This window comes from Pseudomonas sp. 22082, assembly GCF_052046055.1.
Taxonomy (GTDB): domain Bacteria; phylum Pseudomonadota; class Gammaproteobacteria; order Pseudomonadales; family Pseudomonadaceae; genus Aquipseudomonas; species Aquipseudomonas pharyngis.
In genome coordinates this window covers 115,078-164,972 of sequence record NZ_JBQEQB010000014.1, presented here as the reverse complement: position 1 = coordinate 164,972, position 49,895 = coordinate 115,078, and the positions used below count along the sequence as shown (strand labels likewise).

Sequence of the window (49,895 nt, the reverse complement as noted above, 5' to 3'; positions counted from 1 at the left end):
GATTAAATTCCGAAACCCCAATTGCGAAAGCAGTTGGGGTTTTGTTTTGCCCGCAGGAAAGTTCGTACGGCATTCTCGGACGCCTTGCGGCTGTCCTCGCCGGCCGACAATGCTAAGGTTCAGCCCTAGCTTTTGTACTTTTCCAAGGAAGCCTTCATGCCGGACACCCAGTCCCTCAACGCTGCATTCATGGTCGTTCAGAGCAATAGCCTGGATGAACTGCGCAGCCTTGTGATCAGCATCATGCGGCGTTATCCACTGGCTCCCTTGGAGAACGAAATTGCACTCGTACAGAGCAACGGCATCGCTCAATGGCTCAAGCTGGCACTGGCTGAGGACCCTGAAGCAGGCGACTTAGGCGGCTGTGGTATCGCCGCCGCAATTGATGTGCAACTGCCGGGCAGTTTCATGTGGCAGCTTTACCGGATGGTGCTGGGTCGAGAGGAAATTCCGGCAAAGTCGCTGCTCGACAAGGCACCGTTGACATGGCGTCTGATGCGCCTGTTGCCACAGGTTATCAACCGTCCGCATTTCGAACCGCTGCAACGCTTCCTCACCCATGACACCGACCTGCGCAAGCGTTACCAGTTGTCCGAACGATTGGCTGACCTCTTTGACCAATATCAGGTTTACCGCGCTGATTGGCTTGAGGATTGGGCAGAGGGGCATCATCAGCTACGCAATGTGAGGGGTGAAGCGAAGCCGCTTCCTCCGACCAGTTGCTGGCAGGCAGAGTTGTGGCGCGCCCTGCTGGACGATGTGGGCGAGCAAGGCATGGCCCAAAGTCGGGCAGGCGTGCACCAGCGATTCATGGAGCGCATCAACAGTCTTGAAAGCGCACCGTCCGGACTTCCCCAGCGAGTGATCGTTTTTGGAATTTCCTCGTTGCCCGCACAAGTACTGGAAGCGTTGGCCGGGCTTTCCCGTTTCAGCCAGGTTTTGTTGTGCGTCCATAACCCCTGTCGTTATCACTGGGCCGATATCGTTGCCGACAAGGATCTACTACGTCATCAGTACAAGCGACAAGCCCGCAAAAACGGCATGCCTGTGGTGCTGGACTCGGAATCACTCCACCAACATGCTCACCCGCTCCTCGCTGCATGGGGTAAGCAAGGTCGTGATTACATCAACCTTCTCGACAGCTACGACGAGCCTGACAGCTATCGCGCAGCATTTCGTAACGGGCGTATCGATCTGTTCAGCGAAACCCAGCCGGAGAACATGCTCAATCAGTTACAGGACGATATTCTGGAACTGCGGCCACTCAGCGAGACTCGAGCGCGCTGGCCGGCAGTCGATCTGACTCAAGACGATTCGATCCGCTTTCATATTGCCCATAGCGCCCAGCGCGAAGTGGAGATTCTTCACGACCAGCTCTTGGCCCGTTTCAGCGCGAACCCGCAATTACGCCCTCGCGATGTGATCGTGATGGTGCCTGACATCGATAGTTATGCGCCGCATATCCGCGCCGTCTTTGGTCAGCTGGATCGTCATGACCCACGCTTCATTCCCTTCACCATGGCCGATCAGGGGCAACGCGGACGAGATCCATTGCTGATCGCTGTCGAGCATCTGCTCAAGCTGCCGGATAGCCGTTTTCCCGTCAGTGAGATCCTCGACTTGCTCGACGTTCCTGCGTTACGCGCCAGGTTTGGTGTGCAGGAGCGAGACTTGCCGACCCTGCATCGCTGGATCGAGGGGGCCGGGGTGCGTTGGGGCATCGATGCCGGGCAACGTGCCGAGCTGGGATTGCCCGACGAGCTGGAGCAAAACAGTTGGCGCTTTGGCTTGCGCCGGATGCTGCTCGGTTATGCCGTCGGCAGTTCCGGCGCCTGCGGGGATATCGAGCCGTACGACGAAATCGGTGGTCTCGATGCCGCGCTGATCGGCCCGTTGGTAGCATTGCTGGATGCACTGGAACTCTCGCATCAGCAACTGATGAGGCCTGCGCAGCCACAGGAGTGGGGGTATCGGCTTCAGGCGTTGATGCAGCTTTTTTTCAAACCCGAAGACGAGCATGACGACTACCTGCTGGCTCAACTCGAGGAGTTGCGCGAAACCTGGCTGGAAACCTGCGAAGCCGTCGGTCTGCTGGACGAGCTGCCACTGACCGTCGTCCGTGAGGCCTGGCTGGCAGGGCTGGATCAGGGGCGTCTGTCGCAGCGCTTTCTGGCCGGAGCCGTTAACTTTTGCACGCTGATGCCGATGCGCGCGATTCCGTTCAGACTGGTTTGTCTGTTGGGCATGAACGATGGCGATTATCCACGCGCTCAACCACCGTTGGACTTCGATCTCATGGGCAGCGACTACCGGCCGGGAGATCGTTCCCGTCGTGAGGATGATCGTTATCTTCTGCTAGAGGCACTCTTGTCCGCTCGTCATCAGCTCTATATCAGTTGGGTCGGTCGCAGCATTCGCGACAACAGTGAGCGGCCAGCCTCTGTGTTGATCGGCCAGTTGCGCGATCATCTCGCCAATGGATGGCGATCGGCTGACGACAACGAGGATCTCCTGATTGCCATGACCCAGGAGCATCCGTTGCAGCCATTCAGTTCGCGCTATTTCCATGAGGAACAAAAGCTTTTCAGCTACGCCAGCGAATGGCAGGTGCTGCATCAACCTCACAAACAGAACGACGTCGCCACAATGCTTGCCCCCCATGCCCAGGAAGAACCGTTGAGTCTGGAACTGCTGCAGGACTTCCTGCGCAATCCGGTCCGACACTTTTTCACTCAGCGACTCAAGGTTTACTTCGAAGCGGCGCAGGTACCTCAGGCTGATGAGGAACCTTTTGTGCTGGATGCATTGCAGCGATACATGCTCAGCGACAGCTTGCTCGGGGCAGCCTTGAGACACCCGGACAATGTTGATCAGGCGCTCGAGTCTCAAGCCCGACGCCTGCAGAACAGCGGACTGCTGCCCATGGCCGGGTTCGGTGAATGCCTTCAACGAGAGCTGATCGAGCCTTTGCCAGACTTGTTGCAACGCTATCAACAGCTGTTGGCGTTATGGCCAACACCGCTAACCAACGCGCTACCGATCAATTTTGAATGGCAGGAACTGCGCCTTGAAGGATGGCTAGGCGGTTTGCACCGGCGCGCCGATGGCGGCGTACTGTCGGTCACGACGATTCCCAACAGCATAGGCTCGATCAAGAGCCGCAAATGGCATCGCATGACCACGCCCTGGGTCAGCCATCTCGTCGCGTGCGCCAGTGGGCTCTCCCTGACGACCGCACTGGTGGCCAGTGATGACACGCTCCTTCTTGAACCTCTGGAACAAACTCGAGCGGGGCGAGTTCTCGAGGATTTGCTGCTCGCCTGGCAGACGGGCATGCGCCAGCCACTTCCGGTCGCGGTAAAAACGGCTTTTGCATGGCTGGCCCAGACCGATCCGGTCAAGGCTGAGGCGGCTGCCCGTAAAGCCTATGAAGGGGATGGTCAGACCAGCGAAGGTGAACGTCGCGAAAGCCCGGCTCTGGCCCGACAATTCGCCGACTATGATGCACTGCAGGCGGATGAAACCTTCTCAGGTTGGTGTGATGCACTGTATCGCCCCTTGCTTGAGGCGGGGTGGCGCACATGGACCCATGAGGAGGCAGGCGCATGAGCAATCAACAGCCGCTCGCGCTGGCATTCCCTTTAAGGGGCAGCCAACTGATCGAAGCCAGCGCGGGCACTGGCAAGACGTTTACCATTTCGGCGTTGTATCTGCGGTTGATCCTCGGCCACGGAGGCGAGGCGAGTGGTTTCGGTCGTGAGCTGTTGCCCCCGCAGATTCTCGTGGTGACCTTCACCGATGCGGCGACCAAGGAGTTGCGCGAGCGTATACGCACACGCCTGGCTGAGGCGGCCCGCTTCTTCCGTGACGAGACACCGCCCCCCGATGCGTTGATCGATGAACTGCGTGCACAGTTCGATCCGCAACAATGGCCCGGCTGCGCCAATCGCCTGGACATCGCTGCGCAATGGATGGACGAGGCCGCGGTCTCGACGATCCACAGTTGGTGTCAGCGAATGCTGCGCGAGCATGCGTTCGACAGCGGCAGTCTGTTTACCCAGACCCTGGAAACCGATCACAGCGACCTGCTCGGCGAAGTGTTGCGCGATTATTGGCGGCTGTTCTGCTACCCGATGCAGGGCGACGCCTTGAGCTGGGTCCGCAGTCACTGGGGAGGGCCGGCGGCCCTGTTGCCGCGTGTACGGGGGCTGTTTGGCACCGAGCGCGAAGGGAACTCAGACCAGACGCCATCCGAACTGATCGAAGAATGCCTGCAGGAACGCCGTGCGGCATTGGTGGAGTTGAAGGGACCATGGCGGCAGTGGTCCGATGAGTTGCTCGCTATCTGCCATCAGGGTGTCGCCAACAAAACGGTGGATGGGCGCAAGATGCAGGCCCGCTATTTCGAACCCTGGTTTGAAAAGCTCAAGGCCTGGGCTGAGGACGAGACGCTCGAACAATTGGATATCGGCACCGGGTTCGCCCGGCTCACACCGGAGGGCATGGCTGAAGCCTGGAAAGGCGAGCCGCCGAGTCACCCGGGCCTGGATGCCATGCCTGTGCTCAAGTCGAGTCTCGACAATTTGCCGACGCCCGATGCGGCCGTACTGCAGCATGCTGCCAAATGGGTCGGTGCTCGCTTTGAAGACGAGAAGCGCCGTCGAGCGGAAATGGGTTTCGACGACATGCTGTTGCGTCTGGATGCGGCTTTGCAGTCCGACGGTGGGGAGCGTCTCGCCACGCTCATTCGCGAGCAGTTCCCGGTCGCCCTGATCGATGAGTTTCAGGACACGGATCCGGTGCAGTACCGGATTTTCGAAAGCATCTATCGCATTGAAGAGGATAACCCCGAGACCGGGTTGTTTCTGATCGGGGATCCGAAGCAGGCGATCTATGCCTTCCGGGGCGCGGACATCTACACCTATCTGCGAGCCCGGCAGGCCACGTTCGGGCGTCTGCATACCCTGGGCACCAACTTCCGTTCCAGTCACGGGATGGTCCGTGCGGTCAACCATGTGTTCGAGCGTGCCGAGGCCCGTGAGCAAGGGCGCGGGGCGTTTCTGTTCCGAGAGAAAAACGGCGATAACCCGGTGCCGTTCCAGCCTGTGGAGGCGCAGGGACGCAAAGAACATTTGCAGGTAGCCGGGCTGGACGTGCCGGCGCTGAACATCTGGCATCTATCTACCGACAAGCCACTGTCCGGGGCAGTTTACCGCCAGCAGTTTGCGGCAGCCTGCGCCAGTGAGGTCACGACCCTGCTCAATGGCGGGCAGACCGGTCGCGCCGGGTTTGCGCAGGAGGGCAAGGATTGGCGTGGGCTGCGGCCAGCGGACATTGCGATCCTGGTGCGCGATGGTAAAGAGGCGCAGGCGGTACGCGGTGAGCTCGCAGCGCGCGGAGTCCGCAGCGTTTATCTGTCGGACAAGGACTCGGTCTTTGCCGCACAGGAAGCCCATGACCTGTTGTCGTGGCTCAAGGCGTGCGCCGAGCCGGATGTCGAGCGTTCCCTGAAAGCGGCGTTGGCGTGCATTACGCTGAATCTGCCACTGGCTGAGCTGGAGCGTCTGAATCAGGACGAACTGGTCTGGGAAACCCGGGTCATGCAGTTCCGCGGTTATCGTGAACTGTGGCGCAAGCAAGGGGTGCTGCCGATGCTGCGGCGCCTGCTGCACGACTTTCAACTGCCGCAGATGCTCATTGCCCGCAGTGATGGTGAGCGGGTGCTGACCAACCTTTTGCACCTGTCGGAGTTGTTGCAACAGGCCGCGTCGGAACTCGATGGCGAGCAGGCACTGATCCGCCATCTGGCCGAGCATCTGTCGCTGTCTGGGCAGGCAGGTGAAGAGCAGATCCTGCGTCTTGAAAGCGACGAACAACTGGTCAAGGTCGTGACCATTCACAAATCCAAGGGGCTCGAGTACCCGTTGGTGTTCCTGCCTTTCATCTGTTCGGCTAAGCCGGTGGATGGCAGTCGATTGCCGCTGCACTACCACGATGAATCCGGCAAGGCTCGCATCAGCCTGAAGCCCGACGCGGAACTGATCGCTGTGGCGGACACCGAACGCCTGGCAGAGGATCTGCGTTTGCTCTACGTCGCTCTGACCCGCGCACAACATGCATGCTGGCTCGGGGTGACGGATCTCAAGCGCGGCAACCACAGCAGCTCGGTGCTGCATCTTTCTGCGCTGGGCTATCTGTTGGGCGGCGGCGTAACGTTGAACGAATCCAGCGGATTGGCCCGCTGGCTGGACGATCTGCAACAGGATTGTTCGGCGCTGAGCGTTGTTGAAATGCCACAAGCCACCAGCGAGGTGTACCAGCCTCCGCGTAACGAAGCCACGCTGCGTGCCACCCTTTTACCGAGCCGCAGGGCCAGCGAGAACTGGTGGATCGCTTCGTACAGTGCCTTGCGCATCAGTGACGTGCTGAGCGCTGGCAACGACGAAGCCCCCGACAGTCCGCAAGCGCAAAAGCTGTTCGACGACGAACGCCTCGATCCTGAAGCACCGCGCGAGATCATCGCCGGCGGAGCTGATATTCACCGTTTCCCTCGTGGACCGAATCCGGGAACGTTTCTTCACGGTTTGCTCGAGTGGGCGGGTGAGGAGGGCTTCGCGGTCACCCGCGAGTCGCTCGATGATGCGATCGCCCGGCGTTGCAATCGACGGGGCTGGGAGGGCTGGATCACCACCCTCGGCGACTGGTTGCAACACTTGCTCAAACTGCCACTGCCTGCGGGCTTCGACCAACCGCCAGTGGTGCTTGAGCAATTGAAGCAATATCGGGTCGAGATGGAGTTCTGGTTCGCCAGCCACAAAGTCGACGTGCTCAAGCTCGACGAACAGGTGCGTCAATTCACTCACAACGGTGTGGCCCGGGTCGGCGCCGAAGCGGTGCAGCTCAATGGAATGTTCAAAGGCTTTATCGACCTGACGTTCGAGCACGAGGGCCGGTACTACGTGGCCGATTACAAATCCAACTGGCTGGGCGTCGATGACGCCGCGTACACCGAACGGGCCATGGAGCAGTCGATCCTCGACAACCGTTACGACCTGCAATACGTGCTGTACCTGTTGGCACTGCATCGTCAGCTCAAGGCGCGGCTCGCCGATTACGACTACGACCGGCATATCGGCGGCGCGTTGTATCTGTTCCTGCGTGGAACGCGGGCGCCTGGTGGAGGCGTTTACTTCGCACGCCCACCACGGGAGCTGATCGAGCGTCTGGACTTCATGTTCCAGGGTAAACCGCAACCCAAGGCCGAGCCCGCGTGGGTGCAGGGAGAATTGCTATGAATCGGACGTTCGCCGACCTGCTGCCCACGCCGCTGACCGCCGACAGCCTCGCGCAGCTGACACCTCTCACCTGTGCCGATGATTTGCTGCTATTGCTCACCCGCTGGGTCGAGCGCGGATGGCTGCGGGCACTGGACAAGGCATTCGTGGGTTTTCTTCATGAATTGGCACCCGGCGTCGATCCGCTGGTGTTGCTCGCCGCCGCATTGACCAGTCACCAGCTCGGCCATGGGCATGTGTGTCTGGATCTGTTTGAAACCCTCAAGGCGCCGGATTTCGCCCTGTCTTTGCCTCCGGAAGGGGACATGCAACCCGGTGCATTGCTGCTGCCATCGCAGCTGCTTGAAACACTCGACGGGGCGCACTGGTGCAAGGTACTGGCCGGCAGTTCGCTGGTGGCACTGGCCGCCGACGAAGGTGCGTCGGCTCAGGAGCGCCCGCTGGTGTTGTCCGGCAAACGCTTGTACTTGCGGCGCTATTGGGCCTACGAGCGGCGTATCGACAGCGCACTGCGTCAGCGACTCGCGGAGCAGGAAGCGACACCACCCGATCTTGCTCGGCGGTTGGACGCACTGTTCGATCCGGCCCAGCGTGCGGATGTCATCGACTGGCAGAAACTCGCCTGCGCCCTGGCCACCCGGAGTGCCTTCAGCATCATCACGGGCGGCCCGGGCACCGGCAAGACGACGACGGTGGTCCGTTTGCTGGCGTTGCTCCAGGCACCTGCGGTCGAGGCGCATCAACCATTGCGCATTCGGCTCGCGGCGCCTACCGGTAAAGCGGCGGCGCGGCTGACCGAGTCCATCAGTCAGCAGGTGCAGTCGCTGAAGGTCGCTGACAGTGTCCGGGAAAAGATCCCGACCGAGGTGACCACGGTACACCGCCTGCTTGGCAGCCGTCCCGGCACGCGGCACTTTCGCCACCATGCCGGTAACCGCCTGCCACTGGATGTACTGGTGGTCGATGAAGCATCCATGATCGACCTGGAAATGATGGCCAATCTGCTTGATGCCTTGCCGCCTCATGCTCGACTGGTGTTGCTGGGCGACAAGGATCAACTGGCCTCGGTGGAGGCTGGCGCGGTGCTGGGCGATTTGTGCCGTGATGCCGAAGCGGGTTGGTACAGTCCGCAGACTCGCCAGTGGCTGGAAGCGGTGAGCGGCGAATCCCTGCAAGACAGCGGTTTGCAAGAAGGCAGTGACAGCTCGCACCCGCTGGCCCAGCAAGTGGTGATGTTGCGTCACTCACGGCGTTTCGGCGAGGGCAGCGGCATCGGTCAACTGGCGCGACGGGTGAATAAGCAACTCTCGGACGAGGCTCGCCAGTTGCTGGATGCCAAAACCCATGGCGACGTGTTTTCGTTGCCACTTCAGAACGAGCACGACCGGAAACTTGAGCACCTGGTGCTCGACGGACATGGCGAAGGCCCCCACGGTTATCGACACTATCTGAGCATTTTGCGAGATCGACGTCCGGTGAGCGGAACGCCGCTCGAGAACCCGGGTTGGGTCGATTGGGCGCGTGACGTCCTGCGGGCCTTCGATACCTTCCAGTTGTTGTGCGCAGTGCGCAAAGGGCCGTGGGGCGTAGAGGGCTTGAATCAGCGCATCACCGATGCATTGCTCAAGGCGCGGCTGATCGAGAGCGACCAGCAGTGGTACGAAGGTCGGCCGGTGCTGATGACCCGAAACGACTATGGCCTCGGGCTGATGAACGGTGACATCGGTATCGCCCTGAAATTGCCCGAGCGCGATGGCCCGGATGCCGGTAAGTCGGTGTTGCGCGTGGCGTTCCCGCGTAACGACGGGCGCGGTGGGGTGCGTTTCGTGTTGCCGAGCCGGCTCAATGATGTCGAGACCGTGTACGCCATGACCGTGCACAAGTCACAGGGTTCGGAGTTTGCCCATACCGCGCTGATCCTGCCGGATGCCCTGAACCCCGTGTTGACCAAGGAACTGATATACACCGGAATTACCCGGGCCAAGGACTGGTTCACCTTGATCGAACCCCGCAATGGCGTATTTGAAGAGGCAGTACAACGCAAGGTGAAGCGCTTGAGCGGACTGATGCTGGAACTGGAAGAAGGAAGGGCGCCTCGAGGATGAAGGTGCCTGAATGACCGGCGATTATTGACCGACCGGTCAGGGGTGCTGTATCGCTGGTGTTCCAGCGCTGTGCTATCGTTGCGGCATCATTTCGTAACGATCCAAGAGAATCCCTGCATGAAGGTGGCTGTCTGGGCGACAGAGCGCGTAGTTGTCTGCAAGCAGGCATTGCTTGCCGTTGCACTCTGTTTGCTCACGGGTGTGGCCGCTGCCCAGACTCCAGCCCCTGCGGGTATGGCCGAACAGCGGGCCAAATCCGTCACTCAGGTTGTCCTCGGTATCCTCAGTTATGCGCGCTGGCCGGTAGAGCCAGCGCAGTTGCGCCTGTGCATCGTCGGCCCGACCGAATACACCGATGACCTGGTCAAGGGCACGACCCAGGCCACGGGCCGTCCGGTCATCGTGCGCCGGCTGTTAGCCGACAATCCGGCCATCGTCAGCGAGTGCGACGCGGTCTATATCGGCAAACTCACCACAGACGAACGCAGCCGGCTGTTCGCGTCCCTGATCGGCCATCCGGTGCTGAGCATCAGCGAAGGCGGCGATCAATGCACGGTCGGCAGTCTGTTCTGCCTGCGGGTCGGTGATGAACAAGTGTCGTTCGAGGTCAATCTCGACTCCGTCGCCCGCAGCGGTGTGCGCATTCACCCCAGCGTGCTGCAGTTGTCGCGCCGCAAACCGGCGGTGCCATGAGACGCGACAAATCCACAGGGCGCCCGACCCTCGGCTCGGTCATCGGCCGTGGCAACCTGATTGTGGCGCTGGTCGCCGTGGCAATGGCCAGTGTGTCGCTGACGCTGCTCGGGGTGCTGGCGCTGCGGGTCTATGCCGATCACAACCTGCACTTGATCGCCCGCTCGATCAGTTACACCGTGGAAGCCGCCGTGGTGTTCAACGACAAGGCCGCCGCGACCGAAGCGCTGGCGTTGATCGCCTCGACCGAAGAAGTGGCCGATGCCCAGGTGCTGGACGCTCAGGGCCAATTGCTCGCGCGCTGGCAGCGTCCTGAGAACGGCCTGATTTCCGAGTTGGAGATGCAGGTCGCGCGAGTCATTCTGGAAAAACCCATCAACCTGCCGATCCAGCATCAGGATCGCGAGATCGGGCGGATCTTGCTGATCGGCCACGGTGGCAGCCTGATGCGTTTTCTGTTGAGCGGTCTGGCGGGGATCATTCTCTGCACGGCGATCAGCGCCTGGGTCGCGCTGTACCTGGCGCAGCGTCAGTTGCGCAGGATCATCGGCCCGTTGCACAGCCTGGCGGCGGTGGCGCATGCGGCCCGCAGCGAGCGGGCACTGGATCGACGGGTGCCACGGGCAAAAATTGCCGAACTGGACAACCTCGGCACCGACTTCAATGCCCTGCTCGATGAACTCGAATCCTGGCAAACCCACTTGCAGAGCGAGAACGAAACCCTCGCCCATCAGGCCAGCCATGACAGCCTCACCGGGTTGCCGAACCGGGCCTTTTTCGAAGGCCGCCTGATCCGTGCTCTGCGCAATGCCCACAAGTTGAATGAGCAAGTGGCGGTGCTGTTTCTCGACAGCGACCGTTTCAAGGACATCAACGACAACTTCGGTCATGCCGCTGGCGACGCCGTGCTGGTGGCGGTGGCGAATCGGGTGCGGGCGCAGTTGCGTGAAGAGGATCTGGTGGCGCGTCTGGGCGGTGACGAGTTCGCCGTTCTGCTCACGCCCTTGCACAAGACCGAAGACGCTGAACGCATTGCCGACAAGATCCTCGCCAGCATGGACACCCCGATTGCGCTGCCGGGCGACAGCAGTGTCGTGACGTCGCTCAGTATCGGCATCGCGGTTTACCCCGATCATGGCGTCACGCCTGGCACCTTGCTTGATGCGGCCGATGCCGCGATGTATCAAGCCAAGCGTTTGTCGCGCGGCGCCCAATTCACGGCCGGGACGGAGTACCCGGTCGATTCCGTTCAAACCAGGAGCTGATGCCCGTGTCCTCACTTTCCTTTCGCCTGTTTTCCACTCTGTTGCTGACGGCCATGCTGGCCCTGACCGGTTGCCAGACCGCCCCGCAAAAAGGCCTGACGCCGGCCCAGGTCGCGGTTCTCAAGCAGCAAGGCTTCGAGCTGACCGATGACGGCTGGGAGTTTGGCCTGTCGGGCAAAGTATTGTTTGGCAGCGATGTCGAAAGCCTGAATCAGCAAAGTACCGAAATCGTCGAGCGTATCGGTAAAGCCTTGCTGGGTGTCGGCATCGAACGGGTACGAGTGGATGGCCACACCGACGCTTCGGGCAAGGAAACCTATAACCAGCAGCTGTCACTGCGTCGCGCGAAAAGCGTCGGCAAAGTGCTGACCTCGGTCGGCATGAAAGAAGAGAACATCCAGTTGCAAGGCCTCGGCAGTCGCGAACCGGTCGCCTCCAACGATACCGCCGCTGGCCGCACCGAAAACCGCCGGGTGTCGATCGTGGTCAGCGCCGATTAGTCGGCGAACTGCATCTCTCGAGTTTCACCCATCAACAGCGCCTGATTGCGCTCGGTCACCTCGCGGATGTAATCCCACAACAGGGTGATCCGCTTCAACTTGCGCAGATCCTCCCGGCAGTACATCCAGAACTGCCGGGTGATATCGATTTCCTCCGGCAGCACCGGCAACAGGCGCGGATCCTGAGCCGCGAGAAAGCACGGCAGAATCGCCAATGAGCGCCCCTGCTGCGCCGCCACGAACTGCGCAATCACGCTGGTGCTGCGCAAATTGGCGCTGGCACCGGGCAACACGTTCGCCAGATACAGCAGCTCCGAGCTGAACGCCAGGTCATCCACGTAACTGATGAATTGATGCTTGCCCAGGTCGGCGGGGCGGCGGATCGGCGGATGTTTGTCCAGGTATTCCTGGGTCGCGTAGAGCTGCAAGCGGTAGTCGCAGAGTTTGCAGCACACGTACGGCCCGTGTTCCGGGCGCTCGAGGGCGATGACGATGTCGGCCTCGCGTTTGGACAGGCTGATGAAGTGTGGCAGCGGCAGGATGTCCACCGAGATCGCCGGGTAGGCGTCGACGAAGTGGCTCAGTTGCGGGGTGATGAAGAAGCTGCCGAAACCTTCGGTGCAGCCCATCCGCACATGCCCGGACAGTGCGACGCCGGAGCCCGACACTTGCTCGCAGGCCATGTGCAGCGTGCTTTCGATCGACTCGGCATAACTCAGCAGGCGCTGGCCTTCGGCAGTCAGCACGAAACCGCTGGTGCGGGACTTTTCGAACAGCAAAGTGCCGAGCGCCGCTTCCAGCGAACTGATTCGCCGCGACACGGTGGTGTAGTCCACCGCCAGGCGTTTGGCCGCCGTGCTGGCCTTGCGGGTACGGGCGACTTCAAGGAAAAACTTGAGGTCATCCCAATTCAGCGAGCCTAGAGAGGTGATGTTTTTTTGCATGATGGACGGGCTTATATGTGCGTTCTTATTAGAAGTTTGCACATCTATACTCCAAAAACAGTCCGACAACCAATTCGTGACACACGCCTCATCTCAAGGCGAACCTTTCGCCTTGGCTCCTAAGATAAAAACAAGTTCTGGAGACCAGCATGAACGCATCGCTTACGCCCAACGAAACCACGATCCAGAAGGTCAAGCTGCTGATCGACGGCGAGTGGGTCGAGTCGCAGACCACCGAATGGCACGACATCGTCAACCCGGCGACCCAGCAAGTGCTGGCCAAAGTCCCGTTCGCCACCGCTGCTGAAGTCGACGCTGCCGTCAGCGCCGCCCAGCGCGCCTTCCAGACCTGGAAGCTGACCCCGATCGGCGCGCGCATGCGCATCATGCTCAAGCTGCAAGCGTTGATCCGTGAGCATTCCAAACGCATCGCCGTGGTGCTGAGCGCCGAGCAGGGCAAGACCATTGCCGATGCCGAAGGCGACATTTTCCGTGGCCTGGAGGTGGTCGAGCACGCCTGCTCCATCGGCAGCCTGCAAATGGGCGAGTTCGCCGAGAACGTCGCCGGCGGCGTCGACACCTACACCCTGCGCCAACCGATCGGCGTTTGCGCCGGCATTACCCCGTTCAACTTCCCGGCAATGATTCCGCTGTGGATGTTCCCGATGGCCATCGCCTGCGGCAACACCTTCGTCCTCAAGCCATCGGAGCAGGATCCGCTGTCGACCATGTTGCTGGTGGAGCTGGCGATTGAAGCCGGCATTCCGGCCGGTGTGCTTAACGTCGTTCATGGTGGCAAGGACGTGGTTGACGGCTTGTGCACCCACAAGGACATCAAGGCGGTTTCGTTCGTCGGTTCGACCGCCGTCGGCACTCACGTTTACGACCTGGCCGGTAAGCACGGCAAACGCGTGCAATCGATGATGGGCGCGAAGAACCACGCGGTGGTGCTGCCGGATGCCAATCGCGAGCAAGCGCTCAATGCCTTGGTCGGTGCCGGTTTCGGTGCGGCGGGTCAACGTTGCATGGCCACTTCGGTGGTGGTGCTGGTGGGCGCGGCCAAACAGTGGCTGCCGGATCTGAAAGCGCTGGCGCAGAAACTCAAAGTCAACGCCGGCAACGAGCCGGGCACCGATGTCGGCCCGGTCATTTCGAAAAAGGCCAAGGCGCGGATTCTCGATCTGATCGAAAGTGGCATCAAGGAAGGCGCCAAACTTGAGCTGGACGGTCGCGACATCAGCGTGCCGGGCTACGAGCACGGCAACTTCGTCGGTCCGACCCTGTTCTCCGGGGTCACCACCGACATGCAGATCTACACCCAGGAAATCTTCGGCCCGGTGTTGGTGGTGCTGGAAGTCGACACCCTCGATCAGGCCATCGCGCTGGTCAACGCCAACCCGTTCGGCAACGGCACGGGCCTGTTCACCCAGAGCGGTGCGGCGGCGCGTAAGTTCCAGACTGAAATCGACGTCGGCCAGGTCGGCATCAACATTCCGATTCCGGTACCGGTTCCGTTCTTCAGCTTCACCGGTTCGCGCGGTTCGAAACTCGGCGACCTCGGCCCGTACGGCAAGCAAGTGGTGCAGTTCTACACCCAGACCAAAACGGTCACAGCGCGCTGGTTCGACGACGACAGCGTCAACGACGGCGTGAACACCACCATCAACCTGCGCTGAGGAATGGCCATGAAAATCGCATTTATCGGGCTGGGCAACATGGGCGCGCCGATGGCGCGCAACCTGATCAAGGCCGGGCATTCGCTGAACCTGGTGGACCTGAACAAAACCGTGCTGGCGGAACTCGAGCAACTGGGCGGCACCCTCCGCGCTTCGGCTCGCGAAGCTGCTGAAGATGCTGAACTGGTGATCACCATGTTGCCGGCGGCGGTGCATGTGCGCAGCGTCTGGCTCGGTGAAGACGGCGTGCTCGCCGGGATCGGCAAAGGCGTGCCGGCGGTGGATTGCAGCACTATCGATCCGCAGACGGCGCGCGATGTGGCGGCGGCGGCTGCCAAACAAGGCGTGCCGATGGGCGATGCCCCGGTGTCCGGCGGTACCGGCGGCGCCACAGCCGGGACGCTGACCTTCATGGTCGGCGCCACCCCGGAACTGTTCGCCACCCTGCAACCGGTGCTGGCGCAGATGGGCCGCAACATCGTGCATTGCGGTGAGGTCGGCACCGGCCAGATCGCCAAGATCTGCAACAACCTGTTGCTCGCCATTTCGATGGTCGGCGTCAGCGAGGCGATGGCGCTGGGTGATGCACTGGGGATCGACACCACGGTGCTCGCCGGGATCATCAACAGCTCGACCGGCCGTTGCTGGAGTTCGGAAATGTACAACCCGTGGCCGGGCATCGTCGAAACGGCACCGGCCTCGCGCGGCTACACCGGTGGCTTCGGCGCCGAGCTGATGCTCAAGGATCTGGGGCTGGCCACCGAAGCGGCGCGTCAGGCCCATCAGCCAGTGGTGCTGGGCGCGGTGGCGCAGCAGTTGTATCAGGCGATGAGTCAGCGTGGGGAAGGTGGCAAGGACTTCTCGGCGATCATCAACAGCTATCGCAAGCCGCAGTAATCGTCGTCAGGCCTGTGCTCGGCACAGGTCTGCACATCCAATGCAGTAGGTGTTGCCGGGAAATCACGTCGGGTGGTTTCCCGGCTTTTTTGTATCAGGCGAACACGAAATATTTGCGCACGGTCTCGACCACTTCCCAGGTGCCCTTCATGCCGGGCTCGACCACGAAGATGTCGCCGGCGCGCAGGTGGATCGGTTCCATGCCGTCCGGGGTAATCACGCAGTAGCCTTCCTGGAAATGGCAGTACTCCCACTTCACGTAGTCCACCCGCCACTTGCCCGGCGTGCAGATCCAGGTACCCATGATCTTGCTGCCGTCTTCGCTGGTGTAGGCGTTGAGGTTGACGGTGTGCGGGTCGCCCTCGAGCTTTTCCCATTTGCAGGCGTCGAGTACGGGCAGGGGATGGGTGTCGCGCAGAACGGTGATAGGTGCGGGCATGACGGCTCCAGGCCAAAGGGAGTTAGAGCCGTCACCGTAGCTTTCGCGGGTACTGTCGGAATGTCTGGGGTCGACCTCCAGATGCCTGTAAGCGCTGGGGCAAGTCTGCGTGACTCGCGAATGCGCACCATCGCTGTGCATATCAGAAGGTTTTAGTACAAGCGTGCACCATAAAAGTTCAATCAATTTTTAGACTAAAACGAGATAACCATTCTGACACCTATTGCAAAACAAAATCGTCTGTACTATAACATTCGTACTAAAGAACTATTCCTCAAAACGGAGCTTCATCTGAGTCACGGACAGACTTGAATCGGCTTTTTCTCATCTCGACAACTGACTTGGCCTTTGGCTCAAGTGTGAACTTCTATCTGTTGTTAATGAATAATGACAGTTGAATGAACCGGACAGTTAATAAGCGGCGCGGACGCAATGTCTCGCGTGCTTTGAGTTGAAGCCTTAAATGAACAGTTAATTAATTATTTGTGCACTGGCGGATTTATATCTGCGGGATACACACGTCTATCGGAATGTTATGTGCCCGGCATCAATGGAATGAGGCTTTATTGTGGACGACATAAACGTAATTGAAGTTTCGACGACTGTTGATAGTTCAAGTGAGCTTGGCCGGCACGTCTGGGTGCGTGCCGGCAGCCGCCTGACACATGTGCAGATCGGCGATGACTGCTTCATCGGTTTCAGATGCGATTTGCAGCACGCGTTGGTCGGCAAGTCCAGCATGTTCGCCACCGGTGCGCAGTGCCTGGGGACGGCGCAGTCGCCGGTTCGGATTGCCGAAAACGTCTGGGTGGGCGCCAAGGCCACCGTGACTGCGGGTGTTTCCATCGGTGCCGGGGCCGTGGTGGCGGCTGGCGCGTTGGTGACCGCGGATGTGCCGCCGGACGCAATCGTCGTCGGTCGCCCGGCGCGGGTCATTGCCCAGCGCACTGTGGTCGAGGACGGCCGGCCGAGCCCGGAATCGGTGCTGGCCAAAGTCCGGGAGCGGGCGCGCCAGGGCTTGCCGTCGATGCTCGATCGGTCCACGCAGTCGGTCGCGCGGCTCAAGTCGCTGAACCCCGACACCCAGACCTGGGACATCAGCGACGACGCCTTGATCGATGCCGAATTGCGCGGCGGAGCGTCGGTGGAAATCGCCCGGGACTGCATCCTGATCGGGCGCAGCAACCGTCAGGGCGGCATGTCGCAACTGGGCGGTATCGAATTGGGCACCGGCGTGCGACTGGCGACCGGTGTGGTTATCGAAGCAGCCGGCGGCGTATCCGTCGGTGCCTTCAGCGAGTTGTCCGACGGGGTCACGATCGTGGCTTCCACCCATGATCATTCTTTCCGCTCACTGCCTTGGGAGGAGGCACCGGTGCGCATTGGAAGTCGTTGCGTTATTGGCGAGGGCGCCATCTTGGTAGGTCCACTGAATATTGGTGACGGTGCAGTTATCAAACCGTATTCGGTGGTGATAAGGGATGTATTGGAAAACACTGTGGTTCATGGCGTTGTTCAACTAATGGAGATTCAAGAATGATTTTATTTGCCCCCAATCCAACCGGTTCCGGTCACAACATGCGCGCGCTGTCCATCGCTCAGGCGATTAAAAAGCAGCGCCCGGACATGCCATTGACCGTGGCACTGGCTTCCCTGCAGCCGACCTTTACGCCGATGTTTGAAAAGTCCGGCGTTGAAGTTGTGGATATTGCCGGCCGTTTGGTCGATTACTCGAAAAAAAGCAACTTGTCGAAAGAACTCGACTGGAATAATTACATTGGCGGTTATATCGCCAATACCTTCTTGTCCGGCGAGCGGATTCTGTCTTACCTGGCCTTGATCGCCGAATACAAGCCGACCGCCCTGGTGTCGGACTACAACATGGCCGCCTGCCTGGCGGCGATTTTCAGCGGTACGCCGCTGGTGTTCGTCACCGAGCGCTACGACTTCACCCTGTGCCAGCTCGAAGACCATGATCTGGCCGACGGCGGTTTCGAAGTCAACGCGCTGGAAATGGCCCGGGCCCGCACCGCGCTGCACAGCCAGTTCAACTGGATGATCAATCAGAGCCAACTGGTGCTGACCGACAAACCGTATGTGGCCTCTCTCGATCAGGGCACGCCGGTGGCCGAAGCGCTGGTCAGCGGCAAGGCGCATTTTGTTGGGCCGATGATCCGCGACATCAATGTGCAGACCGGTTTGAACGTGCGCGAGCAACTGAACCTCGGCGACTCGCCGTTCATTGTGGCTTCGATCAGCGGCACCACGATGTTTGCGCAGAACAAGGACGCGCTGCTCGCCGCCTACCTCGACAGCTTCAAGATCCTGCGCGAGCGCAATCCGGAACTGAAACTGGTGCTGCTGGGCCGTCAGGATATCCAGGCTCAGGACGGCGTCGTCTGCGTGCCGTACTACCCGGACTGGATGGGCCTGCTGCGCGAAGCCAGCCTGCTGATTTCGGCACCGGGCTGGATCACCGTGACTGAGATCGCGGCGATGAATATTCCGACCCTGTTCCTGTTGTCGTCCAAGTCCGAATACCACGAACTGGAAGCTCTGCGTCGTCTGGAGTTGCTGGGCTTCCCGACGCATATCGGATACGACCGTGATCGTATCGTCGATCTGATCCAGGGCGAACTGGAAAAAGACACCAATGCTTCGACCTACTACGCGCCGCATCAGCAAGTGGCCGCGCCGGATGGCGAAGGTGCCGCCCGCGCCGCGACGCGCATCATCGAGTTGTGCCAGGGCAGCGTTGTGTCGCTGGCCGAAAGCAAAGCCGCTTAACCTCAAGGAAGAGGGATTTACCATGTCACTGCATCCGCAGTTTCTATTTGATCAAGGCCTCAAGGACATCGACCACGGCGGCTTTTTCGCCGTGACCGATGCCAGTGGCGAGGTGGCGATTTCCAGCGACAAGCAGTTGCAGGATCAGGTCGCCGCGACGCTTTATCAGGCCGAGCACGGCGACGATGTCGAACTGCGTTTTGCCCATGACGGGCTGATGCGTTTGCATGATGCGTCGAATGGCGGTTTTCACGAACTGGCCGACCGTTACTGGACGCCGCACGGCTCCGGGCGCTGCCGCACGCTGGCATTGCAACTGGACGCACTGGCGGCATTGATTGCCTATCAGCGCCGGGTGCCGCAGGACGCGGCGAACAATGCCGCGATCCACGGCCTGCTGCAAAAGGTCGAAGCGCTCTACGCCCGCTCCACCATCGCCGGTCTGTACAGCAGCGACTGGTCGACGCCGCTGGAGCTGGCGACCTCGATCGATCTCGACATCAGCGCCACGGCCTTGCTGGCGCGTATCGACAATCAGCCGTTGGGCCTCGGCTTGGTCGGGCACTTGCAGATTCATGCAGAAAACCTGATCGGCCGGGTGGCCGGCAGCGACAGCCAATCCTGTGTCGATCTGGCGCTGACCCGTTGCGGCGTGCGTGCTCAGGTCAGCCTGGTGCTGGCGCGACTGGCCGATGCGCACGACGACAATGCGTTGTCGAATCTGGCTCGTTCGTTCCTGCTGCAAACCCTGGCGCTGTTTCGCGATCCGGCGTACGGCGGTTACTGGGATCGGGTCGGGATCAACGGCAAAGTGCGTTGCGACTGGCACACCTCGTACAAAAATCACGAGTCGCCATTCCCGATCAAGACCGCCTACGACGTGGCGTTGCTGTTGCAGGCGATTCAGGCCTTGCCGTCCGGCGCGAGCGAAGCGGATCGGGCTTCGGTGACGGCAGCGTTGCTGGAATTCCATGACACCCGTAATGGTGGGCTGTTCATGGGCAAGGGTTACTTCTGGTCGACCCCGGATGACCCGACCGTGCCGTTCATTCGGCAGTTCTGGGCGCCGCCGCGTCAGCCGGGCATCTTCAGCATCGGCAACCTGACGTACCTGCCGTTGCACTTGAAAAGCCTGAGAACCCAGCTCGCCGCCGCCCACGCTTTGCAATCCATCGAACCGGCCGCTGCCGTCACTCATCATGACGATGCGGCGCTGGTAAACCGTGAGCTGCAAGTGATCGATGGCGGTGGTGATGTGCAGCGCATTCACCCGAATGGCGTGCCGACCATCAAGGTCGATCTGCAGCGTTATCTGGCGTGGCTGGCCAAGGCCCGGGCGTCGAATGAAACGCCCTACGGGCTGACCGCCGAAACCGCGCCGCTGGGTTTCCGTGCCGACAAGACCTGGCAGGTTTTCTCCGGGCTGCATGTGATTTCGGACTTGCACGCCCTGGGCCTGCAAATCGAAAACAAGGCCAGCCTGATCGATTGCATCCGGGCTTCACAAAACACCGACGGCGGATTCGCCGAGCAACCGGGGCATCTGAGCGATGTGTTCGCCACTTACTGCGCTGTGCTGTCGCTGCGAGTGCTCGGCGCGTTGCCGAACGATATCGGTGGTTGCGTGCGTTACCTGCAAGCGTGCCAGAACCCCGATGGCGGGTTCGGCGATGTACCGGGTTTCGGCTCGGACATCTGGCACACCAACCTGGCGGTGCTGTCGCTGCACGCCCTTGAAGCCAAGGCGCCGGACGAGCAGGGCGTGATGGCGTTCGCCTTGCGCTGCCGCTCGGCCGACGGCGGTTTCGCCAACAAGCCCGGGTATCCGCCGGACGCGTTTTCGGTGTACCGAGTGGTGTCGACGCTGTTCATTCTCAACCGACGCATCGTTGATGCCGAACAGACCGTCGCCTGGCTTCAGAGCCTGCAACTGTCCAACGGCTCGTTCCATTACCGGCCGGGCAAAGCGGTCAGCCTGGTGGGTACTTACATGGCCATCGCAGCAATGTATTTGCTCGATGCGCAGCCGACGTATCTGCAGGAATCGAAAGACTGGATCGCTGCCCATCAGAAGCAGGACGGTGGATTCGGCCCGCTCAACGCGACCTCGGCGACCACCGACGAAAGCTTCGTCTGCATCCAGACGCTGCTGATTCTCGAGCAAGGGCTGTCGCAATACTGGGTCGCGTTGTTGAACTGATCCGCACACAGCATCGAAGGACGTTCAATCATCATTTTGCCAGGGGAGGCGCTGATGAAAATTTTAGTGACAGGGGGCGCGGGCTTCATTGGCTCGGCCGTGGTGCGGTTTCTGATCGAAGAGACCGAATGTGAAGTGATCAACGTCGACAAGCTGACCTACGCCGGCAACCTGGAATCGCTGGCCGATGTGTCCGATTCGCCGCGTTACCGGTTCTGTCAGGTCGACATCTGCGACAAGCCGGCGCTGGACGAACTGTTCGCACGGCTGCAACCGGATGCGGTGATGCATCTGGCCGCCGAGTCCCACGTGGACCGCTCGATCGATGGCCCGCAAGCCTTCATCGAAACCAATATTGTCGGCACCTACACGATGCTCGAAGCGGCGCGTGGTTACTGGAACCGACTGGATGCGGCGCGTCAGGCGGCGTTCCGTTTCCATCATATTTCTACCGACGAAGTTTACGGCGACCTGGAACCCGAAGATCCGGCATTCACCGAGCGCACGCCGTATGCGCCGAGTTCGCCGTACTCGGCAACCAAGGCCGGTTCCGATCATCTGGTCCGCGCCTGGCATCGCACTTTCGGCCTGCCGGTGGTGATGAGCAATTGCTCGAACAATTACGGGCCTTATCACTTCCCGGAAAAACTGATTCCCCACGTCATTCTCAATGCGCTGCAAGGCAAGCCGTTGCCGGTGTACGGCGATGGCGCGCAGATTCGCGACTGGCTGTTCGTCGAGGATCACGCCCGCGCCCTGTATGCGGTGGTCACTCGCGGTGAGGTCGGGCAGAGCTACAACATCGGCGGCCACAACGAGAAGACCAACCTGCAAGTGGTGCACACCCTGTGCGATTTGCTGGAAGCACGCGGTGCGGAGAAGCCGGCAGGCGTTGCGCACTTCCGCGACCTGATCACCTTCGTCAAGGATCGTCCGGGCCACGACAAACGCTATGCCGTCGATGCCGGAAAAATCCACGCGACGCTGGGCTGGACGCCACAGGAAACCTTCGAAAGCGGCATGCAGAAAACCGTCGACTGGTATCTGGATAACCGCGCCTGGTGGGTGCGGGTGATGTCCGGTGCCTACGCGCTGGAGCGCCTCGGCGAACAACGCGACAAAGCCAAAGCCCTCGTGGCCTGAACACTCAGTCATTCAAATCTCACTGCTTGAAAGGAAAAAAGCATGGCCAAGTACAAAGGAATTCTGCTGGCGGGCGGCGCCGGTTCGCGTCTGCACCCGATCACCCTGGGCGTCTCGAAACAGTCGCTGCCGGTGTATGACAAACCGATGATCTATTACCCGCTGTCGGTGCTGATGCTGGCGGAAATCCGCGAGATCCTGATCATCTCCACCCCGGAAGATCTGCCGGGCTTTCAGCGCATGCTGGGCGACGGCAGCCAGTTGGGCCTGAGCCTGAGTTACGCGGTGCAACCGAGCCCGGACGGCCTCGCTCAAGCGTTCATCATCGGTCGTGAATTCGTCGGTGAAGACAACGTCTGCCTGGTGCTCGGTGACAACATTTTCTACGGCGCCGGCTTCGGTGAAACTCTGCTGCAAGCGGCGGCGCGTGATGAAGGCGCGACGGTGTTCGGTTACTACGTGGCCGATCCCGAGCGCTTTGGCGTGGTGGAATTCGATGCTGCCGGCAAGGCCCTGAGCATCTGCGAAAAACCGAGTGATCCGAAGTCGAACTACGCCGTTACTGGCCTGTATTTCTACGACAACGAAGTGCTGCAGATTGCCGCCGACATCAAGCCGTCGCCGCGCGGCGAGCTGGAGATCACCGACGTCAACAACGTCTACCTGCAACGCGGCAAATTGAACGTGTCGGTGATGGGGCGTGGCATGGCGTGGCTGGATACCGGCACCCACGATGCGTTGATGGAGGCCGGCAATTTCGTCCAGGCCATCGAGAAACGCCAGGGCCTGAAAATCGCCTGCCTCGAAGAAATCGCCTACCACAAGGGCTGGATCGACGACGCGCAGTTGCTGGTGCATGCGGGCAGCATGAGCAAGACCGGTTACGGTCAGTATCTGGCCCGTTTGATCAACGATGATGTGGTGGTGGCGATGGATGCGCAGCGCCCGTTGAAAGGCGCTGCTTGACCAAATGTGGGAGCGGGCTTCCAGTCAACGATATTGTTGAATGTGCCGTCCCCTTCGCGGGCAAGCCCGCTCCCACAGGGTCAGTGGCCGGTCACGCTGTCGAGTTGGGCAGCTTTGACCGTGGCGCGTGGATCGGCCGACGGGGTTTGCAAACGGGCCAGGCGATTGGCGTGAGTCGGCGCTTCGGCCGCCAGCGGCGAACGGCGTTTGCGGGTTTCTTCACGCAGCACCGGCAAGACTTCCTTGCCGAACATGTCGAGTTGTTCCAGCACGGTTTTCAGCGGAATGCCGCCATGGTCGAACAGGAACAGCTGGCGCTGGTAGTCGCCGAAGTACTCGCGGAAGGTCAGGGTCTTGTCGATGATTTCCTGAGGGCTGCCGACGGCCAGCGGAGTCATTTCCATGAACTCTTCGAGGGACGGGCCGTGGCCGTACACCGGGGCGTTGTCGAAGTAGGGACGGAATTCACGGCGCGCATCCTGCGAGTTGCGGCGCATGAAAATATGCCCGCCGAGACCGACGATCGCCTGCTCCGGCGTGCCGTGACCGTAATGGGCAAACCGCGCGCGGTAGAACTCGACCAGCGCCATGAAATGCTCACGGGGCCAGAGGATGTGGCTGGCGAAAAAACCGTCGCCGTAATAGGCGGCCTGTTCGGCGATTTCCGGGGTGCGGATCGAGCCGTGCCAGACGAAGGGCGGCAGGTCATCGAGGGGCCTGGGGATCGAGGTGAAGTTTTTCAGCGGGGTGCGAAAGCGTCCGCTCCAGTTGAGGTCTTCTTCGCGCCAGAGACGGTGCAGCAGGCGATAGTTCTCCATCGCCAGTGGCAGGCCGTCGGCGATGCTTTTGCCGAACCAGGGATAGACCGGTGCGGTGTTGCCCCGGCCGAGCATCAGGTCCATGCGGCCGCCGCAGAGGTTTTGCAGCAGCGAATATTCTTCGGCAAGGCGCACCGGATCGTTGGTGCTGATCAGGGTGGTGGACGTCGAGAGAATGATGCGTTGGGTCTTGGCGGCGATGTAGGCCAGCAGCGTGGTGGGAGAGGAGGTGATGAACGGAGGATTGTGGTGCTCGCCGGTGGCGAACACGTCCAGTCCGATGTCTTCGGCCTTCTGCGCAATTTGCAGGGTGGCCTGGATGCGCTCGGATTCGCTGGGGGTACGGGCGTTGGTAGGGTCTTGTGTGACGTCGCCAACGGTGTAGATCCCGAATTGCATAAAGCCTCCTTGCCTTGGGTAAAGGTGTGTTTGAAACCCTCGCCGCGAAGAATGAATCGTCGCGGCACTTGAAATGTACGCCTGTACACGTACAATCGCAATTCTGCATCATCGTCTGAACGGCTTTGAACACCTCATCGAGAGAGGAACGCGACATGGAACTGGGATTTATCGGTCTGGGCACGATGGGCGCACCGATGGTGCTGAACCTGCTGAAAGCCGGGCATCGGGTCCGCGTGTGGAATCGTTCGACGGCACCGCTGGAGGCACTGGCCGCGGCCGGCGCCGAAGCTGTCGAGACACCGGCGCTGGCGGCCCAGGCCGAGGTGCTGATTTCCATGCTCGGCGATGACACGGCAATCCGCTCGGTGTTCTTCGACGCCAAGGCGCTGGACGGTCTGCAGGCCGGCAGCGTTCACGTCAACATGTCCACGGTGTCCGTGGCGCTGGCCAGGGAACTGGCGGCCGTGCATGAAGCACGCGGCGTCGGTTACGTGTCGGCACCGGTACTGGGGCGTGTCGATGTGGCGGCTGCCGGCAATCTGAACATTCTCGCCTCCGGGCCCGCCGAAACGCTGGCTCGGGTACAGCCGTTGTTCGATGTGCTGGGGCGCAAGACCTGGACGCTGGGCGACACGGCCGAGGTGGCCTGCGCCGCCAAACTGTCGGCCAACCTGATGATCGCGTCGGCGATCGAGTCCCTGGCCGAAGCTTCGACCCTGGCCGGCGGCTACGGTATCAGTCGCGAGGCGTTCATCGAGATGATCACCTCGACCCTGTTTGCCGTGCCGGTCTATCAGGGCTACGGCAAGCTGATGGTCGATGAAACATTCGAGCCGGCCGGTTTCAAATTGTCGTTGGGCCTCAAGGATGTCCGCCTGGCGCTGGAAGCCGGTGAAGCGGCGCAGGTGCCGCTGCCGTTTGCCAGCGTGTTGAAGGACAACCTGCTGGACGGCATGGCCCATGGTCAGGCCGATCAGGACTGGGCCTCACTGTCGAAAGTCAGTGACCGGCGCGCCGGCGTGAAGTAATCCAAAAGTTTCAAGCAACGTAACTTGTACGCAAGTTACGTTGGCCTCTTGCGCCTTGCGTAATTGTCGGACAGTGATTGCTCTTTTATTGGGAAATGAAAGAAGTCTGATAATAGTGCTTGTCAAATGTACGACTGTAGACGTACATTTTTATCGGGGTTTAACAACAATAAAAGTTCTGTCTGTTTTTTCGTCTGCTGATCGTAAATAAATAATAGCTAGGAGCCGTTATGAAAAATCTAATGCAATGGAACAGCCTTCCCTCCGAATCCAATGAATGGCTCGAGAAGGTGCGTGCACTGAATCCGCTGATTATTCAGCACCGCGATTACAGCGAGCAGACCAATGCGACGCACAAGGATGTGATGTCCCGATTCTTCAAGGAAGGTTTTGGCCGGACCTCGGTGTCCAAGGCGTTCGGCGGGTCCCAGGTCGATATCCAGACCACCTCGGCCCTGCTGCTGGAGTTCGCCCGGTTTGACGCCTCGCTGTCCTGGCAGCTGGCGGTGCAGGTTGCGATGGGACGCCTGTCGGATTACCTGCCGGAAGCTACCTCCGAAGCGATCTACAACCACTGCGACGGTTTCGTGATCGGCGCCATCCACTCCGGTGGCGAAGCGCTGCCGATGGGCGACGAGTACCTGCTGAGCGGCAAATGGGCGTTCGCCAGCGGCTCGGCCCACGCCGACTGGCTGGTCTGCACCGCCACCGTCAAAGGCACCGAAAACAACATTACTCCGGAAGTGCGGATGTTCTTCGTCCCCGCCAGCCAGTGCACCATCCTGCCGACCTGGGACACCCTGGGCATGCGCGGCACCGGCAGCCATCACTTCCAGTGCTCCAACGTGATCGTCCACAAGTCTTTCTCGCTGGATGTCGAAACCCTCAAGCAATCCCCCGAAGCGCGCAGCTCCCGGGCCTACGCCACCGGTTACTACGAGTTCGGCACCCTGGCGGCGATGTCCACCGTGCTCGGCGTGGCCCGGGCTGCGGTCGATCATTTCCGCAATGACCGCGCCGTGAACACCGACCCGGGCCTGGAAGGGGTGATCTTCGAGAAGACCGGTCGCGCCATCTCCTCGGTGCATACCGCACAACTGCTGCTGGAGGATGCGATCCATCAGGTGATCAACCGTGGTGAAACCGTCGGCGAACCGGTCAGCGCCCGCGTCGGCCTGGCCGCCTCGGTGCTGACCGAAAACTCGGTCAATGCGGTCAACCAGATCTACTCGATGGCCGGTTCCAAAGCCGTCTACAAGTCGCACTTCCTGGAGCGTTGCTTCCGCGATATTCACACCGGTTCGAAGCACTTCACGTTGTCGCCTTTGAACTTGCACGGTATCGGCAAGTACTACCTGGATAAAACCAACGTACTGGCCGCGGCGTAACAGCGGATAAATAAAGCGGGCGCGTTTACAAGTGAAAGTTCACAGGGATCGATAACGCGCCCGTCTTTAGTTGCACCTTTATTTTCTTAAAACTCAAACTTTTGTGCTCGCAGCAAAGAGTCAAGGGAGTGCCACATGCTTGCTCGAAACATTATCAAGTCGCTGATCTTTATTGTTCTTGTGGTGGTGTTGTCCGCTGCACTGGGCTGGCGTTTCTGGTCGCCGCCACCGGCGGCGGCCGAGCAACGGATCCCCAGCACCCGGGTCGGTCTGGCCGTGGTCAAAAAACAGCCTTACACCTACTACCTCGAGGCCATCGGCAAACTCGAAGCCCAGCGTCAGGTGCTGGTGTCGGCTGAAGTCAGCGGCAAAGTGGTGGATATCGATTTCGAGTCCGGCGATGAAGTGAAGGCGGGGCAAGTGCTGCTCAAGCTCAACGACGCGCCGGAGCAAGGCGAACTGGTGCGCCTGAAAGGCGAGTACGAATCGGCCAAGGCCCAGTTCGCCCGGGTCCAGGAACTGGCCAAGACCGGCGCCGAAAGTCGTCGCGCCTTCGACAGTGCCCGCGCTCAATACGACGCGGCCAAAGGCGACATGGAGCGCATGCAGGCGCAGATCGCTCAACGCCATATCCGCGCGCCGTTCGCCGGCACCCTCGGCATTCGCCAGGCGCACCTGGGCCAATACCTGCAGGCCGGCAGCGCGGTGGCAACCCTGACCGATCCGGGCGTGCTGCGCGTCAACTTCACCCTCGCCGAGCGCGATGGCTCGCAAGTGCAACTGGGCCAGACCGTGCAGGCCAAGGTCGATGCCTGGGGTGATGTGACCTTCGCCGGCAAGATCGTCGCGGTCGATCCGCAGATCAACCAGTCCCACACCATTAACGTGCAAGCGGTCATTACCGACACGCAAAAACGCCTGCGTCCCGGCATGTACGCACGGGTCTCGGTGACCCTGCCGCAGACCGCCGAGCTGCTGATTCCGGAAACCGCGATCACCTACAACGCCTACGGCGAAAGCGTGTTCTCGGTCTACACCGACGAGGCCGGCGTGCAGAAGGTCAAGCGTGAAAGCATCAAGGTCGGCGAGCGCCGCGATGGCTGGGCGGTGGTCGACAAGGGCCTAACCGAAGGCGTGCAAGTGGTGACGTCCGGTCAGCTCAAGCTCCACGACGGCGTGGCGGTGGAAGGTGTCCCGGACACGATTGCTCTTAAACTCAGTGGGCTGGAAAAATGAATTTCACCGACCTCTTTCTTCGCCGCCCGGTGCTGGCCGTGGTGGTCAGCACGCTGATCCTGCTGTTCGGGGTGCGCGCGCTGATGAATCTGCCGATCCGCCAGTACCCGATGCTGGAAACGTCGACCATCACGGTCACGACCCAGTATCCCGGCGCCTCTTCGGAACTGATGCAAGGCTTCGTCACGCAGCCGATCAGCCAGGCCGTGGCCTCGGTCGAGGGCATCGACTATCTGTCGTCGGCCTCGACCCAGGGCCGCAGCCAGGTGACGATCCGCATGGCACTCAACAGTGACTCCATCGCGGCGCTGACCGAGGTCATGGCCAAGGTCAACCAGATCAAATACCGCTTGCCGAAGGACGCGTACGACCCGGTGGTGGAGCGCACGTCCGGCGGCTTCACCAGCGTGGCCTACGTCGCGTTCGCCAGTTCCAACCTGACCATCCCGGAGATGTCGGATTACATCTCCCGCGTCGTCGAGCCGATGTTCGCCGGCATCGAAGGCGTGGCCAAGATCAACATCATGGGCGAGCAGAAACTGTCCATGCGCCTGTGGCTCGATCCGCAGCGTCTGGCCGGTTACGGCATGACCGGGCAGGACGTTTCGGCGGCCATTGAAGGCAACAACTTCCAGGCGGCTCCGGGTCAGGTCAAAGGCCTGTACGTGGTCAGCAACCTGCGGGTCAACACCGACCTGAACAGCGTCGAAGATTTCCGCGACATGGTGCTGCGCAACGACAACGGCCACATCATCCGTGTGCGTGACGTCGGCACCGTGGAGCTGAACGCCGCCTCCACCGACACCAGCGGCGCGATGAGCGACGTACCGGCGCTGTTCCTTGGCCTGGACGCCGCACCGACCGGCAACCCGCTGGTGATCGTCAAACGCGTGCGCGAATTGCTGCCGCAGATCCAGGAAACCCTGCCACCGGGCGTGACCGTGCAGATCCCGTTCGAAGTGGCGCACTTCATTCAGTCGTCGATCGACGAGGTGAGCTACACCCTGCTCGAAGCGCTGGTGATCGTGGTGCTGGTGATTTACCTGTGCCTGGGCACGTTCCGCACTGTGCTGATTCCGCTGGTGACGATTCCGCTGTCGATGCTCGGCGCGGCGATGCTGATGCAGATGTTTGGCTTCAGCCTCAATCTGCTGACCTTGCTGGCGATGGTTTTGGCCATCGGGTTGGTGGTGGACGACGCCATCGTCGTGGTGGAAAACGTCCACCGTCACATTGAAGAGGGCAAGAGCCCGTTCGAGGCGGCGCTGATCGGCGCCCGTGAAGTGGCGGGGCCGGTGGTGGCGATGACCTTCACCCTGGCGGCGGTGTACGCGCCAATTGGCTTGATGGGCGGCCTCACCGGCACGCTGTTCAAGGAGTTCGCGCTGACCCTGGCCGGCGCCGTGGTGATTTCCGGCATCGTCGCGCTGACCCTGTCGCCGATCATGAGTACCCGTCTGCTGGACGCGAAAACCAGCGAAGGTTTCATGGCGGTCAAGGCAGATCGATTCTTCCAGTACCTGTCCCGTCGTTATGGCGCGCTGCTCGGCGGTTCGCTGGCGCGGCGCTGGATCAGCCTGAGCGTGGCGCTGGTGATCTTCTTCAGCCTGCCGTTCCTCTATCGCTCGGCGCAGACCGAACTGGCGCCGCTGGAAGACCAGAACATCCTGCTGACCGCGATCAAGGCACCGCAGCACGCCAACCTGAATTACCTCGAAGCCTACGCCCACGAGCTGTACAAGACCTTCAACGAAATCCCCGAGGGTTACAGCAACTGGGTGGCGAACGGTTCCGACGGTCTGTCCAACAGCGTCGGCGGGATCAACCTGGTGGACTGGGAAAAGCGCGGCCGCGATGCCAACACCATCCAGCCTGACTTGCAGGCGCGGGTGAACCAGATCGAAGGCACGAGCATTTTCGTGTTCCAGATGCCGCCGCTGCCGGGCTCCACCGGTGGCCTGCCGGTGCAGATGGTGATCCGCAGCGATCAGGAATACCTGGCGCTGTACAACGTGATGGATCAGCTCAAGCAAGCCGCGCAGGCCAGCGGTCTGTTCGCGGTGGTCGACAGTGATCTGGACTTCAACAACCCGGTGGTGGAAATCCAGGTCGACCGGGCCAAGGCCAACGCGCTGGGCATCCGCATGCAGGACATCGGCGAAACGCTGAACAGCCTGATCGGTGAGAAGTACGTCAACCGGTTCTCGTTCCATGGTCGCTCCTACGACGTGATCCCGCAGTCGGTGTCGGCGGATCGCCTGACTCCGGAAACCCTGAAGCTGTATTACGTGAAGGACCAGAAGGGCAATCCGGTGCCGCTGTCGACGCTGGCCACCCTCAGCGTCAAGGTCGAGCCGAATCGCCTGACCCAGTTCAACCAGCAGAACTCCGCCACGTTCCAGGCCATCCCGGCGCCGGGCGTGACGTTGGGTGATGCAGTGGGCTTCCTGCAAAAACAATCGGAAGGTTTCCCCGCCGGCTTCAGTTTCGACTGGCAGTCCGACGCCCGCCAATACGTGCAGGAAGGCAACAGCCTGGCGTTCACCTTCGGCCTGGCCCTGGTGATCATCTATCTGGTGCTGAGCGTGCAATACGAGAGCTTCCGCGATCCGTTCATCATCCTGATCAGCGTGCCGTTGTCGATCTGCGGGGCCCTGGTGCCGCTGGCGCTGGGCATGACGTCGATGAACATCTACACCCAGATCGGCCTGATCACGCTGATCGGTCTGATCAGTAAGCACGGGATCCTGATGGTCGCGTTCGCCAACGAGTTGCAGCGCCAGCAAGGCATGGACCGCGTGCAAGCCATTCAGCATGCCGCGCAGGTGCGGCTGCGGCCGATCCTGATGACCACTGCGGCAATGGTGGTCGGCCTCGCGCCGCTGTTGTTCGCCAGCGGTGCCGGCGCCAACAGCCGCTTCGGCCTGGGCCTGGTGATTGTTGTGGGGATGCTGATCGGCACCTTGTTCACCCTGTTCATTCTGCCGTCGGTGTACACGCTGCTCAGTTCGATCAAGCAACCGAGCCACGCACCCGAAGCCGAGCCGGCCGGCGTGCCGCAACCCATCCTGTGAGGACGTGACATGCATTCGATTACACGTTTGATGCTGGCGCCGCTGGCGGCGTCCATCCTGTTGGCGGCCGGTTGTGTGAACTACGCCGGGATCGATCATCAGGGCAAATTGCTGGCGGTCGGCGATGCGCCGTCCGACAGCCTGAAAGACAAACTGCCGCCGGCCCAATGGCCGCGTGCGGACTGGTGGACATCGCTGGGCGACCCACGTCTGGGTGCTCTGATCGAAGAGGCGTATGCCAGCAACCCGGACTTGCAGGAAGTCGCTGCCCGGGTCGCGAAGGCCAACGCATTTCTCGACCTGCGCGACGCCGAGCGTTATCCGGAAATGGACGCATCGGCGGGTGTCACTCGCGGTCGGCTGTCGCGCTTCGAGGACTACAGCGGCGAGGGCCACAAGTACTTCACCGCACGCAATCTGGCGGTCAATTTCAGCTACACCTTCGACCTCTGGGGCGGCCAGCGTGCCGCGTGGGAATCGGCGCTCAACAGCGCACGAGCGGCGGAAGTCGATCTGCAATCGTCGCGGCTGATTCTCGCGGTCAACGTGGTCAAGGCCTACAACCAGTTGGCGTATGCGTGGCAGGTCTCGGAGCTCAATCAACGGGATCTCGAACGCCTGAGCAAACTGGTGGACCTGACGGATTCACGTTACGGCTCGGGCCTCGACAACCTGTCGCAACTCAAGCAGGTGCAGAGCCTCAAGGCGCGTTCGGAATCGACGCTGATCGGCGCCAACGAAGACATCGAAATCGCCCGCCTGCAGTTGTCGGCGCTGATCGGCAAGGGCGTCGATCGTGCGCACACGCTCGAGCGTCCGTCGAATCTGCAAGCCAGTGTGGTGGCCTTGCCAGCGCAGTTGCCGGCTCAACTATTGGGTCGTCGTCCGGACATCGTCGCCGCACGTTGGCGCGTGGAGGCCGAGACTAAAAACGTCGAGGCGGTGAAGACCACGTTCTACCCGAACATCAATCTGGTGGCAGCGGCGGGTTCCCATGCATTGACCGGTGATGCGCTGTTAGCCGGGGTCAGCAAGTTCTGGAACGTGGCGCCGACGGTGTCACTGCCGATCTTCGATGCCGGGCGTCTGCGCTCGGATCTCAAGGCCGGCAATGCCGAACTCGACAGCTCCATCGCACAGTACAACCGGGTGCTGAATTCGGCCCTGCACGAGGTGGCGATTTCGGTGACGCAGTTGCGTTCGTTCGAGCAGCAGATCGTCGTGCAGCGCGATGCCTGTGCAATTGCCCAGTCGTCCTACGATCTGTCGCAGTCGCGCTACAAGGCCGGGGAGGACACGTTCCTCGATGCGCTTAACATCGAGCAACAATTGATTCAGGACGAAATGCGCCTGGTCTTCCTCAACAGCAAGCACATCGACAGCTCGGTTTCGTTGATGGCAGCGCTGGGCGGCGGGTTCCAGGCGCCTGCGCTGGAGACCGCGCAGAGCAGCGATTTGTAGTTGTTTTGCGGGACGCCGCCTCCGGGACGGCTGTCGCGGGGAAAAAACATCTTGTGTATAGTCTTACTGTTCTCGTATAGACGAATACAAGACGGATTTTTCCCGCCTATATCATCAAGGGTACCTACCTATGAACGTCCCGAATCATCCCAATCAGGATCAGATCCTTCTGGAAAATGTGCTGTCCGCATTGGGAAGCCCGCTGCGCCTGACCGTGTTGAAAGTATTGGCCGATGGCCAGGAACATCCGTGCGGCCGGATCCTCAAGGGTGCATCGAAGTCGACCATGACCCACCACTGGCGGGTTCTGCGTGACAGCGGTCTGATTTGGCAGCGCCCTTACGGTCGGGAAAACCTGCTGTCCCTGCGTCGTGAAGACATGGACGTGCGTTTTCCGGGCCTGCTCGACTCGCTGCTGTCGGCGGTCAAGACCGATGAACAGACCATCAGCGTCATCAGCAAACACGAAGTGACCGAAGAAGTCGGAGCCGAGTGACAGACACCGCCGGTGAAGGGTTGGCCTTCCACGGCAACCAACAATTCACCATCACCAGGAAGGTGTGAGCGGGTATGGATACAAGTCATTACTGGTCATCGCGACCGCTGTCGGAATTGACCGGCTCCGAGCATCACTGGCTGTTTTTGCCCGGGGCACTGACCCCACGTCTGAAAGCCATGGGCGATTATTCAATCGAAGTCGTCGAGCAGTCCCATGGCCCGCTCGACCCTGAAGAAGCGCAAGCGCTGAACGTGCCGTCAAACACCATTGGCTGGGTGCGCGAAGTGGTGATGAAGCTCGATGGCGAGGCATGTGTCGCGGCGCGCAGCCTGACCAGCGTGCCGGCGCTGAATGGCGACTGGGCGGAGCTGAACGGCTACGGCCGTCGACCGCTGGCCGAGATTCTCTACACCTCGGAGCAGACCCTGCGCGAACCCTTCCAATGTGCCTTGCTGCCGCCCGTTGCGCCGTTGGCCGCGCTGTCCTATCGCTACGCGCCGCAAGCCGAACGTCTGTTGGCGCGGCGTTCGCGTTTCACCCGCAATGGTTCGGCGCTGCTGGTCAGCGAGTGCTTTCTGCCAGCGTTCTGGGCTCGGGTCGAGTACGCTCAGGCGCTCAAGTCGGCCTGATGAAATGAAACCTGCGGAAGCGAACCCCCGCAGGTTTTTTTTCGCCGGTTTTTCAGAGCCGGATCACCGCTTCGATCTGCTTGATGGCCGGCGTCAGCGCTAGCGCCAGTTGCTCGGCTTTCGAGGTCGGACGCATGGTTCTCGACGAGCGCAGAAACAACGGATCATCGAAGCGCTTGCGCAGCCGTGCCAGCGATCCGCTGATGGCGGGTTGTTTGACGTGCAGACGTTCGGCCGTGCGCGACACGCTGCGTTCGCGGAACAGCACCAGGAAAATGATGATCAGGTTCAGGTCGATATCCGCGAAGTTGTCTTCATTGAATAGCATGGTTACATCCCTGTCATGACCCGCCGGCCGGCTTCAGCCGAAGCCGGCGGGTGTCTGAATCACTGCTCGGGTGCCAGGCGCAGTTCGTCGTTCAGACGGTAGTAACTGCGGTTGAAATAGACCAGGCCTTCCGTGGCCTCGCTGTGTTGCTGCAGTTCGAGGATTTCACAGTAGAAGATGCTGTGGGTGCCGACCTCGTCGACCTTGCTGACCCGGCAATCGAGGCTGACCAGCGCCTCCTCGATCACCGGCGAACCGGTCTTGAGGGTCTGGCAGTTCACGCTGGAAAAACGCTCCTGCATGCTCAACTGCCGATTGGCGAATGCGCCGGAGGTCGACTGGTGGTCGCCAGTCAGCACGTTCACGCACAGCACGCCATTGGTCTTGAAATGCTCGTGATTGGACGACGAGCGATTGACGCACACCAGCAGCGTCGGCGGTGAATCCGTCACGCTGCACACCGCCGACGCGGTAAAGCCGAAACGCCCCGCAGGGCCATCGGTCGTGACGATGGTGACGGCACTCCCCAGCATCGCCATTGCATTACGAAACTCCGTTGAATCAACCATCGCGTCACCTCATTCCATGTAGGTTTAATGGAGCCGATCCGTTCTCCCTTGTCCGTTGTCGTTGTGCGAAAACGGGTATCGGGCAACACGTTCGCTCTGGCGATATAGTACGTATGTATACGTACCTTGCAAGCTATTCCTTGTGCTTATTTTGCCGAAGAAAAAAACATGTTTACGGGAGTGCCAAGGCTTGCAACAAGGCTGTGGCATAGGGCGGCAACGCGGCGAAGTCGCGGGCGCACAGCAACAGTTTGCGCCTGGCCCAGCCTTCATTCATCGGCAGGGTCTTGAAGGCTTGCGGCGCAGCGCGCTGAACCGCCGCCAGCGGCACGATGCCCAGGCCGGCACCTCGGGCCACCATGCGCATCACGCCGTTGAAGCCATCGGCACGGATGCGGATCTGCATCCGCGAGCCGCTGTGCAGCGCCTGCTCTTCCAGGTAAATCGCCAAAGCGCTGTCGGCCTGCAGCCCGACAAAGTCATGGCGCAGAGCGTCGCTGAAACTGACTTCAGTCGCCTCGGACAGTGGATGATCCAAAGGCAGAATCAGCACCAGCGGGTCGTCGCGAAAGGCGCGGGTCTGCAAGTCGGTGGTGTCGATCGCGTCGGACACAATGCCCAGATCTGCCGCGCCCTGACGCAAGGCATGGGTGATGCGGGCGCTGGGCAGTTCCTGCAGATCGATGTCGAGGTTGGGATGCTCCCGCAGAAAATCCGCCAGCACCTCCGGCAGGTATTCACTGAGCGCCGTGGTGTTACACAGCAGGCGCACCTGGCCTCTGACGCCGCGGGCATATTCGGCCAGATCCTGTTGCAGACGTTCAGCCTGTTGCAGCATCACCCGCGCATGTTGCGCCAGGGCTTTGCCGGCCGGCGTCGGCGTGACACCACGGCGCCCGCGCTCAAGAAACTCGGTGCCCAGCGAAGCTTCCATCGCCCGGATCCGCGCACTGGCCGCCGCCAGCGACAGATGACTGCGCGCGGCGCCGGCGGTGATGTTGCCGCTGTCGAGGATGTGCAAATAGAGGCGCAGGTCGGTGAGGTCGAAGTGCATGGGGCAGCCTCAATATCAGTGGTGTCGGTCCCGACGAAGAGGCCAGTGGCCGCGAAAAATCAACAAGCCTCTTGTATAGATAGAGGCTGCCTCAGTGTATGACAGATTTTCAGTTCATCCGCGCAGGCGCATAGTATGGCCATGAACGCACTCGCCGATTTCTATCAAAACCTCGGTCTGACCCTGTCATTGCTGGTGATCACGACCTTCGTCGTCGCCGGCATGATCAAGGGCGTGATCGGCCTCGGCCTGCCCACCGTCGCCATGGGGCTGCTCGGTCTGGCTATGGCACCGTCGCAGGCTGCGGCGTTGCTGATCATTCCGGCAACCCTCACCAACGTCTGGCAACTGGCGTTCGGCGGACATTTGCAGGGGCTGGTGAAACGGCTGTGGCCGATGCTGCTGGCGATCTTCCTCGGCACGGCCATCGGCACCTTGTGGATCGGCATGGCAGGCGGGCATTGGGTGGTGCGCGGACTTGGCGCGGCGCTATTGCTCTATGCGTTGAGCGGATTGTTCCTGCCGACGCTGAGTGTCAGTCGCCGCCATGAACCATGGCTGGGGCCGCTGTGTGGCGTGATCACCGGCGTCATCACTTCGGCGACGGGGGTGTTCGTGATTCCCGTCGTCCCGTACATGCAGGCCCTGGGCTTGAGCCGTGATGAACTGGTGCAGGCGCTGGGGCTGTCCTTCACCGTATCGACCCTGGCGCTGGCCGGCGGATTGCTCTGGCGCGGGTCGCTCGGCGGCACGGAACTGAGTGCTTCGCTGCTGGCGCTGATCCCCGCTGTCCTCGGCATGTGGCTCGGCCAATGGCTGCGCCAGCGCATCAGCGCCGCGCTGTTCAAGCGAGTGTTTTTCATCGGTCTGGGCGCGCTCGGCGCCCATCTGCTGATCAGCGGTTAGCGGACGACGGGCTGAGCATTTCAATCGGGCGGATATCAAAATCCCGCTCCAGGTATTCCATGCGCTGGGCCAGGAACTGCTGCATGTGCGGCAGGTTCGAGTGCACGTCCAGATGCGCCTGGCTTTCCCAGATCTCGTAGAAGATGAACAGGGTCGGGTCTTCCTTGTCGCGCAGCATGTGGTACTCGATGCAGCCGGGTTCGGCGCGGCTCGGCTCGACGTAGGCGCGGAAAAACGCTTCGAAAGCCTCGGCTTTTTCCGGGCGGGTCTTGGCGTGCAGGATGAAACCCTGGCGTTCGCTCATCGCAAAAAACTCCTCAGATTCAGATGGCGGCCAATCCTACGGCAACAATCGGCAATCGATTCGTGCGTTTTACTCAAATGATTTTTGCGCCGTCGGTGCTTATTCCGCGCGAGGCGGATCGCTAATCTGCCGCCATTGCATTTTTCCCCTTCTCCATCCAGCGCTCTGCGCTGCGCATCGGAATCCGATCGAGGCTCTCCCATGAAAAAAGTGCTGTTGCTCAATGGCGGTAAAAAATTCGCCCACTCCGACGGTCGCTACAACACCACCCTGCACGAAGCGGCGTTGAGCGTGCTGGATCGTGGCGGTCTCGACGTCAAGACCACCTTCATCGACGAGGGTTACGACGTCGCCGAAGAAGTGGCCAAATTCCTCTGGGCCGACGTGATCATTTATCAGATGCCGGGCTGGTGGATGGGCGCACCGTGGACCGTGAAAAAGTACATCGACGAAGTCTTCACCGAAGGCCACGGCAGCCTCTACGCCAGCGATGGCCGCACCCGTTCCGACGCGTCGCAGAAGTACGGCAGCGGCGGTCTGATCCACGGCAAGCAGTACATGCTGTCGCTGACCTGGAACGCACCGCAGCAGGCGTTCGATGACCCGACCGATTTCTTCGAAGCCAAAGGCGTGGACGCCGTGTACTTCCCGTTCCACAAGGCCAACGAGTTTCTCGGCATGACCGGCCTGCCGACGTTCCTCTGTGTGGACGTGATGAAGCGCCCTAACATCGAGGCCGACGTGGCGCGTTACGAGCAGCATCTGACCGAGGTGTTTGGCCTCAAGGCCTGACGCTCGGCTACTATCGAAGGCCTGAGCTTGCGCAGCAGGCCTTTCGATTCGAGGACACCCGTGAAAGCCAGATCCGATGAGTTGCAGATTTTCGTCTGCGTGATCGAATGCGGTTCGATTTCCGCCGCCGCCGAGCAGGTCGGACAGACGCCGTCGGCGGTCAGCCGCACGCTGTCGCGACTGGAAGCCAAGCTCGACACCACGCTGATCAACCGCACCACTCGGCGCATGGACCTGACCGAGGAGGGCAAGTACTTCTTCGAACAGGCCAAGCTGATCCTCGACCAGATGGACCAGCTCGAAGAGCGCCTGTCTTCGCGCCAGCAGACGCCATCAGGACGGCTGCGGATCAACGCCGCGTCGCCGTTCATGCTCCACGCCGTCGTGCCGTACATCGACGAATTCCGCCGGCTGTACCCGGACATCCAGCTCGAACTCAACAGCAATGACCTGATCATTGACCTGCTGGAACAAAGCACCGACGTTGCTATCCGCATCGGCACCCTCGCCGATTCGACGTTGCATGCCCGCTCGCTGGGTTGCAGTCCGCTGCTGATCGTCGCCAGTCCAGCGTATGTGGAAAAACACGGTGCGCCGCGCGAAGTGGCCGATCTGAGCGAGCACACCTTGCTTGGCTTCACCCAGAACGAAGGCCTCAACCAGTGGCCGCTGCGTTACGTTCACGGTGACCGTTGGCCGATCACCCCGGCAATCAGCGCCTCCAGCGGCGAGACGGTTCGTCATCTCGCACTGGAAGGCCAGGGCATCGCCTGCCTCTCGCACTTCATGACCATCGACGACATTCGCGCCGGGCGCCTCAAGGTGTTGCTGGCGGAATTCAACAGCGGTTATCGCCAGCCGATCAACGCGGTGTACTACCGCAACTCGCAGCTGGCGCTGCGCATCCAGTGCTTCCTGGACTTCATCCAGAGCAAACTGGCGGCTTACGCCAGCGCTGATTTCAAGGGCTGATTCGTGATCCCTGCGCAACAGTGATTTGGTTTTGGGCGGGTTTTTCCACAGGACTCGCCGGTCGATACTCGCTCCATCACTTACTCACGCAGGGAGTTTCTCCATGAACGTATTCGTCACCGGCGCTGCCGGTTTTATCGGCGGCTCCATCGCCACCGCTCTGGTCCAGGCCGGCCACACCGTCACCGGTCTGGTGCGCAGCGCCGAACAGGCCAATGAGCTGAAAGCGCTGGGCATCACCCCGGTATTCGGCACCCTCGACGACAAGACACTGCTGGCCGAACAGGCCCGCGCCGCCGACGCCGTGATCAACGCCGCCAGCAGCGACCATCGCGGTGCGGTCGAAGCCCTGCTCGATGCCCTGCGCGGCTCGAACAAAGTGTTCCTGCACACCAGCGGTTCGAGCATCGTCGGCGATGCGTCCGGCGGCAAATCCAGCGACGTCATCTACTTCGAAGACAACCTGCCGGAGCCGACCGTCGACAAGGCCGCACGGGTGGCCATCGACAACCTGATCCTCGCCGCCGCGCAGGACGGCGTGAACTCGGCCGTCATCTGCAACACCCTGATTTACGGCCACAGCCTGGGCGTCAATCGCGACAGCGTGCAGCTGCCGCGTCTGCTGAAGCAGGCACGTAAAAGCGGCGTGGTTCGTCACGTCGGCACCGGTCAGAACATCTGGTCCAACGTGCACATCGAAGATGTCGTGGCGCTGTACCTGCTGGCCCTGACCAAAAACGTACCGGGCACCTTCTACTTCGTCGAAAGCGGCGAAGCGTCGTTCATCGACATGACCACCGCCATGGCCGAAGCCCTGAATCTGGGCCAGCCACAAGACTGGCCACTGAAAGATGCCGAAGCCGAGTGGGGCTACGAAATGGCCAACTACGGCCTCGGCTCCAACAGCCGCGTACGCGGCAAACACGCCCGCGAACTGCTCGGCTGGGCGCCGAAGCGCACGTCGGTGGTTGAATGGATTCGTAACGAAATGGTGTGAGGGTTGATTAAACCCGAGAGGGCTTTGCGACTAACCTGTGAACGGCTGCCTTTGGGCAGCCGTTTGTGTTTTTGGATTTGTCTTGGCGCTGAGATTGAGTGAATTCGCCACTTTTTCAGAAACTGAATGACGACTCTATTCGGCCAGAGAAAGATGCAGAAACTTGCTGTCCTTGAGCTTCAGCTTGCGTTCAATCGATTCAACGCTCTGACCCGTTTCGATGGCTGTCGAACTGGCAATCGCGCGTATCAACGCTTCGGCAGTGAGCTTTTTGGGGCGGCGGCGCGGAGCAGTCATGGCAGGAACTCGATAGAAAGCGTCTGCCGAGTATAGCGTTTGGACTGATGTTGAAAACCTTGTGGTCTGGGCGAAACCTTCAGCCGGGTCATGAAAATCCCACCCCGCGATTTTCATTATTCGCGACAAGGCATATCCAAAAACGACAACCCTTATCCCTCCACGAAAATTACTTTCACTTGGTTTGAAAACTCGATCTCGAAATGATTTATGAGTTTCACAACCCATTCGAACGTGACCCTTTCGAGGAGTACCGCATGACACCGTCCTTCGGCTATTGGCTGCTGGTGTACGCCGCCGTTGCCATCATCGCCCTGATCGTTCTGATCGCCCGTTACCGGCTCAATCCGTTCATTGTAATCACCCTGATTTCCATCGGCCTGGCGCTGGTGGCGGGGATGCCGCCGTCCGGGGTGGTGGGGGCGTACGAGGCCGGGGTGGGCAAGACGCTGGGGCACATTGCGCTGGTGGTGGCGCTGGGGACGATGCTCGGCAAGATGATGGCCGAGTCCGGCGGGGCCGAGCAGATGGCGCGGACGCTGATCGAGCGCTTCGGCGAGAAGAACGCGCACTGGGCGATGGTGTGCATTGCGTTTCTGGTGGGGCTGCCGCTGTTTTTCGAAGTCGGTTTCGTGTTGCTGGTGCCGATTGCCTTTACCGTGGCGCGGCGGGTCGGCGTGTCGATTCTGATGGTCGGTCTGCCGATGGTCGCCGGGCTGTCGGTGGTGCATGCGCTGGTGCCGCCGCACCCGGCGGCGATGCTGGCGGTGCAGGCCTATCAGGCGTCGGTCGGGCAGACCTTGCTGTACGCAATTGCCATCGGCATTCCGACGGCGATCATTGCCGGCCCCCTGTACGCCAAGTTCATTGTGCCGCGCATTCAGTTGCCGGCGGATAACCCGCTGGAAAAACAATTTCTCGAACGCGAACCCCGCGACAGCCTGCCGGGTTTCGGCATCACCATGGCGACCATTCTGTTGCCGGTGGTGCTGATGCTGATCGGCGGCTGGGCCAACCTGATTGCCACGCCGGGCAGCGCTTTCAATCAATTCCTGTTGTTCATCGGCAACTCGGTGATCGCGCTGTTGCTGGCGACGCTGTTGAGCTTCTGGACGCTCGGCATTGCCCAGGGTTTCAACCGCGAATCGATCCTCAAATTCACCAACGAATGCCTGGCACCGACCGCCAGCATCACCTTGCTGGTGGGCGCCGGTGGCGGGCTGAACCGGATTCTGGTGGAGGCCGGCGTCACCGATCAGATCGTCGGCCTGGCCCACGAATTTCACCTGTCGCCGCTGATCATGGGCTGGCTATTCGCCGCGTTGATGCGCATCGCCACCGGTTCGGCCACGGTCGCGATGACCACGGCTTCTGGCGTGGTCGCGCCCGTGGCCATCGGTCTGGGTTATCCCCACCCGGAACTGCTGGTGCTGGCGACCGGCGCGGGCTCGGTTATCTTTTCCCACGTCAACGACGGCGGCTTCTGGTTGATCAAGGAATACTTCAACATGACCGTGGCCCAGACGTTCAAGACCTGGACGGTGCTGGAAACCCTGATCTCGATTGTCGCTTTCGCCCTGACCGTCGGTCTTTCTTACCTGCTGTAGTCGGAGTTATCCGCCATGGACATCCTTTATCAGATCCGCGCCCGTCAGGATTCCTTCAGCGCCGGTGAAGGACGCATCGCCCGTCTGATGCTCGACGACGTAGGATTTGCCGCCTCCGCCAGCCTCGAAGACCTGGCGCAGCGGGCCGAAGTCAGCACCGCCACGCTGTCGCGCTTCGCCCGCACCGTCGGCTGTCGCGACCTGCGCGACCTGCGTCTGCAACTGGCCCAGGCCAGCGGCGTCGGCAGCCGTTTCCTCGACCCGGCGGGCACGCCCGAGCAGTCGGCGTTTTACGGGCAGATCGTCGGCGATATCGAAACCACCCTGCGTCAGCATCTGGCGGCGTTCGATGAATCGCGCTTCGCCGATGCGGTGAAACTGCTGGGCCAGGCGCGGATGATCCACGCCTTCGGCATCGGCGGTTGCTCGACCCTGTGCAGCGATGAGTTGCAGGTGCGACTGGTGCGTCTCGGCTACCCGATTGCGGTGTGCCACGACGCGGTGATGATGCGTGTCACCGCCGCCAGCCTCAGCGCCGAGCAGGTGGTGATCGTCTGTTCGCTGACCGGCATCACCCCGGAGTTGCTGGAGACCGTAGCGCTGGCGCGCAACTACGGCGCACGGATTCTCGCCATCACCCGCGCCGACTCGCCGCTGGCGGAACTGGCCGACATCGTCCTGCCGCTGCAAGGCGCCGAGACCTCGTTCATCTACAAACCGACGGCGGCGCGCTACGGCATGCTGCTCGCCATCGACGTGCTGGCCACTGAGCTTGCGCTGGCCAATCCTGAAGACAATCAAGAACGTCTGCGGCGGATCAAACTCGCCCTCGACGAATACCGTGGCGGCGACGATCACCTGCCGCTGGGAGACTGACATGCTGTACGACACCCTGATTCGCAACGCCCTGGTCATCGACGGCAGCAACAACCCCGGTTACGCCGCCGACGTGGCGATCCTCGACGGCCGCATCGCGCGCATCGGCGACTTGGGCGATGCCCGCGCCACCGATGAAATCGACGCCGCCGGCCGCGTGCTGGCGCCGGGCTTCATCGACGTGCACACCCACGACGACACCGTGGTGATCCGCCAGCCGCAGATGCTGCCCAAGCTCAGCCAGGGCGTGACCACGGTGATTGTCGGCAACTGCGGGATCAGCGCGGCGCCGGTCAGTTTGCGCGGCGATCCGCCGGATCCGATGAACCTGCTCGGCTCGGCGGCGGCGTTCGTTTATCCACGCTTCAGCGATTATCGGGCGGCGGTCGAGGCGGCCAATCCCACGCTGAACGTAGCGGCACTGGTCGGCCACACGGCGCTGCGCAGCAATCATCTTGATGATCTGTTTCGCACCGCGACTGACGCTGAAATCACCGCCATGCGCGAGCAGTTGCGTGAAAGCCTGGAGGCGGGCGCCCTTGGGTTATCCACAGGTCTGGCCTATGCGAGTGCGTTCTCGGCATCCACCGACGAAGTCATGCAACTGACCGAAGAATTGAATTCGTTCGGCGCGGTGTACACGACCCACCTGCGCAGTGAATTCGAACCGGTGCTGGAAGCAATGGACGAGGCCTTCCGCATCGGCCGCCACGCCCAGTCACCGGTGATCATTTCCCACCTCAAATGTGCCGGCGCCGGTAACTGGGGGCGCAGTCCGCAGTTGCTCGCTTCGCTGGAAGAGGCGGCGAAAAATCACCCGGTCGGCTGCGATTGCTATCCGTATGCGGCGAGTTCTTCGACGCTGGATCTGAAGCAGGTCACCGACGCCCACCGCATCACCATCACCTGGTCGACGCCGCATCCGGATATGGGCGGTCGTGACCTGATAGACATCGCCGCCGAATGGAACCTGTCATTGTTCGACGCCGCCAAACGCCTGCAACCGGCGGGCGCGGTGTATTACGGGATGGACGAGAACGACGTGCGCCGGATCCTCGCTCATCCGCTGTCGATGGTCGGCTCCGACGGCCTGCCGGAAGACCCGTTCCCCCATCCGCGCCTGTGGGGAGCTTTCCCACGGGTGCTCGGACATTTCAGTCGTGATGTCGGGCTGTTTCCGCTGCACACCGCGGTGCACAAGATGACCGGTCTGTCGGCGGCGCGTTTCGGCCTGAAAGACAGGGGAGAGATTCGTGAAGGGCACTGGGCGGATCTGGTGTTGTTCGATCCGGCGACGGTGCGTGACGTGGCGGATTTCAACGACCCGCAGCGTGCCGCGCAAGGCATCGACGGGGTGTGGATCAATGGTGTGTTGAGTTATCGCGACGGCCAGGCCAACGGGCAAACAGCAGGGCGGTTCCTGGCGCGCCAGGGCGATCTGCGCGACGGCTTTCGTTGAATTTTGCTGACTGCGTCACGGTGATGGCACATTGCAATTAAAGAAAGCCATCACCAAGCCGAATTGCTGACATCCACCCCGGCTACACTCTGGGGCCAATCAGTCAGGGAGCAACCCATGAGCTTCGGCAAAACCACCCCGATCCTGCGGATTTTCGATGAAGCCAAAGCCGTGGAGTTCTACGTCGACTTCCTCGGCTTCAAGATCGACTGGCAGCATCGTTTCGAACCCGGTTTCCCGTTGTACCTGCAGGTTTCGCGCGGCGAGTGTGTGCTGCATCTGTCCGAACACCACGGCGATGCGACACCGGGTTCGGCCCTGCGGATCGAGACCGATGAGCTGGAGGCGTTTCAGCAGCAGTTGCTGGCCAAGGAATACAAGTTTTCGCATCCACAGATTCAGGCCATGCCGTGGGGCAGCCAGGACATGACCATCGCCGATCCGTTCGGCAATCGTCTGGTGTTCACCAACGCGATCAGCCTCTAGCCGTCGTTCGAGACCCGGTGAGCCTGCCGAAACTCACCGGGCGGCATGCCGCGTCGGCTCTTGAAGGCGCGGTGAAAGGAGCGTGATTCGCTGAAGCCCAGATACTGGGCGATGTCCTGAATCGGCAGGGTGCTGTTGAGCAGGTAATGCTCGGCCAGTTCCTGGCGCAGTTCATCGAGAATCTGCTGATACGACGTGCCGGCCTGATGCAACTGGCGTTGCAGCGTGCGTACCGACACGGCGAGATGTTCGGCCACCTGTTCCTTGCGCGGCAGGCCTTCCTTGAGCAACTGGCGCAGGATGCTTTTGACCCGCTGCTCCAGCGACGCATCCTCCAGCGTCGCCATCAAACTCTGCGCGTGTTCCTCCAGGGTGCGCAGCAAATGTGCATCGGCCTGGCGCAACGGCAACTGCAAATACGGCAACGGCACGATCAGTGCGGAATACGCCTGATCGAACAGCACCGGGCATTCAAAAAACTGTTCGTACTGCGTCAGCGTCGTGCCCGCCGGGAGTGAGTGTTCCAGCCACACCGCGGCCGGCGACAGTCGGGTATCGGCGATCCAGCGCGCGTATTGCAGCCAGGAGCCAAGCACGTTTTCCACCAGATGCCGGCGAATCCGCGGGCGCTCAAAGCGACAGCTCCAGATCAGGTGTACGTGGCTGTCGTGTACCTCGGCGCGGCTGACGCCCATGTCGCCCACCAGTTTTTCGAACGGCATGATGCGGCTCATGGCATCGCCCAATGTCGCGCAGTTCATGGTGATGTAACCCAGCACACTCCACGAGTTGGGCAGGACGAAATTCGCCGCGTTGAGGCCGAACAGCGGATCGCCCGAGTGTTCGCAAAAGTAATCGAGCAACCGCTCATGGGTTTCCCCCGGCAAGCGCAGGCTGTTGTCGCTCAACTGCTGCGCCTGCAACCCGGCCGCCGCCAACGCAGGCTCGATGGCCAGGCCCAGATGTTCGGCATGGCGCAGGTACTTGAGCAGCGGAGGGACGGAGGTGAAGCCGAGCGATTGCATGACCGAATCCTCTTGAACGAGGCCGCCGGGGGCGGATGAGCGCCCTGAAAGGTAATTTGAATCCGCGAATAAAGTAAATGGCTGACGCTTGCGCGACGTTGGGGGTTGAGGTGATCAACCCTTGGAGAATTTGAGCGAGACAAGCCTTAAGTCTTTGTGACAAAGCCCGCGTCCTGCGGGCTTTGTCATTGAACGATCAAGAAGAAGCGGCGAGTGCACCGCACTCGCCACCTCCCGCATCAATCCGTCGGCACAACCTTGTCCAGTGCCCGGTTAACGGCCAGTTCGGCGATCATCACGATCTGGGCGATGCCTTGCAGGGTCTTGCGGTGGCTGCCCTCGACCAGCGCCACATGATTGTTGAGCATGACGGTGGCGGAGCCGAGGGATTCGCTGGCGTCCACCAGCAGGGATTCGGTGTCGGCTTCGGGGTGAGCCTGATAGAGGGTGTTGGGTTTGTAGGGCGCGGCCATGATGTGGGCGCTGAGTGGACCCAGGTGATAATCGAGGGCGCGTTCGGCGGCTTCGTTGAAGCGTTTCGAACCGGGGCATTCGTAGGGGGATACCGGATCCGGGAGGGTTGTGGGTTCGGTGAGTGGTGGGTTTGGCGTTACCTTGAACATAGATGCTTACCTCTGATGAGGCTGCGCCCATTTCGCCGCTGAGCAAAAGGGAGGCAGCTGTGCGCAAGTTAGCGGCCCGGTAAGCATCACAACCCGGCGCATCCGAAGATGCCATGCGCACAGCCACCATCAAGTGCAGGCGAATGCCTGACTGGATCGGACGTGTACAACCGTGAACGCATGCCGAACCGCTAAGTTCGATCACTGGAAATCAGTGACGCAATCAAATTACGCAGCCAGCCCAAGGCGCACAAGCCGGCGGATTCTGGCGTAGCCGTAGGCAACGGCGCAAGGTTTTGTGGGCTTCGGGACGTATCACGGCGTGTCCTTAAACACCCATGGCACAACCGTGTGTAATTGCGTTTCAGAACGCGTCATCCACTTCCTGAAGTTGGCAATTTCCGGGCAAAAAAGAAGGGCAGCTTTTCAGCTGCCCTTCTTTGTACATCGACTTTCGTGTGCAGGGTTTACACGCGGAAATGACTCACCATCTGCTGCAACTGCCCACCCAACCGCGCCAGTTCAACGCTGGACTTGGCGGTCTCATCACTCGCCGCCGCCGTCTGTTCCGACACGTCACGGACGTTGATGATGCTGCGGCTGATTTCTTCGGCCACGGCGCTTTGCTGTTCGGCGGCTGCGGCGATCTGCTGGTTCATCGACTGGATGTTCGACACCGTGCGGGTGATGTTTTCCAGCGAGTCGCCAGCCTTGCGGGTCAGGGCGACGCTGCTGTCGGTCAGGGCGCGGCTGTTGTTCATCACGGCGGCCACTTGCTGCGTGCCGTTCTGCAGACCGGCCACCAGGCCTTCGATTTCCTCGGTGGATTTCTGCGTGCGCTGGGCCAGGCCACGGACTTCATCGGCGACCACGGCAAACCCGCGACCGGCTTCACCGGCACGGGCGGCTTCGATGGCAGCGTTGAGGGCCAGCAGGTTGGTTTGTTCGGCCACAGCCTTGATCACGTCCATGACGCTGCCGATCTTGTCGCTTTCCTGTTGCAGCACGCTCATGGCTTCGGTGGAACGCACCACTTCGCTGGCCAGACGCTCGATCTGGGCGATGGCTTCGTTCACCACTTTGTCGCCTTCACGGGCTTCGCCGTCAGCGGCGGCTGCGGCTTGCGAGGCTTCTTCGGCATTGCGCGCGACTTCCTGCACGGTGGCAGTCATCTCGTGCATCGCGGTGGCGACCTGATCGGTCTCGACCTTCTGGCTGTTCACGCCGGCGCTGGTCTGTTCGGTCACGGCCGACAGTTCTTCGGCGGCGCTGGCGATCTGGGTCACGCCGTCGCGGATGCCGCTGATCAGGTCGCGCAGGGTCACGCCCATGCGCGCGATGCCTTGTTGCAACACGCCGAGTTCGTCGCGGCGGGTGACGATCACGTTCTGGCTCAGGTCGCCGCTGGCGATGCGGTCGACCACGGCCATGGTTTCCTGCAGCGGACGGGTGATCTGACGGGTGATGATGAAGGCAGCGATGATGCCCACCAGCAACGCCAGCAGGGTGCTGATCAGTTGCAGGGTGCGGGCCTGGGCGCTTTCTGCATCACGGCGATCGAGCTGGATCTGATACAGCTGCTCGCTCAGGCTCACGATGGTCGTGCCCTGATCGGTCATTTCCTTGCGCGCCTGCACCGCATCGGTGTTGGCGTTCTTGAAGGCCTGCAAGGCGCTGCGGTAGTTGGTCAGTGCGGTTTCCAGCTGACGCAGGGCGTCCTGTTGGGTGCTGGCGAAATGCATGTTCAGTGGCTTGAGGCTGGCGATGGCCACGTCCAGTTGGCCGACGGCTTTCTGCTCGGTCTCGGCGTTGGCGGTGGCGGTGTAGCCGCGCACTTCGTAGCGCGCCAGGATGAACGCTTCCTTGGCGGCGGTGACGGCCTGGAACTGCTCGAAACGCACATCGCTCAACGGCATTTGCTGGACGCGGTTGCTCAGCGCTTCGATCAGGCCGTAGGCCGTCGCGGCACTGGTGGCCATCGAGTCGCGCGCCGTGTTGCCGGTGCGGTAGGCGTTACGCATCTTGTTGAGCGAAGTCTGGTACTCGGCGATGGTCGCCGCCTGCTCCTTGAGCAGCTTGACGTTTTCCGGGCTCTTGAAGCTGCTGATCAGCTTCTGCTGTTGGGCGGCGAACCCGTCGAGGGTGGTCTGCACGTTCTGCGCGGCGGTTTCGTCGCCGTTGGTCAGCATGTATTGCAGGCGCACCACGCGCAGTTTGGTCAGGCCAGCGTTGAGCTGGGTGATGTCGCTCATCCAGTTGCTGCGGTCAATCAGGCCGCCCAGGCTGGTCCAGCCAGTGAGTGCCAGGATGCAGGTCAGGGCCAGGACGAGGCCGAATCCGAGCCCGAGTTTCAGGTTCACGCTGATGTTGCCGAACCAGCTATTCATCAAAAATCCTCCAGAAAAACGTTGTGCGTCTTGATCGTCGGTCAGGCTGGAAGATTGTTGTTTTTTTGCGCCAGCAAGGGTGTAAGCAGGACTGTATCGGCCGCAAATCCGAGAGCTGAAAGGATTTTGTCCTACGGAATTTGTAACAGGCACTCACAAGACTTTTTTCACATGGGTTTCACTGGCTGCCCACGCCGTGCTCTCTAACCTCGCCGCATCGAATGACAAGTGATGGCGGCTTTTTGTGGAATTGCGACTGAGTCTGTTCGGCGTCAAACGCTCGATTGATCTGAGCGGTCTGGCCCGTTTTCGAAACACCTGGGTGGTCTTGGCGGCCTCGGTGCTTGTGATCCCTTTGACCCTTTGGCTGCTGGCCCCGGCGGCGGTGCCTGACCTTGCCCACGGCAATGTGGCCGGGGCGCAGGCGCTGAAGGACGGTTGGAACAAAGGCGAAATCATCGTGCTGGTGCGCCACGTCGAGCGCTGCGACCACTCGAAAGCCGCTTGCCTGAGCGGCCACGATGGCATCACCGATCGCTCGCGCAGTGTCGCGGTGAGCGTCGGCGCGCAGTTCGAGCAGTTGGGCCTGGACAAGGCCGACGTCTACAACAGCCCGATGATGCGCACCGTGCAGACCGCCGGCTACATGTTCAACAAGGCGGCGACCGGCGAAGACTGGCTGATCAGTTGCAAGGGCCGGATGTTGCAGGATGCGCTCGCGCACAAGGTCCCGGGACGCAACCTGATTCTGGTGACCCACAGCGAATGCATGGCGCAGCTGGAAAAAGACCTCAAGGTGCCGGCCTCGACCCTCGGGTACGGCGCATCGCTGTTCGTTTCCGCCGCCAGCCCGGCGGCCCCACAGATGCTCGGCTTCATTGAAGCCTCCGACTGGCGCACGGTGACCACCCGATGAAATCCCGCTTTTATGCTTACAACTTCGGTATCCCGCTGCTCTGCGCAGCCGTGGTTTTTCTGATGTTCGACATGACCAATATCGACATCGCCTTCAGCAATCTGCTGTTCGATCCGCTGACCCACACGTTCCCGCTCGACAAGATCCACTTCTTCGAAAAGCTGACCCACAAGTGGGCGCGGATCATTCCGAACTGGACGGCGGAAATCGCCTTGATCGGCGCCACGCTGTCGTTTGTCTGGCCACTGGTGAAACCGCAAAAGCATCCGCGTCTGGGCGGGTTTCTCGAGCGCAGTAAAGTCGCCCCGGTGCTGCGCTTTGCCGCCGAGCACCGTAGGGATTTTCTGTTTGTGGTGGTGGCTTTCGCGGTCTGCACCGGGGTGATCCATTTCCTCAAGGCACACACCAGCGTCTACTGCCCGATCGAGACCACGCTGTACGGCGGAAAGATGCCGCACATCGAGTGGTACAACAATTTTCAGCTGTTCCACGAAGCGGGCGAAGGGCGTTGCTGGCCGGGCGGTCATGCTTCCGGTGGTTTCACCATGCTGGCGCTGTATTTCGTGGCACGTCGTTACCAGTGGCGCTTCTCCAGCGCGTTGTTGTGGGGCTCGCTGCTGCTCGGTTTTGTCTACGGCACTACGCGAGTCCTACAGGGCTGGCACTACATGTCCCACACGTTCTGGGCCGGCATCTTCGTGTGGCTGGCGTGTTTGCTGACGGCGCTGGCGTTTTACGGGCGGGCTCGTCTGGAGTTGCCGGTGTTGAGCAAGCGAGAGCGGAAGGTGTTCGGCGCACAGCCTGAGGTTTCTCTCTAAGGTCTCGCCGCTGAAATGAAAAACCCGCCATCAC

The 49,895-nt window shown here is 61.0% G+C and carries 40 protein-coding genes and 2 pseudogenes; 30 read left to right on the top strand and 12 right to left on the bottom strand.

Annotated features, from left to right (window positions below):
* Positions 1–156 precede the first annotated feature (156 nt).
* The 6 genes from recC (at position 157) to ACTJK9_RS17815 (ending at position 11,858) form a co-directional block, all read left to right on the top strand.
* A complete protein-coding gene (gene recC / locus ACTJK9_RS17840; protein WP_440815169.1) occupies positions 157–3,609 on the top strand; it encodes an exodeoxyribonuclease V subunit gamma in 3,453 nt (1,150 codons plus the stop codon).
* Positions 3,606–7,295, top strand: coding sequence for an exodeoxyribonuclease V subunit beta (recB, locus tag ACTJK9_RS17835; protein ID WP_440815167.1), 3,690 nt, complete (start codon positions 3,606–3,608; stop codon positions 7,293–7,295). The genes recC and recB overlap by 4 nt, the downstream gene beginning before the upstream one ends.
* Positions 7,292–9,400, top strand: coding sequence for an exodeoxyribonuclease V subunit alpha (recD, locus tag ACTJK9_RS17830; RefSeq protein WP_440815164.1), 2,109 nt, complete (start codon positions 7,292–7,294; stop codon positions 9,398–9,400). Before recB ends, recD begins: the two co-directional genes overlap by 4 nt.
* Positions 9,401–9,517: 117 nt before the next feature.
* On the top strand, positions 9,518–10,093 hold the full coding sequence (locus ACTJK9_RS17825) for a YfiR family protein (RefSeq protein WP_210710973.1): 576 nt from the start codon (positions 9,518–9,520) through the stop codon (positions 10,091–10,093).
* On the top strand, positions 10,090–11,358 hold the full coding sequence (locus ACTJK9_RS17820) for a diguanylate cyclase domain-containing protein (protein ID WP_064593290.1): 1,269 nt from the start codon (positions 10,090–10,092) through the stop codon (positions 11,356–11,358). The genes ACTJK9_RS17825 and ACTJK9_RS17820 overlap by 4 nt, the downstream gene beginning before the upstream one ends.
* Positions 11,358–11,858 carry an OmpA family protein gene (locus ACTJK9_RS17815; protein ID WP_064593291.1) on the top strand — a complete coding sequence of 167 codons (501 nt, stop codon included), beginning with the start codon at positions 11,358–11,360 and terminating at the stop codon, positions 11,856–11,858. Before ACTJK9_RS17820 ends, ACTJK9_RS17815 begins: the two co-directional genes overlap by 1 nt.
* Here the strand turns inward: ACTJK9_RS17815 and ACTJK9_RS17810 are convergent.
* Positions 11,855–12,802: a LysR family transcriptional regulator gene (locus tag ACTJK9_RS17810; RefSeq protein ID WP_039772937.1), complete on the bottom strand. Its 948-nt coding sequence runs from the start codon at positions 12,800–12,802 to the stop codon at positions 11,855–11,857. The genes ACTJK9_RS17815 and ACTJK9_RS17810 overlap by 4 nt on opposite strands.
* A 149-nt stretch (positions 12,803–12,951) precedes the next feature.
* Between ACTJK9_RS17810 and ACTJK9_RS17805 the strand changes: the two genes are divergently transcribed.
* A complete protein-coding gene (locus ACTJK9_RS17805; protein ID WP_085611248.1) occupies positions 12,952–14,478 on the top strand; it encodes a CoA-acylating methylmalonate-semialdehyde dehydrogenase in 1,527 nt (508 codons plus the stop codon).
* Between the two features lie 9 nt (positions 14,479–14,487).
* On the top strand, positions 14,488–15,375 hold the full coding sequence (mmsB, locus tag ACTJK9_RS17800) for a 3-hydroxyisobutyrate dehydrogenase (RefSeq protein WP_440815159.1): 888 nt from the start codon (positions 14,488–14,490) through the stop codon (positions 15,373–15,375).
* Between the two features lie 94 nt (positions 15,376–15,469).
* Here the strand turns inward: mmsB and ACTJK9_RS17795 are convergent, their stop codons facing one another.
* Entirely contained in the window at positions 15,470–15,814 is a 345-nt protein-coding gene (locus ACTJK9_RS17795) for a cupin domain-containing protein (protein ID WP_007953863.1), read from the bottom strand.
* 640 nt (positions 15,815–16,454) lie between these two features.
* Here ACTJK9_RS17795 and ACTJK9_RS17790 point away from each other — a divergent pair.
* From ACTJK9_RS17790 to rfbA, 5 genes are read left to right on the top strand one after another with little or no spacing between them, the layout of a single operon-like run.
* Positions 16,455–17,354, top strand: coding sequence for an acyltransferase (locus tag ACTJK9_RS17790; RefSeq protein WP_440815155.1), 900 nt, complete (start codon positions 16,455–16,457; stop codon positions 17,352–17,354).
* Positions 17,351–18,601 (top strand): hypothetical protein, encoded by a 1,251-nt coding sequence (locus ACTJK9_RS17785; protein ID WP_440815152.1) that lies wholly within the window; start codon positions 17,351–17,353, stop codon positions 18,599–18,601. The genes ACTJK9_RS17790 and ACTJK9_RS17785 overlap by 4 nt, the downstream gene beginning before the upstream one ends.
* 22 nt (positions 18,602–18,623) lie before the next feature.
* A complete protein-coding gene (locus ACTJK9_RS17780) occupies positions 18,624–20,801 on the top strand; it encodes a prenyltransferase/squalene oxidase repeat-containing protein (RefSeq protein WP_440815150.1) in 2,178 nt (725 codons plus the stop codon).
* A gap of 54 nt (positions 20,802–20,855) precedes the next feature.
* Positions 20,856–21,944 (top strand): dTDP-glucose 4,6-dehydratase, encoded by a 1,089-nt coding sequence (rfbB, locus tag ACTJK9_RS17775; RefSeq protein ID WP_085611253.1) that lies wholly within the window; start codon positions 20,856–20,858, stop codon positions 21,942–21,944.
* A gap of 42 nt (positions 21,945–21,986) precedes the next feature.
* Positions 21,987–22,910 carry a glucose-1-phosphate thymidylyltransferase RfbA gene (rfbA, locus tag ACTJK9_RS17770; RefSeq protein WP_440815146.1) on the top strand — a complete coding sequence of 308 codons (924 nt, stop codon included), beginning with the start codon at positions 21,987–21,989 and terminating at the stop codon, positions 22,908–22,910.
* An 80-nt stretch (positions 22,911–22,990) separates the two neighbouring features.
* On the opposite strand, the gene ACTJK9_RS17765 is transcribed toward rfbA, so the two are convergent.
* Complete coding sequence (locus ACTJK9_RS17765) at positions 22,991–24,127, bottom strand: LLM class flavin-dependent oxidoreductase (RefSeq protein ID WP_039772929.1); 1,137 nt, start codon at positions 24,125–24,127, stop codon at positions 22,991–22,993.
* 125 nt (positions 24,128–24,252) lie between these two features.
* Here ACTJK9_RS17765 and ACTJK9_RS17760 point away from each other — a divergent pair, with 125 nt between their 5' ends.
* From ACTJK9_RS17760 to ACTJK9_RS17730, 7 genes are all read left to right on the top strand, one after another.
* The gene (locus ACTJK9_RS17760; RefSeq protein WP_440815142.1) at positions 24,253–25,158 is read left to right on the top strand and encodes an NAD(P)-dependent oxidoreductase; all 906 of its coding nucleotides are present in this window, start codon (positions 24,253–24,255) and stop codon (positions 25,156–25,158) included.
* Between the two features lie 230 nt (positions 25,159–25,388).
* Positions 25,389–26,546: an oxidoreductase gene (locus ACTJK9_RS17755; protein ID WP_221398643.1), complete on the top strand. Its 1,158-nt coding sequence runs from the start codon at positions 25,389–25,391 to the stop codon at positions 26,544–26,546.
* Between the two features lie 135 nt (positions 26,547–26,681).
* A complete protein-coding gene (locus tag ACTJK9_RS17750; RefSeq protein ID WP_039772925.1) occupies positions 26,682–27,782 on the top strand; it encodes an efflux RND transporter periplasmic adaptor subunit in 1,101 nt (366 codons plus the stop codon).
* Positions 27,779–30,856 (top strand): MexW/MexI family multidrug efflux RND transporter permease subunit, encoded by a 3,078-nt coding sequence (locus ACTJK9_RS17745; protein WP_011332346.1) that lies wholly within the window; start codon positions 27,779–27,781, stop codon positions 30,854–30,856. The genes ACTJK9_RS17750 and ACTJK9_RS17745 overlap by 4 nt, the downstream gene beginning before the upstream one ends.
* Positions 30,857–30,865: 9 nt before the next feature.
* Positions 30,866–32,317, top strand: coding sequence for an efflux transporter outer membrane subunit (locus ACTJK9_RS17740; protein WP_440815137.1), 1,452 nt, complete (start codon positions 30,866–30,868; stop codon positions 32,315–32,317).
* 130 nt (positions 32,318–32,447) lie between these two features.
* Positions 32,448–32,813, top strand: coding sequence for an ArsR/SmtB family transcription factor (locus ACTJK9_RS17735; protein ID WP_039772921.1), 366 nt, complete (start codon positions 32,448–32,450; stop codon positions 32,811–32,813).
* A gap of 74 nt (positions 32,814–32,887) precedes the next feature.
* Entirely contained in the window at positions 32,888–33,445 is a 558-nt protein-coding gene (locus ACTJK9_RS17730) for a chorismate--pyruvate lyase family protein (protein ID WP_440815133.1), read from the top strand.
* Between the two features lie 52 nt (positions 33,446–33,497).
* Here the strand turns inward: ACTJK9_RS17730 and ACTJK9_RS17725 are convergent, their stop codons facing one another.
* The 3 genes from ACTJK9_RS17725 to ACTJK9_RS17715 all read right to left on the bottom strand — a co-directional run bounded on the left by ACTJK9_RS17725 (position 33,498) and on the right by ACTJK9_RS17715 (position 35,396).
* On the bottom strand, positions 33,498–33,773 hold the full coding sequence (locus ACTJK9_RS17725) for a LysR family transcriptional regulator (RefSeq protein WP_440815130.1): 276 nt from the start codon (positions 33,771–33,773) through the stop codon (positions 33,498–33,500).
* A 59-nt stretch (positions 33,774–33,832) separates the two neighbouring features.
* Positions 33,833–34,342: a flavin reductase gene (locus ACTJK9_RS17720; protein ID WP_007953834.1), complete on the bottom strand. Its 510-nt coding sequence runs from the start codon at positions 34,340–34,342 to the stop codon at positions 33,833–33,835.
* Positions 34,343–34,514: 172 nt separating this feature from the next.
* The gene (locus ACTJK9_RS17715) at positions 34,515–35,396 is read right to left on the bottom strand and encodes a LysR substrate-binding domain-containing protein (protein WP_440815125.1); all 882 of its coding nucleotides are present in this window, start codon (positions 35,394–35,396) and stop codon (positions 34,515–34,517) included.
* Positions 35,397–35,537: 141 nt separating this feature from the next.
* Here ACTJK9_RS17715 and ACTJK9_RS17710 point away from each other — a divergent pair, with 141 nt between their 5' ends.
* Positions 35,538–36,302: a sulfite exporter TauE/SafE family protein gene (locus tag ACTJK9_RS17710; protein WP_440815173.1), complete on the top strand. Its 765-nt coding sequence runs from the start codon at positions 35,538–35,540 to the stop codon at positions 36,300–36,302.
* Here ACTJK9_RS17710 and ACTJK9_RS17705 read toward each other — a convergent pair.
* Entirely contained in the window at positions 36,292–36,606 is a 315-nt protein-coding gene (locus ACTJK9_RS17705; RefSeq protein WP_085611262.1) for a putative quinol monooxygenase, read from the bottom strand. The genes ACTJK9_RS17710 and ACTJK9_RS17705 overlap by 11 nt on opposite strands.
* 201 nt (positions 36,607–36,807) lie before the next feature.
* Between ACTJK9_RS17705 and ACTJK9_RS17700 the strand changes: the two genes are divergently transcribed.
* From ACTJK9_RS17700 to ACTJK9_RS17690, 3 genes are all read left to right on the top strand, one after another.
* Complete coding sequence (locus ACTJK9_RS17700; protein ID WP_440815123.1) at positions 36,808–37,398, top strand: NAD(P)H-dependent oxidoreductase; 591 nt, start codon at positions 36,808–36,810, stop codon at positions 37,396–37,398.
* A 60-nt stretch (positions 37,399–37,458) separates the two neighbouring features.
* Positions 37,459–38,370: a LysR family transcriptional regulator gene (locus ACTJK9_RS17695; protein ID WP_064593308.1), complete on the top strand. Its 912-nt coding sequence runs from the start codon at positions 37,459–37,461 to the stop codon at positions 38,368–38,370.
* Positions 38,371–38,473: 103 nt separating this feature from the next.
* On the top strand, positions 38,474–39,367 hold the full coding sequence (locus ACTJK9_RS17690; RefSeq protein ID WP_440815119.1) for an NAD-dependent epimerase/dehydratase family protein: 894 nt from the start codon (positions 38,474–38,476) through the stop codon (positions 39,365–39,367).
* Between the two features lie 135 nt (positions 39,368–39,502).
* Here ACTJK9_RS17690 and ACTJK9_RS17685 read toward each other — a convergent pair whose 3' ends face one another.
* Positions 39,503–39,664, bottom strand: a complete 162-nt coding sequence (locus tag ACTJK9_RS17685; RefSeq protein WP_178076178.1) for a hypothetical protein — start codon at positions 39,662–39,664, stop codon at positions 39,503–39,505.
* Positions 39,665–39,921: 257 nt separating this feature from the next.
* Between ACTJK9_RS17685 and ACTJK9_RS17680 the strand changes: the two genes are divergently transcribed.
* The 4 genes from ACTJK9_RS17680 to ACTJK9_RS17665 all read left to right on the top strand — a co-directional run bounded on the left by ACTJK9_RS17680 (position 39,922) and on the right by ACTJK9_RS17665 (position 44,092).
* Positions 39,922–41,271 carry a GntP family permease gene (locus ACTJK9_RS17680; protein ID WP_440815115.1) on the top strand — a complete coding sequence of 450 codons (1,350 nt, stop codon included), beginning with the start codon at positions 39,922–39,924 and terminating at the stop codon, positions 41,269–41,271.
* 15 nt (positions 41,272–41,286) lie between these two features.
* Positions 41,287–42,147, top strand: a complete 861-nt coding sequence (locus ACTJK9_RS17675; RefSeq protein WP_039769047.1) for a MurR/RpiR family transcriptional regulator — start codon at positions 41,287–41,289, stop codon at positions 42,145–42,147.
* 1 nt (position 42,148) lies between these two features.
* A complete protein-coding gene (locus tag ACTJK9_RS17670; RefSeq protein ID WP_440815112.1) occupies positions 42,149–43,606 on the top strand; it encodes an N-acyl-D-amino-acid deacylase family protein in 1,458 nt (485 codons plus the stop codon).
* A gap of 117 nt (positions 43,607–43,723) precedes the next feature.
* Complete coding sequence (locus tag ACTJK9_RS17665) at positions 43,724–44,092, top strand: glyoxalase superfamily protein (protein WP_011332360.1); 369 nt, start codon at positions 43,724–43,726, stop codon at positions 44,090–44,092.
* Here the strand turns inward: ACTJK9_RS17665 and gliR are convergent.
* The 4 genes and pseudogenes from gliR to ACTJK9_RS17645 form a co-directional block, all read right to left on the bottom strand.
* Complete coding sequence (gliR, locus tag ACTJK9_RS17660; RefSeq protein WP_440815109.1) at positions 44,089–45,117, bottom strand: AraC family transcriptional regulator GliR; 1,029 nt, start codon at positions 45,115–45,117, stop codon at positions 44,089–44,091. The genes ACTJK9_RS17665 and gliR overlap by 4 nt on opposite strands.
* A gap of 239 nt (positions 45,118–45,356) precedes the next feature.
* Positions 45,357–45,740: a DUF6124 family protein gene (locus ACTJK9_RS17655; RefSeq protein WP_440815107.1), complete on the bottom strand. Its 384-nt coding sequence runs from the start codon at positions 45,738–45,740 to the stop codon at positions 45,357–45,359.
* Between the two features lie 467 nt (positions 45,741–46,207).
* A pseudogene (locus ACTJK9_RS17650) lies at positions 46,208–46,804 on the bottom strand (methyl-accepting chemotaxis protein); the annotation flags it as partial.
* 261 nt (positions 46,805–47,065) lie between these two features.
* A pseudogene (locus tag ACTJK9_RS17645) lies at positions 47,066–48,127 on the bottom strand (methyl-accepting chemotaxis protein); the annotation flags it as partial.
* Positions 48,128–48,371: 244 nt separating this feature from the next.
* On the opposite strand from ACTJK9_RS17645, the gene ACTJK9_RS17640 reads away from it, so the two are divergent.
* The gene (locus ACTJK9_RS17640) at positions 48,372–49,043 is read left to right on the top strand and encodes a histidine phosphatase family protein (protein WP_440815104.1); all 672 of its coding nucleotides are present in this window, start codon (positions 48,372–48,374) and stop codon (positions 49,041–49,043) included.
* Positions 49,040–49,861 carry a phosphatase PAP2 family protein gene (locus ACTJK9_RS17635; RefSeq protein ID WP_440815102.1) on the top strand — a complete coding sequence of 274 codons (822 nt, stop codon included), beginning with the start codon at positions 49,040–49,042 and terminating at the stop codon, positions 49,859–49,861. The genes ACTJK9_RS17640 and ACTJK9_RS17635 overlap by 4 nt, the downstream gene beginning before the upstream one ends.
* Positions 49,862–49,895: the final 34 nt, after the last annotated feature.

Coding starts and splice junctions, on each gene's coding strand:
- recC (WP_440815169.1), top strand. CDS start 157: ATGCCGGACACCCAGTCCCTCAACGCTGCATTCATGGTCGTTCAGAGC.
- recB (WP_440815167.1), top strand. CDS start 3,606: ATGAGCAATCAACAGCCGCTCGCGCTGGCATTCCCTTTAAGGGGCAGC.
- recD (WP_440815164.1), top strand. CDS start 7,292: ATGAATCGGACGTTCGCCGACCTGCTGCCCACGCCGCTGACCGCCGAC.
- ACTJK9_RS17825 (WP_210710973.1), top strand. CDS start 9,518: ATGAAGGTGGCTGTCTGGGCGACAGAGCGCGTAGTTGTCTGCAAGCAG.
- ACTJK9_RS17820 (WP_064593290.1), top strand. CDS start 10,090: ATGAGACGCGACAAATCCACAGGGCGCCCGACCCTCGGCTCGGTCATC.
- ACTJK9_RS17815 (WP_064593291.1), top strand. CDS start 11,358: ATGCCCGTGTCCTCACTTTCCTTTCGCCTGTTTTCCACTCTGTTGCTG.
- ACTJK9_RS17810 (WP_039772937.1), bottom strand. CDS start 12,802: ATGCAAAAAAACATCACCTCTCTAGGCTCGCTGAATTGGGATGACCTC.
- ACTJK9_RS17805 (WP_085611248.1), top strand. CDS start 12,952: ATGAACGCATCGCTTACGCCCAACGAAACCACGATCCAGAAGGTCAAG.
- mmsB (WP_440815159.1), top strand. CDS start 14,488: ATGAAAATCGCATTTATCGGGCTGGGCAACATGGGCGCGCCGATGGCG.
- ACTJK9_RS17795 (WP_007953863.1), bottom strand. CDS start 15,814: ATGCCCGCACCTATCACCGTTCTGCGCGACACCCATCCCCTGCCCGTA.
- ACTJK9_RS17785 (WP_440815152.1), top strand. CDS start 17,351: ATGATTTTATTTGCCCCCAATCCAACCGGTTCCGGTCACAACATGCGC.
- ACTJK9_RS17780 (WP_440815150.1), top strand. CDS start 18,624: ATGTCACTGCATCCGCAGTTTCTATTTGATCAAGGCCTCAAGGACATC.
- rfbB (WP_085611253.1), top strand. CDS start 20,856: ATGAAAATTTTAGTGACAGGGGGCGCGGGCTTCATTGGCTCGGCCGTG.
- rfbA (WP_440815146.1), top strand. CDS start 21,987: ATGGCCAAGTACAAAGGAATTCTGCTGGCGGGCGGCGCCGGTTCGCGT.
- ACTJK9_RS17765 (WP_039772929.1), bottom strand. CDS start 24,127: ATGCAATTCGGGATCTACACCGTTGGCGACGTCACACAAGACCCTACC.
- ACTJK9_RS17755 (WP_221398643.1), top strand. CDS start 25,389: ATGAAAAATCTAATGCAATGGAACAGCCTTCCCTCCGAATCCAATGAA.
- ACTJK9_RS17750 (WP_039772925.1), top strand. CDS start 26,682: ATGCTTGCTCGAAACATTATCAAGTCGCTGATCTTTATTGTTCTTGTG.
- ACTJK9_RS17745 (WP_011332346.1), top strand. CDS start 27,779: ATGAATTTCACCGACCTCTTTCTTCGCCGCCCGGTGCTGGCCGTGGTG.
- ACTJK9_RS17740 (WP_440815137.1), top strand. CDS start 30,866: ATGCATTCGATTACACGTTTGATGCTGGCGCCGCTGGCGGCGTCCATC.
- ACTJK9_RS17735 (WP_039772921.1), top strand. CDS start 32,448: ATGAACGTCCCGAATCATCCCAATCAGGATCAGATCCTTCTGGAAAAT.
- ACTJK9_RS17730 (WP_440815133.1), top strand. CDS start 32,888: ATGGATACAAGTCATTACTGGTCATCGCGACCGCTGTCGGAATTGACC.
- ACTJK9_RS17725 (WP_440815130.1), bottom strand. CDS start 33,773: ATGCTATTCAATGAAGACAACTTCGCGGATATCGACCTGAACCTGATC.
- ACTJK9_RS17720 (WP_007953834.1), bottom strand. CDS start 34,342: ATGGTTGATTCAACGGAGTTTCGTAATGCAATGGCGATGCTGGGGAGT.
- ACTJK9_RS17715 (WP_440815125.1), bottom strand. CDS start 35,396: ATGCACTTCGACCTCACCGACCTGCGCCTCTATTTGCACATCCTCGAC.
- ACTJK9_RS17710 (WP_440815173.1), top strand. CDS start 35,538: ATGAACGCACTCGCCGATTTCTATCAAAACCTCGGTCTGACCCTGTCA.
- ACTJK9_RS17705 (WP_085611262.1), bottom strand. CDS start 36,606: ATGAGCGAACGCCAGGGTTTCATCCTGCACGCCAAGACCCGCCCGGAA.
- ACTJK9_RS17700 (WP_440815123.1), top strand. CDS start 36,808: ATGAAAAAAGTGCTGTTGCTCAATGGCGGTAAAAAATTCGCCCACTCC.
- ACTJK9_RS17690 (WP_440815119.1), top strand. CDS start 38,474: ATGAACGTATTCGTCACCGGCGCTGCCGGTTTTATCGGCGGCTCCATC.
- ACTJK9_RS17685 (WP_178076178.1), bottom strand. CDS start 39,664: ATGACTGCTCCGCGCCGCCGCCCCAAAAAGCTCACTGCCGAAGCGTTG.
- ACTJK9_RS17680 (WP_440815115.1), top strand. CDS start 39,922: ATGACACCGTCCTTCGGCTATTGGCTGCTGGTGTACGCCGCCGTTGCC.
- ACTJK9_RS17675 (WP_039769047.1), top strand. CDS start 41,287: ATGGACATCCTTTATCAGATCCGCGCCCGTCAGGATTCCTTCAGCGCC.
- ACTJK9_RS17670 (WP_440815112.1), top strand. CDS start 42,149: ATGCTGTACGACACCCTGATTCGCAACGCCCTGGTCATCGACGGCAGC.
- ACTJK9_RS17665 (WP_011332360.1), top strand. CDS start 43,724: ATGAGCTTCGGCAAAACCACCCCGATCCTGCGGATTTTCGATGAAGCC.
- gliR (WP_440815109.1), bottom strand. CDS start 45,117: ATGCAATCGCTCGGCTTCACCTCCGTCCCTCCGCTGCTCAAGTACCTG.
- ACTJK9_RS17655 (WP_440815107.1), bottom strand. CDS start 45,740: ATGTTCAAGGTAACGCCAAACCCACCACTCACCGAACCCACAACCCTC.
- ACTJK9_RS17635 (WP_440815102.1), top strand. CDS start 49,040: ATGAAATCCCGCTTTTATGCTTACAACTTCGGTATCCCGCTGCTCTGC.